General features: G+C 58.9%; 49 protein-coding genes (2 of these 49 cut by a window edge). 30 read left to right on the top strand and 19 right to left on the bottom strand.

Annotated elements, in window-relative coordinates; genetic code table 11:
* The 6 genes from gatB to GRI43_RS07665 form a co-directional block, all read left to right on the top strand.
* A protein-coding gene (gene gatB / locus GRI43_RS07690) for an Asp-tRNA(Asn)/Glu-tRNA(Gln) amidotransferase subunit GatB (RefSeq protein WP_160730413.1) crosses the window boundary here: on the top strand, positions 1 to 1,062 show its 3' portion. Its footprint begins 438 nt before the window's first position; the window shows 1,062 of its 1,500 coding nt (coding positions 439–1,500); its start codon lies off the left edge, out of view; its stop codon occupies positions 1,060 to 1,062.
* A gap of 79 nt (positions 1,063 to 1,141) precedes the next feature.
* Positions 1,142 to 1,678, top strand: coding sequence for a hypothetical protein (locus tag GRI43_RS07685; protein ID WP_160730412.1), 537 nt, complete (start codon positions 1,142 to 1,144; stop codon positions 1,676 to 1,678).
* Positions 1,675 to 2,502, top strand: coding sequence for a hypothetical protein (locus tag GRI43_RS07680; RefSeq protein WP_160730411.1), 828 nt, complete (start codon positions 1,675 to 1,677; stop codon positions 2,500 to 2,502). The genes GRI43_RS07685 and GRI43_RS07680 overlap by 4 nt, the downstream gene beginning before the upstream one ends.
* Before the next feature lie 261 nt (positions 2,503 to 2,763).
* Positions 2,764 to 2,880 (top strand): hypothetical protein, encoded by a 117-nt coding sequence (locus GRI43_RS07675; RefSeq protein ID WP_160730702.1) that lies wholly within the window; start codon positions 2,764 to 2,766, stop codon positions 2,878 to 2,880.
* Between the two features lie 64 nt (positions 2,881 to 2,944).
* Positions 2,945 to 3,919, top strand: coding sequence for a hypothetical protein (locus GRI43_RS07670; protein ID WP_338090022.1), 975 nt, complete (start codon positions 2,945 to 2,947; stop codon positions 3,917 to 3,919).
* Between the two features lie 36 nt (positions 3,920 to 3,955).
* Positions 3,956 to 4,105, top strand: coding sequence for a hypothetical protein (locus GRI43_RS07665; protein ID WP_160730410.1), 150 nt, complete (start codon positions 3,956 to 3,958; stop codon positions 4,103 to 4,105).
* Between the two features lie 96 nt (positions 4,106 to 4,201).
* Here GRI43_RS07665 and GRI43_RS07660 read toward each other — a convergent pair whose 3' ends face one another.
* Genes GRI43_RS07660 through GRI43_RS07650 form a run of 3 tightly spaced genes read right to left on the bottom strand, consistent with a single transcriptional unit; the run spans position 4,202 to position 9,729 of the window.
* Positions 4,202 to 4,507 carry a hypothetical protein gene (locus tag GRI43_RS07660; protein WP_160730409.1) on the bottom strand — a complete coding sequence of 102 codons (306 nt, stop codon included), beginning with the start codon at positions 4,505 to 4,507 and terminating at the stop codon, positions 4,202 to 4,204.
* A gap of 30 nt (positions 4,508 to 4,537) precedes the next feature.
* Positions 4,538 to 7,468 (bottom strand): M16 family metallopeptidase, encoded by a 2,931-nt coding sequence (locus GRI43_RS07655; RefSeq protein ID WP_160730408.1) that lies wholly within the window; start codon positions 7,466 to 7,468, stop codon positions 4,538 to 4,540.
* A 50-nt stretch (positions 7,469 to 7,518) separates the two neighbouring features.
* Positions 7,519 to 9,729, bottom strand: a complete 2,211-nt coding sequence (locus tag GRI43_RS07650; protein WP_160730407.1) for a penicillin acylase family protein — start codon at positions 9,727 to 9,729, stop codon at positions 7,519 to 7,521.
* A gap of 211 nt (positions 9,730 to 9,940) precedes the next feature.
* On the opposite strand from GRI43_RS07650, the gene clpB reads away from it, so the two are divergent.
* From clpB to GRI43_RS07630, 4 genes are all read left to right on the top strand, one after another.
* Positions 9,941 to 12,520: an ATP-dependent chaperone ClpB gene (clpB, locus tag GRI43_RS07645; RefSeq protein WP_160730406.1), complete on the top strand. Its 2,580-nt coding sequence runs from the start codon at positions 9,941 to 9,943 to the stop codon at positions 12,518 to 12,520.
* Between the two features lie 104 nt (positions 12,521 to 12,624).
* A complete protein-coding gene (locus tag GRI43_RS07640) occupies positions 12,625 to 13,143 on the top strand; it encodes a hypothetical protein (protein WP_160730405.1) in 519 nt (172 codons plus the stop codon).
* A 36-nt stretch (positions 13,144 to 13,179) separates the two neighbouring features.
* Complete coding sequence (locus tag GRI43_RS07635; RefSeq protein ID WP_160730404.1) at positions 13,180 to 14,046, top strand: class I SAM-dependent methyltransferase; 867 nt, start codon at positions 13,180 to 13,182, stop codon at positions 14,044 to 14,046.
* Complete coding sequence (locus GRI43_RS07630; RefSeq protein ID WP_160730403.1) at positions 14,043 to 15,860, top strand: 2OG-Fe(II) oxygenase family protein; 1,818 nt, start codon at positions 14,043 to 14,045, stop codon at positions 15,858 to 15,860. The genes GRI43_RS07635 and GRI43_RS07630 overlap by 4 nt, the downstream gene beginning before the upstream one ends.
* 202 nt (positions 15,861 to 16,062) lie before the next feature.
* Here the strand turns inward: GRI43_RS07630 and GRI43_RS07625 are convergent, their stop codons facing one another.
* Positions 16,063 to 19,098 carry a TonB-dependent receptor domain-containing protein gene (locus GRI43_RS07625; protein WP_160730402.1) on the bottom strand — a complete coding sequence of 1,012 codons (3,036 nt, stop codon included), beginning with the start codon at positions 19,096 to 19,098 and terminating at the stop codon, positions 16,063 to 16,065.
* A 389-nt stretch (positions 19,099 to 19,487) separates the two neighbouring features.
* Between GRI43_RS07625 and GRI43_RS07620 the strand changes: the two genes are divergently transcribed.
* The 4 genes from GRI43_RS07620 to GRI43_RS07605 all read left to right on the top strand — a co-directional run bounded on the left by GRI43_RS07620 (position 19,488) and on the right by GRI43_RS07605 (position 22,910).
* Positions 19,488 to 20,660 (top strand): acetyl-CoA C-acetyltransferase, encoded by a 1,173-nt coding sequence (locus GRI43_RS07620; protein WP_160730401.1) that lies wholly within the window; start codon positions 19,488 to 19,490, stop codon positions 20,658 to 20,660.
* Between the two features lie 44 nt (positions 20,661 to 20,704).
* Positions 20,705 to 21,490, top strand: coding sequence for an SDR family NAD(P)-dependent oxidoreductase (locus GRI43_RS07615; RefSeq protein ID WP_160730400.1), 786 nt, complete (start codon positions 20,705 to 20,707; stop codon positions 21,488 to 21,490).
* Between the two features lie 69 nt (positions 21,491 to 21,559).
* A complete protein-coding gene (locus GRI43_RS07610) occupies positions 21,560 to 22,432 on the top strand; it encodes a crotonase/enoyl-CoA hydratase family protein (RefSeq protein WP_160730399.1) in 873 nt (290 codons plus the stop codon).
* A gap of 40 nt (positions 22,433 to 22,472) precedes the next feature.
* Positions 22,473 to 22,910 (top strand): MarR family winged helix-turn-helix transcriptional regulator, encoded by a 438-nt coding sequence (locus GRI43_RS07605; RefSeq protein WP_160730398.1) that lies wholly within the window; start codon positions 22,473 to 22,475, stop codon positions 22,908 to 22,910.
* Between the two features lie 113 nt (positions 22,911 to 23,023).
* On the opposite strand, the gene GRI43_RS07600 is transcribed toward GRI43_RS07605, so the two are convergent.
* From GRI43_RS07600 to GRI43_RS07570, 7 genes are all read right to left on the bottom strand, one after another.
* Positions 23,024 to 24,031: a type II secretion system F family protein gene (locus GRI43_RS07600; RefSeq protein WP_160730397.1), complete on the bottom strand. Its 1,008-nt coding sequence runs from the start codon at positions 24,029 to 24,031 to the stop codon at positions 23,024 to 23,026.
* Positions 24,032 to 24,048: 17 nt separating this feature from the next.
* On the bottom strand, positions 24,049 to 25,020 hold the full coding sequence (locus GRI43_RS07595) for a type II secretion system F family protein (protein ID WP_160730396.1): 972 nt from the start codon (positions 25,018 to 25,020) through the stop codon (positions 24,049 to 24,051).
* A gap of 80 nt (positions 25,021 to 25,100) precedes the next feature.
* Positions 25,101 to 26,381 carry a pilus assembly protein CpaE gene (locus tag GRI43_RS07590; RefSeq protein WP_160730395.1) on the bottom strand — a complete coding sequence of 427 codons (1,281 nt, stop codon included), beginning with the start codon at positions 26,379 to 26,381 and terminating at the stop codon, positions 25,101 to 25,103.
* Between the two features lie 3 nt (positions 26,382 to 26,384).
* A complete protein-coding gene (locus tag GRI43_RS07585; protein ID WP_160730394.1) occupies positions 26,385 to 27,026 on the bottom strand; it encodes a CpaD family pilus assembly protein in 642 nt (213 codons plus the stop codon).
* A 14-nt stretch (positions 27,027 to 27,040) separates the two neighbouring features.
* Positions 27,041 to 28,609 carry a type II and III secretion system protein family protein gene (locus GRI43_RS07580; RefSeq protein ID WP_160730700.1) on the bottom strand — a complete coding sequence of 523 codons (1,569 nt, stop codon included), beginning with the start codon at positions 28,607 to 28,609 and terminating at the stop codon, positions 27,041 to 27,043.
* A gap of 80 nt (positions 28,610 to 28,689) precedes the next feature.
* Entirely contained in the window at positions 28,690 to 29,778 is a 1,089-nt protein-coding gene (gene cpaB, locus GRI43_RS07575; protein WP_160730393.1) for a Flp pilus assembly protein CpaB, read from the bottom strand.
* 85 nt (positions 29,779 to 29,863) lie between these two features.
* On the bottom strand, positions 29,864 to 30,355 hold the full coding sequence (locus tag GRI43_RS07570; protein ID WP_160730392.1) for an A24 family peptidase: 492 nt from the start codon (positions 30,353 to 30,355) through the stop codon (positions 29,864 to 29,866).
* 105 nt (positions 30,356 to 30,460) lie between these two features.
* On the opposite strand from GRI43_RS07570, the gene GRI43_RS07565 reads away from it, so the two are divergent.
* From GRI43_RS07565 to GRI43_RS07555, 3 genes are read left to right on the top strand one after another with little or no spacing between them, the layout of a single operon-like run.
* Entirely contained in the window at positions 30,461 to 31,414 is a 954-nt protein-coding gene (locus GRI43_RS07565) for an alpha/beta fold hydrolase (RefSeq protein WP_160730391.1), read from the top strand.
* A 2-nt stretch (positions 31,415 to 31,416) separates the two neighbouring features.
* Positions 31,417 to 32,511: an NAD(P)/FAD-dependent oxidoreductase gene (locus GRI43_RS07560; RefSeq protein WP_160730390.1), complete on the top strand. Its 1,095-nt coding sequence runs from the start codon at positions 31,417 to 31,419 to the stop codon at positions 32,509 to 32,511.
* Between the two features lie 57 nt (positions 32,512 to 32,568).
* Complete coding sequence (locus GRI43_RS07555; protein WP_160730389.1) at positions 32,569 to 32,751, top strand: YegP family protein; 183 nt, start codon at positions 32,569 to 32,571, stop codon at positions 32,749 to 32,751.
* A gap of 66 nt (positions 32,752 to 32,817) precedes the next feature.
* Here the strand turns inward: GRI43_RS07555 and rnhA are convergent, their stop codons facing one another.
* From rnhA to ispH, 3 genes are read right to left on the bottom strand one after another with little or no spacing between them, the layout of a single operon-like run.
* A complete protein-coding gene (rnhA, locus tag GRI43_RS07550) occupies positions 32,818 to 33,258 on the bottom strand; it encodes a ribonuclease HI (RefSeq protein WP_160730388.1) in 441 nt (146 codons plus the stop codon).
* Positions 33,255 to 34,259: a homoserine kinase gene (gene thrB, locus GRI43_RS07545; protein ID WP_160730387.1), complete on the bottom strand. Its 1,005-nt coding sequence runs from the start codon at positions 34,257 to 34,259 to the stop codon at positions 33,255 to 33,257. The genes rnhA and thrB overlap by 4 nt, the downstream gene beginning before the upstream one ends.
* 13 nt (positions 34,260 to 34,272) lie before the next feature.
* Positions 34,273 to 35,247, bottom strand: a complete 975-nt coding sequence (gene ispH, locus GRI43_RS07540) for a 4-hydroxy-3-methylbut-2-enyl diphosphate reductase (protein ID WP_160730386.1) — start codon at positions 35,245 to 35,247, stop codon at positions 34,273 to 34,275.
* 123 nt (positions 35,248 to 35,370) lie between these two features.
* On the opposite strand from ispH, the gene GRI43_RS07535 reads away from it, so the two are divergent.
* The 9 genes from GRI43_RS07535 to tatC all read left to right on the top strand — a co-directional run bounded on the left by GRI43_RS07535 (position 35,371) and on the right by tatC (position 42,794).
* A complete protein-coding gene (locus GRI43_RS07535) occupies positions 35,371 to 36,021 on the top strand; it encodes a hypothetical protein (RefSeq protein ID WP_160730385.1) in 651 nt (216 codons plus the stop codon).
* A 94-nt stretch (positions 36,022 to 36,115) separates the two neighbouring features.
* Positions 36,116 to 37,885 (top strand): arginine--tRNA ligase, encoded by a 1,770-nt coding sequence (gene argS / locus GRI43_RS07530; protein ID WP_160730384.1) that lies wholly within the window; start codon positions 36,116 to 36,118, stop codon positions 37,883 to 37,885.
* A 2-nt stretch (positions 37,886 to 37,887) separates the two neighbouring features.
* Positions 37,888 to 38,589, top strand: a complete 702-nt coding sequence (locus tag GRI43_RS07525) for an SPOR domain-containing protein (protein WP_235903634.1) — start codon at positions 37,888 to 37,890, stop codon at positions 38,587 to 38,589.
* A 114-nt stretch (positions 38,590 to 38,703) separates the two neighbouring features.
* A complete protein-coding gene (gene nagZ, locus GRI43_RS07520) occupies positions 38,704 to 39,723 on the top strand; it encodes a beta-N-acetylhexosaminidase (RefSeq protein WP_160730383.1) in 1,020 nt (339 codons plus the stop codon).
* Positions 39,720 to 40,538: a segregation and condensation protein A gene (locus GRI43_RS07515; protein WP_202391611.1), complete on the top strand. Its 819-nt coding sequence runs from the start codon at positions 39,720 to 39,722 to the stop codon at positions 40,536 to 40,538. Before nagZ ends, GRI43_RS07515 begins: the two co-directional genes overlap by 4 nt.
* Entirely contained in the window at positions 40,535 to 41,206 is a 672-nt protein-coding gene (gene scpB, locus GRI43_RS07510; protein WP_160730382.1) for an SMC-Scp complex subunit ScpB, read from the top strand. The genes GRI43_RS07515 and scpB overlap by 4 nt, the downstream gene beginning before the upstream one ends.
* 100 nt (positions 41,207 to 41,306) lie before the next feature.
* Positions 41,307 to 41,540 (top strand): twin-arginine translocase TatA/TatE family subunit, encoded by a 234-nt coding sequence (tatA, locus tag GRI43_RS07505; RefSeq protein WP_160730381.1) that lies wholly within the window; start codon positions 41,307 to 41,309, stop codon positions 41,538 to 41,540.
* Between the two features lie 21 nt (positions 41,541 to 41,561).
* On the top strand, positions 41,562 to 41,990 hold the full coding sequence (gene tatB / locus GRI43_RS07500) for a Sec-independent protein translocase protein TatB (RefSeq protein WP_160730380.1): 429 nt from the start codon (positions 41,562 to 41,564) through the stop codon (positions 41,988 to 41,990).
* Positions 41,991 to 42,008: 18 nt separating this feature from the next.
* Positions 42,009 to 42,794, top strand: a complete 786-nt coding sequence (tatC, locus tag GRI43_RS07495) for a twin-arginine translocase subunit TatC (protein ID WP_160730379.1) — start codon at positions 42,009 to 42,011, stop codon at positions 42,792 to 42,794.
* A 295-nt stretch (positions 42,795 to 43,089) separates the two neighbouring features.
* On the opposite strand, the gene GRI43_RS07490 is transcribed toward tatC, so the two are convergent.
* The 3 genes from GRI43_RS07490 to GRI43_RS07480 all read right to left on the bottom strand — a co-directional run bounded on the left by GRI43_RS07490 (position 43,090) and on the right by GRI43_RS07480 (position 46,220).
* On the bottom strand, positions 43,090 to 43,326 hold the full coding sequence (locus GRI43_RS07490; protein WP_160730378.1) for a hypothetical protein: 237 nt from the start codon (positions 43,324 to 43,326) through the stop codon (positions 43,090 to 43,092).
* A gap of 318 nt (positions 43,327 to 43,644) precedes the next feature.
* Positions 43,645 to 45,321, bottom strand: a complete 1,677-nt coding sequence (locus tag GRI43_RS07485) for an amidohydrolase (RefSeq protein WP_202391610.1) — start codon at positions 45,319 to 45,321, stop codon at positions 43,645 to 43,647.
* Positions 45,318 to 46,220, bottom strand: coding sequence for an NAD(P)-dependent oxidoreductase (locus GRI43_RS07480; RefSeq protein WP_160730377.1), 903 nt, complete (start codon positions 46,218 to 46,220; stop codon positions 45,318 to 45,320). Before GRI43_RS07480 ends, GRI43_RS07485 begins: the two co-directional genes overlap by 4 nt.
* 98 nt (positions 46,221 to 46,318) lie before the next feature.
* Here GRI43_RS07480 and GRI43_RS07475 point away from each other — a divergent pair, with 98 nt between their 5' ends.
* The 4 genes from GRI43_RS07475 (at position 46,319) to GRI43_RS07460 (ending at position 54,899) form a co-directional block, all read left to right on the top strand.
* Positions 46,319 to 47,548 carry a threonine ammonia-lyase gene (locus GRI43_RS07475; RefSeq protein ID WP_160730376.1) on the top strand — a complete coding sequence of 410 codons (1,230 nt, stop codon included), beginning with the start codon at positions 46,319 to 46,321 and terminating at the stop codon, positions 47,546 to 47,548.
* A 163-nt stretch (positions 47,549 to 47,711) separates the two neighbouring features.
* Positions 47,712 to 48,572 (top strand): arginyltransferase, encoded by an 861-nt coding sequence (locus tag GRI43_RS07470; protein WP_160730375.1) that lies wholly within the window; start codon positions 47,712 to 47,714, stop codon positions 48,570 to 48,572.
* Positions 48,508 to 50,706, top strand: coding sequence for an autotransporter assembly complex protein TamA (locus GRI43_RS07465; protein WP_235903633.1), 2,199 nt, complete (start codon positions 48,508 to 48,510; stop codon positions 50,704 to 50,706). Before GRI43_RS07470 ends, GRI43_RS07465 begins: the two co-directional genes overlap by 65 nt.
* A complete protein-coding gene (locus tag GRI43_RS07460; RefSeq protein ID WP_160730374.1) occupies positions 50,706 to 54,899 on the top strand; it encodes a translocation/assembly module TamB domain-containing protein in 4,194 nt (1,397 codons plus the stop codon). Before GRI43_RS07465 ends, GRI43_RS07460 begins: the two co-directional genes overlap by 1 nt.
* Here GRI43_RS07460 and GRI43_RS07455 read toward each other — a convergent pair.
* Together GRI43_RS07455 and GRI43_RS07450 are read right to left on the bottom strand one after the other, a co-directional pair.
* Positions 54,896 to 55,492, bottom strand: a complete 597-nt coding sequence (locus tag GRI43_RS07455) for a lysozyme (RefSeq protein WP_160730373.1) — start codon at positions 55,490 to 55,492, stop codon at positions 54,896 to 54,898. The two genes, GRI43_RS07460 and GRI43_RS07455, sit on opposite strands and share 4 nt — an antisense overlap.
* Before the next feature lie 204 nt (positions 55,493 to 55,696).
* Positions 55,697 to 57,671: the 3' portion of an autotransporter domain-containing protein gene (locus tag GRI43_RS07450; protein WP_160730372.1), read on the bottom strand. The gene runs 1,445 nt beyond the window's last position; the window shows 1,975 of its 3,420 coding nt (coding positions 1,446–3,420); its start codon lies beyond the right edge, outside the window — the gene reads right to left on this strand; its stop codon occupies positions 55,697 to 55,699.

Here is a 57,671-nt window from a genome sequence, read left to right as displayed (position 1 = left end):
CACGACCAGCACCCGACCATGTCCTATGTCGATCTCAACCGCTGCGGTGTGGCGCTGATGGAGATTGTCTCCAAGCCGGACATGACTTCGCCTGCCGAGGCCGGTGCCTATGTCCGCAAGCTGCGTTCGATCCTGCGCTATGTCGGGTCGTGCGACGGCAACATGGAGCAAGGCTCGATGCGCGCCGACGTCAACGTATCGGTCCGCAAGGTCGGTGATACCGAGCTGGGCACGCGCACTGAAACGAAGAACGTCAACTCGGTCCGCTTTGTGATGGCGGTTATCGAAAGCGAAGTGCGCCGTCAGGTCGATCTGATCGAAGATGGCGGTGAAGTCGTGCAGGAAACGCGCCTGTACGATCCGGACAAGAACGAAACCCGCTCCATGCGCAGCAAGGAAGACGCGCATGATTACCGGTATTTCCCCGACCCCGATCTGCTGCCGCTGAACCTTGAGGACGATTTCCTCGAGGAATGCCGTGCGAGCCTGCCCGAACTGCCCGATGCCAAGCGCCTGCGTTACATCAACGAACTGGGGCTGAGCGAATACAACGCGCACGTCCTGACTGCAGAGGTGGAAACCTTCGCCCGGTTCGAAACGCTGCTGGCGATCACTGCCGAACATCTGGGCAAGCCCGAAAGCGACACCGCGACCACCGTGGCAAACTGGTCGATGTCGACCGCACCGGGCGTGGTCAAATCGCTCGGAGATGAAGCGAACCTCGAATACGCCACCGCAGAAGCGCAGGCCGCGATCCTGAAAATGCAGGACACGGGCAAGATTTCGGGCGGCCAGGCCAAGGAAATCTACGAGATTGTCCTGAAAACCGGACGCAGCCCCGATGAAATCGCCGACACCGAAGGCCTGAAACAGGTCAGCGACACCGGCGCTATCGAGGAAGCAATCGACGCGATCATCGCCGCCAATGGCGACAAGGTCGAACAGTACAAGGGCGGCAAGGACAAGCTGTTCGGGTTCTTCGTCGGCCAGACGATGAAAGCGATGCAGGGCAAGGCCAATCCGGCTGTCGTGAATCAGTTGCTCAAAGACAAGCTGGGCTGATTGCGCTTGCGGTGAGGCCCCGATGCCATAGTATTGCGCAGCGCTACAGTGGGTGGGGGTGTTCATAATGCGGCTTGGAATGAAATTTTGCATTGGCGCGGCACTGGCAGCCGCGCCGGTTTATTCGCAAGAACCCCCGCCAGCTGATCCTGACGAGCGGCAGCCGCAAATCGAAGTTCCTGACCTGGTCGCCGCCGATGGCAAATATGGCAATGAACTGAAGTTCTTCGTCTTTCACAAGGTGGGCACCAGCTTTGCTGACGCGCGCCGCGAGATTGCCGAATGCAGCAGCCATCTGGCACGCGGCAAGCAGCTTAAAATGCCGGCCTTTTTGGCTTGGGAAGACAGTGACCGGACTGCGGAGCAGGTGGAGTTCAACGGGTCGTACGGACTTGTCGGTCTGGCATTCTATTCCATTCTGGAAGGCCCGCTGGATCGCAGCATCCGCCAGCAGGTCATGATGCGCTGTATGCTTCCTCGCGGTTTCGACCGATATTCGGTGACCGAACCGATGTGGAAGCAAATCCATGAAGGCGACAACCCTTCCGAACTTATCAATCTTCAGGCGGCGATCGCATCGGGACCTGTTCCATCGACCCCGAAGGTGACATCATGATCACGCGGCTTGTTTTCACCTTCGCTCTCTGCGTCTCGCTCGCACTCGCATTGCCGAATGCAGCATTGGCTCAGGATGGCGTCAATTTTCAGCACTTTCGTAAAGGCGCTGACATAGAGATCGCCAGTGACAGGGCGTATCTGCTGATCCGCATGCCTGCGACTTCGGTTTCGACCAAGCTGCAACCGGTTTTCTTGCGCAAACCAAGCGAACAGGAACTGGGCGGGTACCGCGCGGCCAAGCAGCAAGCGTATAACGAAGCGCTCAAGAATGATGAGGACATCGGCCCGCTTGAGACTTTCGCCTTTGAATATTCCGAAGCGATCAACCTCTACCAGCTAGAGAATGGCCGTTTCTATTCTAAGGAAGGCAACGACCGGATATTCGTGATCGCGGTCCAGCCGGGCGAGTATGTGTTCTATGGCCTCGGCTTCAATAAATACCTCTGGCAGTGCAATTGCATGGGCACTGTATCGTTTGGTGCGAAGGCGGGCCGGGTTACGAATCTGGGGTCGATCCTGATCGACTTGGCTTGGAGCGAGAGTGAGTTTCCGGAACTTGCCCAAGATACCGGGCTCGGCAAGAAAATGCGGCAAGATTATCCGATGTTCGCTGCGGGCGTGCGTCCGCCGGTCGGCAATTCCGTCCCCGGGCAGCTTGCCCGGCTTTCCGTCGAAGCAGCAGAATATGAAGCGGCCGGCAGTTTTCTTGAACCGGCCAGGCTTCTCGCCAATCGGCTGGCTCCAATACCTGGCGTTCTGGCCTATGATGCCGGCAATGTGATCGATGCGAAGACTGGCAGGACCGTTCCAAAACGGTTCTAGGTTTGGTGCTCCTTCATCGACCTCGTCCAGACCGGGATACCTGACAATAGCGGCCCAATTGAATGCACCTGCGCCGAGCCGGATATTGACTGATCCGGTTTCACTCGCTGCGGTCTATATTATTGAACAACAGGGTGAAGCTCAGAGCTGGATAACTGATCGCATATCCTACGGTTTGCTGTTGGGTGCCCGGCAGGAAACGATCTGGGCACCTGAACTAGTGGTCACGCACCGGCATACATTGGTTAAGCTGAGAGTGCGATCATCGCCGATAATTGCGACAAGGTCGAACAGTGCAAGAGCGGGAAAAACAAGCGTCTCGGCTTCTTTGTCGGCCAGACTATGCAGGGAAAGGCTAACCCGGGCTGCTGTCATTGAATGACTGAAAGCGAGGCTGGCCTAAACTCTCTCTTGCCTGACCCTAATTTGCCCAGCACGATTTGTGAAATCGAGCAATATTTTTCGAGTTATCTTGAAAGGTTATCTCACTGCATTGCATCTTGTAACCGGGCTGGCTTCTGTTATCAAAAAGACTATGTCAGAAATTCAAAAGGTTGTGGGGCACAAAATGAAGAAATACATAGGCGGAGTAATTGCATGCATGAGTCTTTTTGCGACTAACGCGCATGCCGAAACACTCTCGAACTCAGATGTTGTCGCGCTCTTGGCTGCTGGCCTCGGTGAAGAAGCTGTGATTGCCAAGATCGAGACTAGTGATAGCGAGTATCTGACAGATACAACAACACTGCTCGCGCTCAGAGACCAAGGTGTGCCAAGCTCTGTCATAGCCGCGATGGTCAAGCGCGCAACTGTGGAACCTGATCTGTCCGAGGATTCACCTAATCCACTTATTCCTCATTTCACAGGCGTCTATCTATTTGATGATTGGTCAAGCGAACCACGTATGTGGAAGATTGACCCTATTGCCTCAACGCAGACCAAGACAGGCGGGATTCTTGGATATGCCATAACTGGCGGTATCGCATCGGCTAGCGTCAAAGCGGTTATTCCGGGAGAAACAGCACGCGTCAACTCGAGTTCGCGCCGTCCGACTTTCTACATCTATCTGGATTCTGCGAATGGCGGGCAGTCAGGTACTTTTTCCACGGGTTTTGGGGCTTCAATCCAATCTCCAAATGAGTTTTCACTCGTCAAGTTGAAGGAAAAAAAGGGTCGAAGAGAAGCCAGAATTGGAAGTATGAATATTGGTGGCGTCAAAGCCGGCGTTATGGATAAGGATCAAATAGCTTTCGTCTATGAACAGGTGTCCCCTGGTGTTTATAAAATACAATCTGAGACAGAACTTGAAGCTGGTGAATACGGTTTCATCTTTGCGCTTGGAGGAGGGGTTGGGCCCGGTATCTCTGGTACCGCAGGAGCGTCGGGAGCTCGCGTTTTCGGGTTTACTGTAGAATGAACGCGGGCGCCGTATAAGCCTTGTTTTTCATCAACCTTGGGCATTCACGACTACCGCGGCGAAGCGCGCATGGCGGTGCACAACGGCGAACTCTACGTGGTAAACTTCACCGCGCCGCGGCTGCATTTCTTCGACCAGAATATCGAGGAAGTCCGCGGCATCATGGACCGCGTCAAGCTGATGTGATCCGCGCTGACGACAGGCAAAAAAGAAGGGCGCCGGAGGAATACTCCGGCGCCCCTTTTTTTTGGCTTGGTTAAGCGCTAGTCGTTTGACAGCAGCTTAGCCCTGACGCTCACCGGTCATGGCCATCGAACCGAATGCGCCTGCATTGACGTTGCCGACCAGCTGATCGCCATCGACGGTTGCTTCGCAGTCGAGGGTCATCGGCATCGGAACGGTCATGTTCATCTTCCATGTCAGCTTGTTGCCGTCGATCTTGCCGTCGTCGACGTCCATGCTGCCCATTGCGCCGGCATTGGTGCCGGTGAAGGTGGTGCCGTCATCGCCAGGGACGACGGTGAAAGTGCTCTTCTGGTCGCCCATAGGGCTCTTGGTTACGCAATCATAAGTACCTGCTACGGACATAATATTCTCCTTTGATACAATTCGAACGGCTTATTCGCCTGATGTTTCCCGCACTTCCACGGGGAGGCCCAATGCGTCAAGTTGCGGGCGCACCACTTCTGCATCGCCGACAATAACATAGACGATCTGGTTCTCGCGCAGAGCCCCCAATGCCGCAGCGTCAAGCTGCTGGGCGGTGAGCGAGGAATATTTTTCGGACAGCGTCTCGTAATAATCGTCCGGGCGATCGTAGGTCACGATGTTGACGATCCCGCCCAGCACATCACCGCTGGTTTCGAACTGGCCCGGCAATTCGCGCACATTGCCATTGATCAGGCGAACCAGCTCTTCTTCGGTCACGCCCTTGCCGCTGGTGTACTCGGCCAAATCCTTGCGCAGTTCGGCCAGCGAGTCGCCCGTGCGGTCAGACTGAACCGGCGCGTAGATCATGAAATACGACCGGTCGAGCGGTGCCCGCACCATACTGCGCACGCCGTAGGACCATCCCTTTGTCTCACGCAGGTTCATGTTGATCCGGCTGAGGAAACTGCCGCCGAAAACCTCATTGGCCGATTGAAGCACGGTCAGGTCGTCTGTGCCCTTCTGTTCCAGCACAAGGCCGCCGAAGATAATCGACTGCGGCGAATTGGGGCGGTTGAGCAGGATGATGCGCTGTTCAGGCTGGGGGATGGGCGCATCGTAGGTTTTTTCCGGTGCCGGGACTGCTGGCGGCTGCCAGTCGCCAAAGCTTGCCTCAAGCATACGGACGGCTTCCTCCAGCGTGGTGTCGCCAACCACGAACACCTTTGCCAGATCGGGGCGCAGCCACATGCGGTGGAAATCGGAAATCTCCTCGCGCGTGACTGTCTGCACCACCTGCGGGTCGCCGGTGCCGCTGGGCGGAATGCCGTAAGGGTGGTCTTGCCCGTACAGGATCGGCAGCAGCGCCCGTTGCCCGATCTGCGCCGGGTTGTTCAGTTCATTGGTGATCCGCGTCAATTGCTGTGCGCGCACTCGCTCAAGTTCGCTCGCGTCGAATGCGGGGTTGCGAATGTAGTCGGCTAGCAGGTTCAGAGATCCGAGCAGGTTCGGGGTCACCGCATCGAGGCTGAAGAACGTGGTGTCGGCATTTGCGCCGCCTCCGATCGAGGCACCGAGCTGTTCGCGGGCGACCGCCAGTTCCGACGAACTGAGCGAGGTGGTCCCTTCGTCCATCGCGCTGAGCATCAGCGAATGCAGGCCCAAGCGGCCAGCGGGGTCAGCGCCGTAACCTGCATTGAACGCAACCCGCACGCTAACGGCGGGGACTGCATCGCGGCGGGCGAAATAGACTTCCATCCCGTTGGACAGGGTCGCGCGTTCAATGTCGGGGAAATCGAGTGGTTTTAGCTCGCCCACAGGCGGCAATTGCGACCGGTCTGCTTCCGGAACGGCGACGCCTACCGACCCCTGCATTGCGGCAGGGTTGATAAAGAACGCCGGCTGCATCGCACTCGATCCCTCTGGAGCGATTACGAAACCTCCACGGTTTTCGCCGCCTTCCTGCCGGTCGCCGGGTTCGACGATGAGTTCGAATACCGGACGTGAGAGCCATTTCGCGGTCACATCGCGCACTTCCTCCTGCGTCAATGCGGCCGCACGGCGCAGCGTGGTTTTGTACGCGCCCGGATCGCCTTGATACAGCAAGCCTTCGGCCAGTGTTGGTGCCTTGCCGCTGAACCCGCCAACTTGCTCCAGCCCGCGGATCTGGCCAGCGGCGTAGACTGTTGTCGCCCGCTGGATTTCGCCAGCGGTTGGCCCTTCAGCCATGAATTTCTCGATCTCTGCATCGAGTGCGGCAGCGAGTTCCTCCTGGTCAACGCCGGGCTTTGCATCGGCGTAAACAACAAATTGACCGGCCTGGGCGAAAATTTCCGCCCGTGCGACGACCCGGACTGCCAGTTGCTGTTCGCGCACCAGCGCATTGTCCAGCCGCGATGAGGCCAGGCCGCCAAGCACGGTTGCGCCCATCGACAGCGGCAGGAAGTCAGGATTGTCCAGCCCAGGAACGGCCCACATGCGGTACAGGCGAGGGGAGGCGATCCGGTCGTAAATCGTTTTCAATTTTGGCTCGGGCAATGTCGGGACAGGGGCCGCGACAGGTGTGGTCTCCGGCCCGCGCTTGATTGCACCGAACCACTTGGTCACTTTTTCCCGCGCGGTGGCGGTATCGATGTCTCCAGCCAGCACCAGCACTGCGTTGTTCGGCCCGTAATTGTCGCGGAACCACTGTTTTACGTCTTCCAGCGTGGCCGAGGACAGGTCGTCCATCGATCCGATGGTCGAGTGGTGATAGGGGTGGCCCGCAGGATAGAGGTTTTCCAGCTGTTCGTATTCGGTCAGCCCGTATGGCTGGTTATCACCCTGGCGTTTCTCGTTCTGGACAACCCCGATCTGGTTATCGAGCTTTTCCTGCGTGACCGCACCCAGCAAATATCCCATCCGGTCACTTTCCAGCATCAGCGCCCGGTCGAGCGCGCCGGTAGGGACGGTTTCGAAGTAATTTGTGCGGTCGAACCAGGTGGTGCCGTTGAAATCGGTCGCGCCGACCTGCTGCAGAGGCTCGAAGAAATCACCTGGCGCGTTTTCCGACCCGTTGAACATCAAGTGTTCGAACAGATGGGCAAAACCGGTCTTGCCTTCAGGCTCGTGCTTGGAGCCGACATTATACCAGATCGATACGCCGACCACCGGGGCCTTGCGGTCTTCGTGCACCAGAACGGTCAGTCCGTTTTCCAGCTGGAACGATTCGTATGGGATCGAAACCGCATCGATCAGTTCCGAGACCGGAGCCGGATCAGCGCTTGCCACCTGCGCGTCAGTGTTGTCGCCCGGCAGCGCGGAAGAAACCGCAATAGGTTCTGCCGCAGTCGTCTGGCATGCCGCCAGCGACAGCGCGATCAGGCTGGCAGAAGCAAAGCGTGCGAGTAGTTGAAGGCGCATGTATCAGTCCTCTGAGGTAAATTTAGTCCGGTGGCAGTTTTAAAAGCGGCTCACCTGTTGGTGACCGTTTTTCGATGAGCGGCGTTTTTCAGCGCATCAACGCGCCAGAAATGGACCGGTTTTAATTCCTTGCGAACGAACAGGGGTGCCTGGTCGGCATAGTGTGGGCTGTTCGGCCTTGTGGTGGCCGCTCCGTATGGCTGGATCGACTGCGACCGCACCCGTTTTCCGCGTTCCCATTCGACGAACATCAGGAAACTGTCCCCGTGCCGCACGGATAGCCGCCCATCGTCATCGACGTCCCACAGGGTAGATGCCCTCAGAGTATCGCTGCCCCCGTCCAGTGGCAGATCGACATCGCCCTGCCGCAATCGCAGCAATTCTGACATTGGTGGGTCCAGCCGTCCAAAATGGGTGATCAGGTGATCAACCGAGCGTTGCAGCTCTTCTCTTGCATCGGGCAGAGCCTTGTTCTGGTATTCGGCGCTCATCCATGGCCGCACCATCAGCAGGGCGATGGCATCGCCTTGTCCGACACCGTCTGATGACAGATCCCATTCAGCCAGCAGGCGCTGTCCCTCCAGCAATTCCGGATCGTCGGTCACATCGAGCAGTGCCACGCTGTTCAGCATCGTGTCGACGTAATCCGCCCGCACATAGCCGGTATCGTATTTGATCCGTTCAAGCGTCAATCGGTCGATCCTGCCGGCGCGGTTCATCAGTTCTTCCGCGCGCCTTGCGCGATTGGTCATCTTCAGCTCCACGCCCATTTCGGCGGGCACGCTTTCCGGGTCGATATCATCGGCCGGTCCGGCTGCGGAATAGGGCTGGTTGTTGGCGTTATAAACCCACCCGCTGGACGGGTTGATCACCTTGGGAATGGCGGAATATTCGACAACATCTTTCCAGATCAGCGAGCTGTCATCGCCTGGCAGGATACCGCGCCAGTTTGGTCCCTTCGGCCGATCGGGGATTGCCGCATTGTAGACGTAGCCAATGTTGCCCTCACGGTCGCCGTAGATGAAGTTGGTCGAGGGGATGTCCATGCGTGCCAGAATGGTTTCCCATTCCTCGAGCGTTTCGGCCTTGTTGAGGCGGTAATACGCGTCCAGCTGACCCAAATTGTCCATGCCGCCGTAACGGATGGCAAAATAGCCGTCGTCATTGCGGATTACCGGACCATGCACGCTGCGATAGACAGTCTGGCGCACAGGCAGAACCAACGGCCCCATCTTTACCGGCAAGGTGAAGCTACGCTGTTCAAGCGGGATCCATTTGCCGTCCAGACGGTAATTCTCGCCTGCTTCATCCACCTCGAGGCGGTAGATGTCGGTCATGTCGGGCCGGTTGACCGTGTTGGTCCAGCCCAAATTCTCGTTATGGCCAAGGAAGGGGAACGGGCTGCCCGGAAAATTGGCCCCGGCATAATGCCAGCCCTCGTTGCTTTGTACGACCATCTCATACCAAGCGACGCCGCCCCGCCACGGCTGGTGACTGTTGGAAACGAGCCGGGTCACCCCGTCGCCCGATTTGTCCGGAGCAATCGCCCACGCGTTCGATCCGGCCAAAGCGCCGTCTTCGCCCATATGGATTGGTAATGCGCGGGCGACCTGATCTTCCCCGCTGAGATCCATGATCGGCTCAGCATCGTCTGACGGAGCATAGCCGGGAATGGCCGGGCCGAATTCGCGCGGAAGCGGATCACCGGAGACCAGAGGGCCAATGGTGTTGCCGAGACCAAAGAAAAACGGCTGACGCAAGGCAAACCCAGCCGCCACATCCTGACCGTTCACCGGGAACAGATTCGCCAGCTTGATCTGTGCCGGATGTTCATCGGCATATTGGTTCAGGCCGGTGGCGTAGGCTTCGAACAAAGCGCGCGTATCGGCGGGCAGGGCGGAATAATGCCGTTCGGCGGTCCCGCGCGCATCAAGCAGGTGATAAGCGAAATCGACCTGAGCGCCTTCTTCCCCGGCGATTGCGCCGTAACGTCCGCGGCTCATCGCGATCACGTCCTGCAAGGTGAAGAAATCATCTTCCGAATGGGCGATGGCCACGCCGTAAGCGACATCTGCGTCAGTTTCGCCGTAGATATGCGGCACCCCGAATTCGCTCCGAACGATTTCCGCCTCATAAGTGCGGTCGGTGTCCGGTGCCGCGCTCTTCCCGGCTGCCAGCGGTTCCCACACCATCAGGCCGATCAATACCGCCAGCACTAGGCCGAGCACGGCCCATCCGGCACGCGCAATCCATCGCTTCATCTGTAATTTCCTCTCTTGCCAGGCAGCCTAGCGGGCTTGACGGCATCGGTGAAGCGTCTGGACAATCACGTATGAGTTTTTTTCGCTGCCATCTTGTAGGTTCGCCGGGGTTCCATATGTGAGTAATACACCTCCATGGGAAAATGGGGTCGGGCCTTGTGTTGCAGTTATACAACACTATCTTGTGGCGGTATAGAATGAGGGATTATTGATGAATCTGGAAAAGTTTACCGATCGCGCCAAGGGCTTCCTGCAATCCGCACAGACTGTGGCCATCAGGAACAGCCATCAGCGCATCTCGCCCACGCATATCCTCAAGGCCTTGCTCGAAGACAATGAAGGCATGGCTGCCGGACTCATCCAGCGTGCGGGCGGCAATGTCCAGATCGCGCAAAGTGCGGTCGATGATGCTCTGGCAAAAATTCCGGCGGTGTCGGGCGGCGGCGCTCAGCAGACGCCGGGCCTTGATAATGACGCGGTGCGCCTGCTCGATCAGGCCGAACAGATCGCGGAGAAGGCTGGTGACAGCTATGTCACGGTTGAGCGGCTTCTGGTCGCGATTACGCTTGCCACCACCACCACTGCTGGCCAGGCGCTGAAGGATGCGAACCTCGATCCGCAGGCTCTGAATGCCGCGATCAATGAACTTCGCGGCGGGCGCAGCGCCGACACGGCGGGCGCCGAAGACGCCTATGACGCGATGAAGAAATATGCCCGCGACCTGACCCAGGCGGCGCGGGACGGCAAGCTTGACCCAGTTATCGGCCGGGACGAGGAAATTCGCCGCACTATCCAGATCCTTGCCCGCCGGACAAAGAACAATCCGGCTCTGATCGGTGAACCCGGCACAGGTAAAACCGCCATCGCGGAAGGCCTTGCCCTGCGTATCGCCAATGGCGACGTGCCCGACAGCCTGAAGGGCCGCACGCTGATGGCGCTCGACATGGGCGCACTGATTGCCGGCGCGAAATATCGCGGCGAATTTGAAGAGCGTCTCAAGGCAGTGCTCGATGAAGTGAAGGGCGCGGAAGGGCAGATCATCCTGTTCATCGACGAGATGCACACCCTGATCGGGGCGGGTGCATCCGAAGGTTCGATGGATGCGTCGAACCTGCTGAAGCCTGCCCTGTCACGCGGCGAGCTTCACTGCATTGGTGCAACAACGCTCGATGAATATCAGAAATATGTCGAGAAGGACCCGGCGCTGCAGCGGCGTTTCCAGTCGGTTTATATCGACGAGCCGACAGTGGAAGACACGATCTCGATCCTGCGCGGTCTGAAGGAAAAATACGAGCTGCACCACGGCGTCCGGATTACCGACGGCGCGATTGTCGCCGCTGCGACTCTGTCCAACCGATACATCCAGAACCGTTTCCTGCCCGACAAGGCAATTGACCTGATGGACGAAGCGGCAAGCCGTATCCGGATGGAAGTGGAATCGAAGCCCGAGGAAATCGAAAGCCTCGACCGGCGGATCATCCAGCTCAAGATCGAGGAATCCGCTCTTGGCAAGGAAACCGACCAGGCATCCAAAGACCGTCTGGCGGCCTTGCGCGAGGAATTGGCGAATCTTGAACAGCAATCATCGGAACTGACCACCCGCTGGCAGAACGAACGCGACAAGATTCACGCCGAAAGTAAGCTGAAAGAACAACTGGACGCGGCGCGGCTGGAACTTGAACAGGCGCAGCGCGAAGGCGATCTGGCCAAGGCCGGTGAGCTTTCATACGGCAAGATCCCCGAGCTTGAGAAAGCGATCGAGGCTGCTGGTGAGCACACCGAGAACGCGATGCTGCGCGAGGAAGTCACCGAGGACGATATCGCCGCTGTTGTCAGCCGTTCGACCGGGATTCCGATCGACAAGATGATGGAAGGCGAGCGAGAGAAGCTCCTCCAGATGGAGGACGTGATCGGCAAGCGCGTGATTGGCCAGCGCCAGCCTATCGAGGCTGTGTCGAAGGCCATCCGCCGTGCCCGCGCGGGCCTTCAGGATCCAAACCGTCCGCTCGGCTCGTTCCTGTTCCTCGGCCCCACGGGCGTGGGTAAAACGGAACTGACCAAGGCGCTCGCGGAGTTTCTGTTTGACGATGACAGCGCGATGGTGCGCATCGATATGTCCGAATTCATGGAGAAGCACGCGGTCGCAAGGTTGATAGGTGCGCCGCCCGGCTATGTCGGATACGAAGAAGGCGGCGTGCTGACCGAAGCGGTTCGCCGCCGGCCCTATCAGGTCATCCTGTTCGACGAGGTCGAAAAAGCGCATTCCGACGTGTTCAACGTGCTGCTTCAGGTGCTTGATGATGGCCGCCTGACAGACGGGCAGGGGCGTGTGGTGGATTTCTCAAACACGCTGATCATCCTGACGTCGAATCTGGGCAGCCAGTTCCTCGCCAATATGGATGATGATCAGAAGGTGGAGGATGTCGAGCCGCAGGTCATGGATGTCGTGCGCGGTCACTTCCGCCCCGAATTCCTCAACCGGCTGGACGAAATCATCCTGTTCCACCGCTTGTCGATGGAGCATATGGCACCGATCGTCGAAATCCAGGTTGGCCGGGTCCAGAAACTGCTCAAGGACCGGAAAATCACTCTCGACCTGACCGATGCAGCACTACGCTGGCTCGGGCGGGTGGGATACGATCCGGTTTACGGCGCACGTCCGCTGAAACGGGCAGTCCAGAGATACCTGCAGGACCCGCTCGCGGAGAAGATCCTTCAGGGCGAGGTGCCAGATGGCAGCACGGTGAAAATCGACGAAGGCGACGGCGAACTTGCGATGCAGGTGGGCTGAGCCAACAGATTTCCGGGCGGGCAGCACGCCGCAGATATTGGCGCTGCCCGCCAAATGCCCTAAGCAGCGGATCACGCGAGAGTGCAGAGCCGTGGGAGCATTTCATGACTAGGAAATTCGGATATTCACTGGCTGCAGCAGCCTGTCTTGGGATTGCAGTCCCAGCTTCGGCGCAGGATGAGCAGCAACGACCCGAAGTTTTTGCTAAGGTGCTCGAATGTCGCCAGTTGACCGACGATGCCGAGCGGCTTGCCTGTTTCGATTCCAGTGTAGACGCCATGGCTTCTGCGGAAGAGGCAAACGATCTTCTGCTGGCTGATCGCGAACAGGTGCGGGAGACAAAACGTGGCCTGTTCGGACTGACTCTGCCCAAGATAAAGCTGTTTGATGGCGGCGGCGATGATGACGAGGTTTCAGAAATCGAGTCCACCGTCGTGTCGGTGTCACAAGGCCGAAGCGGGTATGTTTTCACTCTTGAAGACGGGGCGGTTTGGTATCAGACGGACAACAATTATCTCCGGCCTGATCCGGGCGACAAGATCACCATAAAGAAGGCTGCGTTCACCAGCTACAAAGCCAGTCTCAACGGCGGGCCATCCTTCCGTATAAAGCGATCGCGTTGAATTATCCATTTTCCAAACAATTAGCGCGAGCAATAAATGAGCGACAAAAGCGATAAGTCGGCGGCTGAGAGCAGCTGGACATGGTATTGGGCCGATCCCGATTCAGCGGCGGCCTGTGTTCCGCAGGCCGAGGAAATTGTCCAAAAATTGATCTCAGGCCGCTGGCAGGAATTCGGCAAAGAGATGCCAAAGGCCAGCCGTGTCGCCGATCTGGCATGCGGTATGGGTGCGGCTGGACGGGCGCTGCTGAGCGGAAACCCAACTGCAGATATCATCGGTGCGGACTATGCAGAAATTTCGGAAGATGCAGATCTGCCGTTTCCGGTTCGCGCTGGGGTGCCGCTCGAGAATCTGCCTTTCGATGATGCTGAATTTGACGCCGCCATCAGCCAGTTCGGTTTCGAATACGCTGGCGAAGAAGCATCGGGCGAGTTGGCCCGTATCCTGAAACCCGGTGGCAAGATCCGGCTTCTGATGCATCATGCGCAAAGCGTGGTGGTGCAAGCAAACAAAGTCCGGCGCAATTTGCTGGAAGCCATCTCATCCTTTGGAGCGACCGATGCGGCCCGCAGCGGGGATCGTGCCCGTTTGCAAGCCGGTTTCGGGAAGCTAGTTGGCCAGTATGGAGAGCAGCCGCTGATTCTCGAGATTGCTACCGCTTGTCGAGATGGGTTTGCCATGTCGGAGGTCGACCGTACGGCGCTTCTGGACGGTATTGATGCCGGAATGCAGCGAGAACTCACTATCTTACGCGAATTGAAGCAGGCAGCCCAAAGTGAGGATGATATCAATGCGTTGATCAAGCGTACTGCATCATCCATCGATTGGGCACGGCCCGAGGTGTTGGAGTTTGACGGCAAAGCGATCTGCTGGGAACTCAACGGTACTAGAGCCGAAGCATGACCGTGAATCAATCGCCGCAAGAACTGGCTGCTCGCGCACAACGTGCGATGCAGGAAGGCCGATATGACGATGCTCATGCTGATTTGGCGAAGCTGAGGATACTGGCCCCGCAAGACGGCACCATTCGCCTGATGACGGCATATGCGCACCGGGCACAGGGGCAGATCGACAAAGCCAAGGAGAACTTCGAGGCAGCAATTCGTCTGCAGCCACGCGAGATATCGTTCCGAGGGGTGTATGCGGATTGGCTGAGCACCCTGGGAGAGCATGAGAAGGCTATTGTGCATTTCGATGCCATTCTGGCGGAGCAGCCCGACCATCTCAACGCCAAGATTGACCGGCTTCTCTCCTTGGCAAGAACCCCTGGCCGTCCAGCCGCCTTGCAAGAGTTGGCCTTACTGGCAGATGCGCACCCGCATGAATTTCGTATTGCAAACAATTTGGCGCTTTTCCTTCGCGAAGATGACCGCATCTCCGAAGCAGTGGAACTGTCCAAGCGGGTCCTGTCGCGCGACCCGGTCAACCGCCGTGCGAAACACATTCTTGCCCGTTCAATGTACGAATCCGGCAATCCGTCCAGCAAACCGCTGGAAATCGCACTCGCCGCAGACCCAGACAATCTCGAACTGAAGGCTACACTTGCGCAGGCCGCAGTAGAGGACGGGCGGAGCGAAGATGGGATCGCCATTCTCGAAGATGCGCTGGACAAGGCTCCCGATTGGCTGGAGGGCTACGGAATTCTGGCTGATATGAAGCGCCAGACAACCGGGGCCAAAGGCTTTGCAACGCGGTATGAAACCGCGCTGAGTCAGCGGCCGGATTGGCACGCTTTGCGGTCTGCCTATGCCGCCCTCGCATCGCGCGTAGAAGGCCATGAACGGGCGCTGGAAATTCTTGGGCAGGGCGGTGAAGATGCCGATCAAGACAGTTTCATCCAGTTGGCAAAGGCGAATAGCCTTTCGGAATTGAAGCGCTTTGATGAAGCTGAAGCTCTGTTTGCAAAGCTCGATTTCGAAAGCTCTCCTGAATTTGCGAAGGCCTATCTCAGGTTTCTGACCAGAACGCAGCGGTTCGACGAGGTGATCAGGATTGGCAATGGCATCCTCGCGCTCGACCCTGCAGGTGAGGGCACGATAAATGGCGATGTCTGGCCCTATATCGCGATTGCAATGCGAAAACTTGATGATCCTAGATGGGCCTGGCTCGAGGGCGATAGACGTTTCATTCAGACGCATGATATTTCGTCGGAAATGCCGGATATCGAGGAACTGGCGGATACTTTGCGCAAGCTGCACGTATTTCGCGAACAGCCGATTGCTCAATCGGTGCGGGGCGGCACGCAAACGGGGAATATCCTTTTCCGCAACGCTAGCGCGCCAATCCAGACGCTGGTGAATGCGCTCAGGAACTGCGTTCGCGAGTATATCGATCAGCTACCAGAACCGGACCCGAACCATCCATTGCTTGGCAGACCGCGAGAGAACTTTCGCTTCAGTGGCAGTTGGTCGATCCGGTTAACTGAAGGTGGGTTTCACGCGAACCATATTCACACCCATGGGGATATTAGTTCGGCGTTTTATGTCGCCTTGCCGCAGAGTGTCCAAAGCAACGTGGCCGATGTGGATCAGTCGGGTTGGCTAATGCTCGGCGAGCCGGCGAGCGAGCTGGAGACAGGGTTGGAGCCGATCAGGGCGATCAGGCCGGAGGTTGGCAGGCTGGTGCTGTTCCCATCGACAATGTGGCATGGGACACGGCCATTTGAGGGTGGTGAGAGACTGACCTGCGCATTTGATGTCCGGATGAACAGTTTCTAGCGATCAGTCGCATATCAGAAATACTGGCGGGGCGCGTGGTGATGACTACGCGCCCTTCTTTTTGCCCGCTTCGATGGGCATGCATTAGGCTTCGAGCGCGCAGAATGGCGAACCCTCAGCATACTAAAATGCGCGGGTTCGGGCCGTACAAACAAAAACGGCGGGCCGAGGCCCGCCGTTTCCGTTTCAGTGTCGTCTGCTCTTAGAAATCGAGAGCAGCGCGAACGAAGATGTTACGACCTACCGGATCGTAGATACCCGGGTAGGTGTTGCCGTTCGACGGGCTGTAAGCAGAACCGACGAGTGGTGGCTTCTTGTCGAACATGTTGTTCACACCAGCGGTCAGCGTCAGCGTGTCAAGAACACGGACGGTGCCCGAAAGGTCGAACCAGCTGTACGAGTCGATGGTGTCGAGCTCTTCAACGCCCTGCGAAGCACCGCTAAGCTGCGGGTCCGAAGAGAGAACGTCAGCTTCGACGCCGCCGAAGAAGCGCCAGCTCAGGTTGACCGAGAAGCCGTCTTCCGAGCGATAGCCAAGTCGAGCGATGTGGCTGTACTCAGGGAAAGGCTGACCACAGGTCGAACCGTAGTAACCAATACAGTCATAGAAATCCAAAGTCGGGAGCGACTGAAGTTCATATGCAGTTGTATAGGTACCAGCATAGTCGAGATATGCCGAGCCCGTGTCGGTTACAGGGAAATCGAAGCCTGCGTTGATGTCGAAGCCTTCGGTCTTCAGCCCACCGATGTTCTGCGTAGTATTGATGACATAACCATCAACTGCATCACTGCCTACCCAGAGGTCGCCAGTGCCTGCGTTACGCACGATCAGGTCACAGAAAGTATCCGATCCAGTATCGATACACTGGTTAAGGATAGTCTGAGCGCCAATGCCGCCGATGGTTCCGTCAACTTCAATGTTGAAGTAGTCAACCGACAACGCGAAGCCGCGGAGACCAAGCGAGTCGCCTTCGAAGACGAAACCAGCGGTCCATGTGTCTGCCTTTTCAACATCAAGGTTCGGGTTACCACCACCAAACTGGTTATATTGGCCAGCTGGGTTGTCCGGAACGTTACCGTACTGAGCTGCGGTGACGCCAGTGTTAGCGCATTGAGCCTGAGTTGCGTCAGGATCTGAGCCAGCGCAAGGATCCGTGCCGCCGAAAAGACCGATGGTCTGCGGTGCGAACAGGTTCACTGCGTTAGGCGAACGTACGGCCTTACTGTAAACACCACGGAACTTCAGGAAGTCGGTAGGAGCAAGATTGACGCCAACCTTGTAAGTTTCCGAGGAACCCGAAGTGCTGTAGTCGGAGTAGCGGAAGCCACCTTCGATCGAGAAGTCATACAGGAAGCTGTCGCGGACCAGCGGCACGACGATTTCAGCAAACACTTCTTTAACATCGAACGAACCCGAGACCGGTGCAGTTGGACCGCCCTGACCCGAAAGGTTGCCCAGTGCAAAGTTCTCGTCGACGCGAAGATCGTAAGCTTCCTCACGGTATTCAGCACCAAGAACGACCTGAATGTCGCCAGCGCCAGTCACATCACCGAGCGGGCCGGTTACGTAACCGCTTACTACGCGAGTTTCGAGGTCTGCATTCGAAAGCGCATTAACTGCGATGTAATCGAATTGCTCACGGGTAACGCCGCCAACCTGGAAGACGTCAAGCGGAACGCAGCCAGCTGGCTCACCGGTGCCTGGGCAACCTGCGATTGCTGCATTGATCCGAGTAACAGAAAGGTCGTTCAGGTAAACATTCTGATAAATTGTGTTCGCACGCAGTGCGTACACGTCATAGGACCAATCGTCAGAAATTTGACCCTTAGCGCCGATCACGCCGCGATAGCTGGTGTGACGCAGATCGTTCTGACGCGGGAAGCCTTCTACCAGACGCTTACCAATCAAGATGCCTACCGTGTCATCTGGATCAATTGATCCGTCAGTCAAGGTTCCGCAACCAAGCGAATCGGCCTGTTGTGCAGAAAGTAGCGAACTGCCACAGCTCAGAGTACCCGGGCCATTGAAGAACGTACCCGAGAACGCGATCTGAGCAACCGAACGGTCATCCATGAACTGGAATTCAGCGTACGGCTTGAACGACTCGCTTACTTCGTAATCTGCGAAGAAGCCTGCAGTCCAACGCGTATCGGGACGCTGATAGTAGTTGGTCGGAGCGTAGTTGTAGGTATCCGCGCCGGTGCCCGAGAATGCAGCTGAGCGACGGAAAGTGTTGCCCGGTCCGCTTTCGTTGAGCGTAAGTACGTTGCCGAACGGCAGGTCTGCGAGGATCTGATCACCAAACGATGGGTTCGTAATCAGGGTGCCTGGGTTATCCGGATCGTCAATTGTAGGGCGCGTATCGATAGGCGTATTTGCGCCACCGCGTGTCACGAAGAACGTGCCGTTCGGAGTGGTCGACGAACCTGCGCAGGTGAAACCGGTTGGGTCACCAGCGCTGAACGAAAGTGCGCAAGCACTTTCATCGTAGTCAGCCTGTACGATTTCTTCGATTTCACGGTAACCGAGATATGCGGTAACGTGGCCGCGGCCATCATCGAACGAAGCGCCGAAAGTGGCGTTCACGTCATATGTGAAGCCATTTGCCTGCGATTCAGCAGGTACAGCGTTGTTGGTACGACGAAGGAGATCACGGATCTCGTCGTTGTTGTTGCCAGCCTGGTAGAAGCTCATCTGACCTTCGAGGCTGAAGCCTTCGAAATCGCGGTCCATGATGAAGTTGACAACACCAGCAACGGCGTCTGCACCGTATACCGAGGAAGCACCACCGGTAACCACTTCAACGCGCTCGATGAGCTGCGAAGGAATTTGGTTAAGGTCAGGTGCGGTTGCGAACGGGTCACCAGCCGGGAGACGGCGACCGTCGACGAGAACCAGTGTACGGTTCGAGCCGAGGCCACGCAGGTTGACGGTCGCAGTACCCGAAGCACCGTTCGAAAGGAACGCGCTCTGGCCAGCAACAGTCTGCGGCAGGTCGTTGATAATGTCTTCGACGCGGACGGTACCGGTCTGGTCGATCGCAGCCTGACCAACCGTGGTCACAGGCGAAACGCTTTCGACTTCGGGGCGCACGATACGCGAACCGGTAACGACGATCGGCTGGTTGCCGGCGCCCTCATCGGTGTCAGCATCTTGCGCCATCGCTGGCACCGCTGTCAGCGCAACACCCAACGCCAGAGGCGCGGATGCGAGCTTCAGCTTGCTTTGCATCTTCATGTTGATTCTATCCTTATATCTAAAGTTTCCCCGAGGAAAATTCCGCCGGGCAAACACCTTCAGATCCCTAATCCCCGTGTTGGTTACGCATGACGCCCCCTCAACGGATAGCGCCTCTTGCCCAATCCATAGGGGTAAATGCAAAGCGTTTGTCGCCATTCAGAGCCTTCGAATGCGCTGTGTGACTAATTTGACACAAAGCGATTTTGCGCGGTTTTTCGCTGTGTCGGGCGTGTAAGGTCTTGAGTCTGACGTTGCTGCGGAAGTGCCTTCAAGGGGGCATCTCGAGGCAAACATCAGCAGATACTCGCTTGACCCATAATCCCGCGATGGTATCGCTTTCTTCCGCAAACATAGCTAACTAAGTGAACCTTGTTGGAGACGCCGTTATGACAACCGCCTATATCGTCGATGCCGTTCGTACTGCCGGAGGGCGCAGGGGTGGCCGCCTTGCCGGGGTCCACCCGGTCGATCTCGCGGCGAAATCGCTTGATGCCTTGATCGAGCGAACCGGAGTCGATCCGGCGGCGATCGACGATGTCGTGATGGGCTGTGTCAGCCAGGCCGGTGAACAATCGATGCAGGTAGGGCGCAACGCGGTGCTCGCGTCAAAGCATCTGCCGCAATCCACCCCGGCCGTCACGATTGACCGGCAATGCGGTTCTTCGCAGCAGGCGATCCAGTTCGCGGCGCAGGCAGTCATGTCAGGCACGCAGGACGCCGTTATCGCCAGCGGCGTAGAGAGCATGAGCCGGGTCCCGATGGGTTCGACCGCAACGTTCCACATGAAAGAAGGCCTGGGAATGTATAAATCCCCCGGGTTGGAGGAGAAATACCCCGGCATCATGTGGTCCCAGTTCATGGGGGCGGAAATGATCGTGCAAAAGCATGGCTTCACCAAGGATGACCTCGACCGGTTCGCGCTCGAAAGTCACAGGAAAGCGATCGAGGCAACGAATGCCGGCGCCTTCAAGAACGAAATCGTCCCGGTCCGGATCGAGACGCCCGAGGGCGAGGAATGGCACACGGTCGACGAAGGCATCCGTTTCGATGCAACGCTGGAAAGCATCGCGTCGGTCAAGCTGTTGAGCGAGAAGGGCACGATCACCGCGGCCACCTCCAGCCAGATCTGCGACGGATCGAGCGGCGCACTGGTTGTTTCCGAACAGTTCCTGAAGGATCACGGGCTGACCCCGATGGCGCGAATCCACAACCTGACGGTCACCGCCGGTGATCCCGTGATCATGCTGGAAGAACCGCTGTTCGCGACCGACAAGGCGTTGCAGCGCGCAGGCATGAAGATTGACGACATCGACCTTTACGAAGTGAACGAAGCCTTCGCGCCGGTGCCGCTGGCGTGGCTCAAGCATACCGGAGCCGATCCGGAGAAGCTGAACGTCAATGGCGGCGCGATTGCGCTGGGTCACCCACTTGGTGCATCGGGCACCAAGCTGATGGCAACTCTGGTCCACGCGCTCAAGGCGCGGGGTAAGAAATATGGTCTACAGACGATGTGCGAAGGCGGCGGCGTTGCTAACGTCACCATCATCGAGTCGCTTTAACTCACAACCCCTATCAATTATCTGAATTAAAAGAGGAATATCCCATGGAAGTAGGCGCAAACACCCCAGCAGTCGTTACCGGCGGCGCATCGGGCCTTGGTGAAGCCACTGCACGCGCGCTGGCCGCAAAGGGCGCAAAGGTCGCGATTTTCGACCTTCAGGAAGAAAAGGGCAAAGCCGTGGCTGCTGATATCGGCGGCATCTTCTGTGAAGTGAACGTGACCGACGAAGCATCCGTTGATGCCGGTTTCGAGAAAGCCCGCGCCGCCCACGGTCAGGAGCGTATCCTGGTCAACTGCGCCGGCACCGGCAATGCGATCAAGACTGCAAAGCGTGACCGCAACACGGGCGAGATTTCCCACTTCCCACTCGACGCGTTCAACTGGATCATCCAGATCAACCTGGTCGGCACCTTCCGCTGTATCGCCAAGTCGGCTGCGGGAATGATGACGCTTGATCCGCTGAGCGAAGACGGTGATCGCGGTGCGATCGTGAACACTGCCTCGGTTGCGGGCGAAGATGGCCAGATCGGTCAGGCTGCCTATTCCGCGTCGAAGGGCGGCGTAATCGGCATGACATTGCCGATCGCACGCGACCTGATGAGCGAAGGCATCCGGGTCAACACGATCCTGCCGGGCATCTTCAACACCCCGCTGATGAACGCAGCCCCGCCGCAGGTGAAGGAAGCGCTGGCAGCTTCGGTTCCTTTCCCCAAGCGCCTTGGCAATGCGGAAGAATATGCGCATCTCGCAATGACAATGATCGAGAACGGCTATTTCAACGGCGAGGATGTCCGCCTCGACGGTGCCATCCGGATGGCACCGCGCTAAGGCCGGAATTCAAGGGGCTCCGCGAAAGCGGGGCCCTTTTTGTATCTGCATGAAGGATTGGAGAGAGAGATGAGCGACTATAGCCAGATATTGCTGGATAAAGACGGGCCGGTTGCAACGATCACATTGAACCGTCCGGAGAAAATGAACGCCTATACGCGGATCATGATGGATGAAATGATCCACGCGCTCGACGATACCGATGCAGATGACAACATTCGTGCCGTGATCTTTACCGGTGCCGGCGACCGCGCATTCTGTGCCGGTGCCGATCTTACACCGGATGACGGTGCTCGCCCGTTTTCAAGCGAAACCGAAGTATCGGATCTGTCGGATGAGATCGTTCGCGATGGCGGTGGGCGGATAACCTTGCGCATGTTCCAGTCGACAAAGCCGCTGATTTCGGCCTGCAACGGGGTTGCCGTGGGCGTGGGCGCGACGATGCAATTGCCGATGGATATCCGCCTGGCGTCGGACAATGCGCGGTATGGATTTGTTTTCGCCCGCCGCGGCATTGTGCCCGAGGCGTGCTCCAGCTGGTTCCTGCCGCGGCTGGTCGGACCGCAGCAAGCACTCGAATGGTGCATGACCGGCCGGATTTTCGATGCGCAGGAGGCCAAGGATGGCGGTCTGGTCCGGTCCATCCATGCGCAAGGCGAACTGATGGATGTCGCCCGCGGACTGGCGCTCGAAATCGCGGAGAACACCTCGGCAGTGTCGGTCGCGATGACCCGCGCGATGTTGTGGCGTTTACCGTCGGAAGACCACCCGATGAAAGCTCACCGGGTCGATAGCCGGTCGATCTACAAACTGTCGCGCGGCAAGGATGCGCTGGAAGGCGTGCAGAGTTTTCTGGAGAAGCGTCCGGCAGAATTTCCGGGCAAGGTTACGCAGGATATGCCGGAATTCTATCCATGGTGGGAAGAGCCGGGATACGAATAGGGCGCTTGCCAAGTGAAGCGGTTGCATTAGAAACCAGTTCATGAGCGATAATCAGTTCCGGCTAAACGAGTTCCTGCCTTACCAGCTGTCCGTGGCATCGAATGCCGTGAGCAACCGCATCGCACGGGCGTACAACGACGCATTCGGCCTCAAGGTGACCGAATGGCGCGTGATGGCGATGCTCGGGGATGCAGGCGCGCTTACGCAGCGCGAACTGACTGCCAAGACCTTGATGGACAAGGTTGCGGTAAACCGCGCGTGCAAGGTGCTGGAAGAACGCAAGCTGGCCGTTCGCGTGCCGAACAAGAAGGACGGGCGCTCGCACCATCTGGAACTGACCGATAGCGGCCGCGATATGCATGCGAAAATCGTGCCGATGGCGCGCGAGATAGAAGCCGGGTTGCTCGCCTCGATTGCGCAGGACGAACAGGAACTGTTTCGCAGCCTGCTTGACCGAATACGTCAAAAGGCAAGCTAGACTGGCAGCCGGATTTCCCCGGCCTGTCTGTACAGCGCGTCATCAAACAAGAGCGGCCCCGAAGCATGATCGCTTCGGGGCCGCCTTTGTTTTGCTGTCCGTTACGCGGCGCCCTAGCGCCCCGGTTTGGCAGCGAACGCGTCGCTGATCGAACAGGCCGCCGGGCCAAGAATAACAATGAACAGCACCGGCAGAATAAACAGGATCAGCGGAACGGTCATGATTGCTGGCAGACGGGCTGCCTTCTCTTCGGCGCGCATCATGCGTTCGTTACGGAATTCAGCTGACAGGACGCGCAGCGCCGATGCAAGCGGAGTACCGTAGCGTTCAGTCTGAACCATGGTCGTGACCACCCCTTGCACCGATTCCAGATCGACACGGTATGCAAGGTTGGCGAAGGCCATCTTGCGTTCGGTCAGGAACGACAGCTCGATTGCCGTCAGAGCAAATTCGTCACCCAGTTCAGGATATGCGCGGCCAAGTTCCTTCGCCACACGGTTAAATGCAGCATCGACGGTAAGACCCGCTTCGGCGCAGATAACCAGCAAATCGAGCGCGTCGGGCAAACCCTTGCGGATTTCGCCGGTACGCTTGCCAGCGATGTTCTTGAGGTAAATCTCAGGCCCCTTGTAGCCGATGAACAGGAGGAACGCGAAGGCGCCAAGCCGTTTGAAATCGCCCCAATCAGGGAAATAGTCGATCACGTAGATCATCAGGAAGCCGATACCGCCCAGCACGATCGGCAGGGCAAGCCGTGCACCGATCACCAGAACCGCCAGTTCCTTGTTACGGATACCGGCATGCGCCAGTTTTTGCTGGATGATTTCGATCTGGCTCTGCTGGAGGACTTTCATCCCCTGCAGAGTGTCTTTCATCTTCTCGGTTTTTTCGGTCTTGCGTACCAGGCTGGCGCGTTTCTTTGCGCTGCCGGTAATGATACCCGATTTCAGCTCGTCACGGCGTGCATTCAGCGCTTTTACGCGCTTGGCCATCGGGTCCTTCACGGTGACAGCCGCATAGACCGCGAGGATCACCGCGAATGCGGCAACACCGACCAGGATGGTCCCGACGAGGATGACATCGAAGCCGAGAAGGGTTGGGCCTGAACCTTGGTTCAACATTTTGTTCCGTCCTCGCCTTAGATCTCGAAGCTGACCATTTTGGCCATGATGAAGCCGCCGATCGACATCCAAACCAGTCCGCCAAGACCGGTCACGATCAGCCGGTCGTCTTCAAAGAAGCCGCCGATATAGCTGGGGTTGATCCACCAGATCATGCCGAACACGATGAAGGGCAGGGCACCAACGATGTACGCCGATGCTTTCGATTCCGAGCTCATCGCGCGAATCTTCAGCTTCATCTGTGAACGCTTGCGGAGCACGTCGGAAAGGTTCGACAATGTTTCCGCCAGGTTACCACCCGTCTCGCGCTGAATGGCGAGGGTGATGCAGAAGAAGTTGAATTCCGGAATGCCAAGGCGGTCCGCCGTTTCCTGGAGGGATTCCTCCATCGACCGGCCGATCTTGATACGCTCGACAATGCCCTTGAATTCCTCGCCAACCGGGCCGGGAAGTTCCTGAGCCACAACTGCTAGCGTTTCCGTCACAGGCAGACCTGAACGCAAGCCGCGGACAAGCAGTTCGATCGCATCGGGAAACTTCGCGTTGAAGTTGCCGGTACGTTTCTTGATGAAGAAATTGACGACCATATGCGGCAGTCCTGCGCCCACAAAGATACCGACGCCGAGCGACAGCAGAGCCGCACCCGAGCGAAGATAAATGATGAGCGCGATGGCCAGCGCAAGTCCAACCGATGCGTAGACATATTGGGAAAGGGACCAGTTCTTGCCTGTCCGGTCGAGCCGGATGGCGAGAGCATCGACCCGCGATGTCGAACCTGCGATTTTGTGCAGTTTCGGCTTGCGCGCCGCGATAGCCTTCTTGAGCTGGGACTCCACCTTGGCGTCCGTGCTTTCAGAGTGGCGATAGCGGAGCGCCTGCAAGCGGCGCTGGCTTTCCTTTGCGGCAGATGGACCTGCGATCAGGATATAGCCGATAACCAGCAGTCCCATGATCCCGGCGCCTACCAGCAGGAGCTGAAGTATGCCCATGCTCTTGACCTGCCTTTCCTAAATCTTCGCAAAATTGGTTGGTTCGGCCACGCCCTTGCGAGCGTGGCCGGCGGAGTGAATTATTCGGCCGGAACCGAAGACTTCTTTTCTTTTTTGGCGAGCAGCGACTTCAGATCGAAGCTGCCGAGCAGGGATTTTTTGGCCGGCTCGTCGCCTTCCATTTCTTCCTCGCTTGCACCCAGGATGCGGTCACCCAGCTGCTTGATCGCGGCCGTCGCCTTGCTCGACCGATTGGCTTCGATGAACGTCTGGCCAAGCTTGGCTGCGTTCGCGGAGGCTTTCTGGTCGTAAGGGATGGTAAAATCGATCTTGCGTTCGATCGACGCTTCGAAGTCAGCCTTGCTGATTTCAGCCGCGCCAGTCTGTACCTTGTTGGCGACGATCAGCGGAGTTGCATGCGCCGCGTTGGTTTTCAGCCAGCTGAGGATCCGGATCGTGTCACGCGCGGATGCCAGGGTCATTTCCGCCGCCAGCACCACAACGTTCACGTCGGCCAGCAAATGCGGGAAATTGATCAGCATGTTGCGCGGCAGATCGATCATGGTCATCTCGAATGCCTGACGGAACTCTTCTTCCAGTTGGATGAAGGCCGAACCATCGGTCATCAGAGGTGAATTGATCGGCGCCTCTGCCGACAGGATGGCGAGGTGATCGTTGGCACGGATCATGGCGCGTTCGATGAACAGGCCGTCGATGCGGCTGGGGTTATCGATCGCGTCGGTCAGGCCGCGTCCAGGTTCCAGATCCAGCGCCAAAGCGCCGGTCCCGAAGTGCACGTCGAGATCGAGCAGTGCCGTCGGCAGCTTGTGATCTTCACTGAAGAGCCACGAGAGCGAGGTCGCCAGCATGGAAGCACCGACACCGCCGCGGGTCCCGACAACAGCCGTGGATACGTGGCGCTTCGCAGCTTCCGGATCGCTTGCACGCGGAGCGGAGAACACTGCCTGAGCGTTGTTCAGCGAGTCGCGCAGCTGCCCGGCGGAAAGCGGTTTCAGCAGATAATCGTGAATGCCGCTGGCCAGCAGATCGCGGTACAGGCGAACATCGTTCACTTGGCCGATAGCGATCACGACCGTACCGGGTTCGCAAACCTCGGCGAGGGCGTTGATATCGTTCAGCGGATCGCCGCTTTCCGACAGGTCGACCATCAGGATGTTAGGGCTGGCCGCGACCGAGAGCGATTGCACTGCATTGCGCAGTCCGCCCTTGGCACATTTTTCCGGCTGCCAGCCGAGTTCGATCACTACCGGACGCAGGACGTCCAGCGCGGCATCGTCGCAGATGAAGGCGGCGAAGGGGTCACGGCTACCCGCAGCATTTGGTTTCCAAGGAGCGTTCATGACTTAGCCTCCGGTTCCATTTTCTTTCAGCCCGCCTTCACCGGTCGGTGCCTGTTCACGATAACTGCCAATCGCCTTCGAAGAGGTCGTGACAACGGTTTGCCCGGTCCCCTTCTGGCCAGTGACCAGATCTTCCGGATTGGCCACCATGGAGGCCAGATTGCCGTTGATGGCGCAGCCATATCCCGGGCTGGTCGCGTTGGCGTAGTTCATGTCGGATTTGGCCGACCAGTCGGGGCAGCCCGGAACAGACGCGGTGGAGCGGGTCAGTACGACACGGACATTGCCCGGATCGACATAGCCAGCCGTGACCGGCGCACCGTCGCTGATCAGGATGCCGTGGCGACCTGCCAGTTTGGAAATGGCTTCGCGGGTTGCGCCGCTGGCCATCGGATCATCGATGGCAACGCGGTCGCCATAGCGAAGGTCCATGGCTTCGAACCAGTCAGCGAGACGCTTCTGTTCGGAAATTGCCAGACCGCCCTGATTGGCACGAACATCGAATGTGTAATTGGTGCGTTCCACAACCGGCTGCTTAACGCTTTCCAGGCTGCGATTGGTCGGCATGCCGCCGCAAGCACCCAGGGCGAGCCCAAGCGAAAGGGCAAGCGCGCCTGCTAGTTTGCGATTGATTGCAATAGGCATCTTATTCACCTTTCTCACTTGAGGCTGAAGCCGGGTGCAGCCGCTTCGGCGGTGCGCTCGGACTTGCGTTTCTTGTCGGCTGCATCTGCGCGGCGACCGGATACCGGACCGCCATTAGGATTGATCGCAGCCGGGTCGATGGTCGACACTGCAGGCGGCGGGGCGTCCTTGTCCTGTGCAGTTGGCACCGGACGCAAGCCACCGTTCACACCGTCATTGTCCCGGTAACCGAGAAACGACTGGAGCTCGTTGGCGGCGCGGAAGCCGTCAGTCGGCAGCTTGATGTCGTTCGCGTCAACCGGGTTCACCAGATACGGGGTCACCACGATCACCAGCTCTGTCTCGCCGCGGCGGAAAGACCGCGAACGGAACAGGTTGCCGAGGATCGGAACGTCACCGACGCCCGGTGCCTTGTCGATCGTGTTCTGCGCGTTGTTGCTCATCAGGCCGGCAATCATGAAGCTCTGGCCGGAGCCGAGTTCCACGGTTGTTTCAGCGCGGCGAATGGTCAGCGCCGGGATCTGGAAGCCGTTAAGCGTCACGGCCCCCTGCGTCGACAGTTCGGAAACTTCCGGACGAACGCGGATCGAGATCCGGCCATTGGCAAGCACTGTCGGAGTGTAGGCGAGGCTGACACCGAATTTGCGATATTCTACCGCAGTCGTGCCGAGGCCCTGGCTGATCGGGATCGGGAATTCACCGCCGGCAAGGAAGTCGGCAGTTTCGCCCGAAAGTGCGGTCAGGTTGGGCTGCGACAGCGTGGTCACGAGGCCATTTTGTTCCGCAAGGTCGAGTGTTCCCGCCAGGTCAAGGCCGAACAGCTTGCCGAACGCCGCGATCGTCGAGCCGGTGGAGGTTGTCGAGACAACAGAAGTTCCATCTGCACCTTCGGTGACATTAACCCCGAGAGGTCCGCCAGGCGAGTATTGTGTAACCGCGGCGCGGCCATTCCCGATGCCGAACTGGAAACCATCGGTGAGATCACCCGTGGTCAGATTGGCGCCGATGGCACGAACCAGCGAGCGGCTGACTTCGGCAAACCGCACCTGCAGGTTGACCTGCAGCGGGGTTGCCATCTTCAAGCGGCTGATAACGTTCGATCCGTCGCCGACAAAGGCCTGCACTAGCTGTTCAGCTTCAGCGGCATCTTCAGGTGCTGCAACCGTCCCGGTCAGAAGAACCGTGTTGGTACCCATGGTCGAAACGTTGATTTTCGCTTCCGGCATGGCGAGGGTCAGCATCTGGTCCACGCTGTCGAGGTTGGACCCGACGCGGACGTTAGCCGACCAGATGATGTCACCGCGTGCATCGCTGGCGTAGACAGTGGTCTGGCCGCCGGCCTTACCGAACAGGTACAGCTGACGCTGCGACTTGATCTGGACATCGGCAACCGAATCGTTGGAGATGAAAACATCCGCCATGTTGCCCGGTACGGTCAGCAGTTCGCCGCGGCCGATCGACAGGACGACGTCATGCGATGGCTTGGTCACCGACTGCGCGTTCGCAGTGCCGACGGGAATGCCGATCAATGGTGCTGCGGCCAGACTGGCCATCAGCAGGGTTGCAGTTAGGCGACGTTTCATGGTCTTGCCCCTCGGTTTGATGCTGCCGGCAGTCATGCCGATCAGATCGGAAGAAGAATTACGGTTTGTCATGGTTCGCTTCACCTCAGGATCGTGCCGGCGACCGGGACAACTTCTGCGGCACTTTCGATGCCTTGCTGTTCCTGGGCGACCATTGCGCCGGTGCCGCGGGATACTGGCAGTTCAGTGGTTGTCTTGCCGCGGGTCACACGAACCGTCGGACCTTTTGGTGCAACCTTGCCAGTGCCGGACACACCCATCGCTGGCGGTGCCGAAGCAGGGCCTTTTGCGCCGCTGGGGGGCATCGTACGGCGCTGGAAGCGCGAGACATCGCCGCCGGTTACGAAGGTAGACTTCGCATCACTCGGGCGTGACATGGCGGCTGCGAGGATTTTCTCTTCCTCTTCCGGTGTAGCATCGTCCGGGACTTTGATGTCGCCTGACGCAATCGCTTTATCCAGTTCGCCTTGGTTGTCGGCGATCGAGCGCAGCGAAAGACTGAGTGTGCCGATTGTCTGAGCGACAGCGACCTTTTCAGCGATGCGCGGGGTCACTTCGAGTGTGACAGTACGGAAGGCGCGAACAACGGTGTTGCCGGCTTCGGTTTTTTCCTGCCGGGTCGACTGGTCGGTGGCGAGGACGCGAAGGTTACTAAGAATGGTTTCCGACGCTTTCAGAGCTTCGCCTTCACCCTTGACCGTCTGGGTCAGGACCAGGTCGACACGGTCGCCCGGGAATACAAAGCCGCCAACGCCGGTCTTGGCCGATACCGGTACGGTAACAGCGCGCATGCCCGGGCCAAGCGCCGCCGCGAGGAACCCGCGGTCGCCAGGTTTGACCAGCGAGCCTTGCGTTACCGGCTCACCAGCGGTGATCGGGTGACGGACGACTGTGCCCAGAAGCTGCGAGACATCCGATTCGCCATCGATAAAGTAGGCGTCCTGGACGAGCTCTTCCGGCCACATCTGATAGTTGATCGCATCAGCAGTAATGATTGTGCCTGTTGCGAGACCGCGCTGAGCGACAAGAACCTTTGGTCCTTTAGGCTCGGGTGCGGCCGCTTCCGCTTGCGGAGCTGGCGCTCCGGCAAACATGCTCCGTGCTGCAAGCGCAGTACCGATCGCGATGACCAATGCTCCGATCAGCAGAACCAGCTTCTTCCTATCCATGGCTATTCTAGCCCCCTATTCGGCCCGACGGGATTGCGGGCATTCGTTAAATTGTTGGTTACGCATCCAATGGTTAAAATCAGGTTCACCCCGCGCCGACTGCATGCGTGGCAGCCGGCAAATAATATGTTCCAAGGACCCAAAGTCCCGCGGCAGAAATCGCCACGCCGTACGGGATCGCCAGGCGGTCGCGCTGACGGCGCATGACGTGCCAGGCGCCCATGACAATGGTCAGCAACCCGCCAACCAGCGCCATGATGATCAGCAGCTTGAAAAACTGGCTCGGGACAATCCACAGCGCCAGCACGGTCAGCAGTTTGACGTCACCGCCGCCCATCATGCGAAGTGCAAACAGGCCGGCGAAAACGGCGAACGCGCCCAGCGCAAGACCGAACTGCAAGGCCACATCCGGCCACAGCGACAGCCCGCTGGACCACCAGAACAATGGCGCACCCAGGGCGATGCCTGCATTCAGCCAGTTATCGATCTGACGGCGGCGAATGTCTGTAAACGCCGCAACAATCAGTGCGATTGCCAACGCAACAAGCAAGCCGTAGTGGAAATATTCGCCCAGCATTTTTGCCCCCAAAGGTCCCTTTGAGGTTCTGCTGCTACAGATCATCACTTACCAAAAAGTAACCAAGCGCAGGAGGTTCGTATTAGCCAAGTACGGGAAGACGGTGTGAACCACGCTAAATTCGATCGCCGGGCCATACCGGCAGAGGCAACCGAATCCCGTTGGGTCGCCGGGGACGGGCACGAGATACGACGGATCGACTGGCCGGGAGCAGGCGCGAAACCGCGCGGTTCCATTTTGTTTTTTCCGGGCCGCGGCGATGCGTATGAAAAATATCTCGAAACACTGCACGGACTTCATGACGCCGGCTGGCGCGTAACCGGCGCCGATTGGCGCGGGCAGGCGGGATCGGGCCGTTTGGGCGATGATCCGGTCACCGGCCATATCGATGATTTCAACACCTGGGTGCAAGACCTTGGCGCGTTCTGGCAGGAATGGGTCGCCGAGACACCGGGGCCGCATGTCCTGATGGGGCATTCGATGGGCGGGCATCTGGTCTTGCGGGCATTGGCAGACGGGGCGGTAGCGCCCGATGCCATGGTGCTATCAGCACCGATGCTCGGCTTCTTTGGCAATTTCCTGCCGAACAGCTGGATGCACCGGCTGGCAAAACTGATCCTGCGCCTGCGCGGCGGGACAACGCCTGCGTGGAAATGGAGCGAGAAGCCGGGCGAAATTCCGGTTGGGCGAATCAACCTGCTCACCCATGATAAAGACCGTTATGAAGACGAGCTTTGGTGGCGGGAAGAACGCCCCGAACTGGTCATGGGACCAGGCAGCTGGGGCTGGGTCGAGCGGTCCTATGCCTCCATGCGGTCACTATTCGCGCCCGGAAGACTCGAAGCGATAAAGACGCCGATTCTGCTGGTCGGCACGTCAAACGACAAATTGGTCGACATCAGAGCCATCCGCGAGGCTGCCAGCCGTCTGCCCAACGCAGAATTGCTGGAATTTGGCAGAGAAGCACACCACGAGGTGTTGCGCGAAGTCGAGGCGGTGCGGGGCAAGGCACTGTCCGCGATCGATGAATTCCTCGAACGGAACGCGCCGGCGAAATAATCATGGAAGTGTATGATTTCGCGATTGTCGGTGCGGGCATGGCGGGCGCCAGCCTTGCGGCCGGGCTCGCCGGTCAGGCCAGCGTGCTGGTGCTGGAGGCTGAGGATCAACCCGGTTTTCATTCGACAGGCCGATCCGCAGCATTCTGGGAAGAATGTTACGGCGGTCCGGAGATCGTGCCGCTTACTCTGGCCTCGGGAGAATTCCTGCGAGACGGCGGCTTTTTGAACCGGCGCGGCGCTCTGTATGTCGGGCGCAAGCAGGACAAGCCCAGGCTGGACGCTTTTGAGGAGCGTTTCGGATCGACCGGCGCGACGTTCGAACGGCTTGACGCAGCGGGCCTGCGGGCAATGATACCCGGCATCCGGGATGATTGGTGCGATGCTATATGGGAACCGGCATGCGCCGATATCGATGTCGCCGGTCTCCACCAGCATTATCTGAAGGGATTGCGCAGCGGCGGGGCCGATCTCGTCACCAAAGCCGAATTGGATCAGGCTGAGTATGATGGCGGCGTATGGCAGCTGCAAACCTCTGACGGGCGGGAATACCGAGCCCGCACCCTGGTGAACGCAGCAGGCGCGTGGGCTGACCGGATTGCCGAAATTGCCGGGTGCAGACCGGTCGGCATTGGCCCGCTACGCCGGACGGTTGCTCAATTGCGCGTGTCCCCTGCGCCAGCGGCCACCAATCCGCTCGTGCTCGATATCTCCGGCAGATTCTATTTCAAGCCTGAGAGCGGGCGATTGTGGCTAAGCCCGCACGACGAGGAACCGTCGGAACCATGCGACGCGGCACCGGAAGAACTGGCCGTGGCCGAGGCAATCGACCGGCTGGAAAGTGTGGTCGATTGGAAAGTCGAAGCGGTGGAGCGAAAGTGGGCCGGGCTGCGCAGCTTCGCGCCTGACCGGCTGCCCGTTTACGGGCCAGATCCGCGCAAGCCTGCATTCTTCTGGTTTGCGGGGCAGGGCGGGTACGGAATCCAGACGGCACCCGCTGCGGCAGCGATAGCCACTGCAATGTTGCTGCAAACACCGCGAGAAGACTTTGCCCGGGGGATCGACGCGTCCATTTATAGCCCTGAGCGGTTTGGGTAGATTTTCCCGTATTTGCGGTTAGGGTAGCGCCGGATTCAACCAAGAGGAGATTGCCAAATGGCCCATCGTTTCGAAATTCGTAAAAACAAGAAAGGCGAATTCGTTTCGTACTTCGTCTACAACTCGGAATCGATCTGGTGGACAGAAGGCTATAGCTCCAAGGCAAGCGCCAAGAACGCGATTGAGTCGGTTTTGAAGAACGGTCCGAAGGCCGAAGTGGTCGATACCACCACCGATTAATCGAAAGAGATTTCGCGAAGGGCGCGGCCATCACCGGCTGCGCCCTTTTTCGTGCCTGAAAGCTATTTACGAATAACCGGCGATATCAGCCTGTTCGCTGGCCAATTGATCAACCCGTTCATTCTCAGGGTGGCCGTTGTGGCCCTTCACCCAGTGCCAGTTAACTTTGTGCGGGCGGGCTGCCTCGATCAGTTCGTGCCACAATTCAGCGTTGCGGACAGGTTTCTTGCTGGAATTGATCCAGCCGCGTTTTTGCCAGCCGGCAACCCATTTGGTCATTCCATCAAGCACGTATTTGCTATCGGAATACAGGTCGACCTCGCACGGTTCGATCAGCGCTTCCAGCCCCTTGATCGCGGCGGTCAGTTCCATCCGGTTGTTGGTCGTATCCGGGTCGCGCCCGGACAGTTCTTTTTCGTGTTTGCCCAACCGCAACAAGGCACCCCAGCCGCCGGGGCCGGGATTGCCCTTGCAGGCGCCGTCAGTGAAAATTTCTACGCGTTTCATCTGTTTGCTGTGCCCGCTTGCTGGACAAACGGAAAGGCATTTGCACCCGCTTCGTCGTAGAAACGAAGCCGGTTGGCGAAATCCATCGGGTCCTTGCGTGTGACCAGCGCCTCTGCCGGGGTGTTCAGCCAGTCATAGGCACGGGTCGCGATAAACCGCATGGCTGCACCCTGGCAGAGCAGGGGCATGGCAGCTTTTTCCTGATCGGTCAGCGCACGAACACTTTCATATCCTTCGATCAGCGCATCGCCGATGTCGCGATGAAATTCCCCGCCGCCACCGGAAAAACTCCATGCAACATGCGCGACCGCCAGATCGTAGGCAGACATATCGTTGCAGGCGAAATAGAAATCTATCAGGCCGCTCACCTGGTCCGCCAGCATCAGGACATTGTCCGGGAACAGGTCCGAATGAATGATCGAGGTTGGCAGGTGATCAGGCCAGTCACGCTCGATCTGACCCAGCTTGGCATCCACGAGTTCGGGCAAGGCCGGATCGATTTCGCCCAGAGCTGCGCCGTCGCATTGTTGCAAAAGGCCGCGCCACCCTGCCGGCCCCAGATCATTGACCCGGCTGTCGCTGAAATCGCTTGCCGCAAGATGAATTCCCGCCAGCGCGCACCCGACCGCCTTGGCCTGATCAACGCTGGGCCGGTCGATGGAAACACCGGGCAGATATTCGATCAGAGCGGCCGCTTTGCCTTCGATTTCGCGGTAAGCGGCGCCGCTTGCATCGTGAATGGTCCGCGGTACGGGGCAACCCTTGGCAGAAAGGTGATCGAGCAGGTCGAGGAAGAAAGGCAGATCATCGGTATTGGTGCGTTCTTCATAGACGGTCAGGATGAAGCGTTCGCTATCGCCGTCAGGCGCAGAGGTTTCGATGATCCAGTTGGAATTGGAAACGCCTTCCGCGATACCTTTGGCAGATACCAGCTTCCCCACACCGTAGTGCGAGACGAACGCATCGATATCGTCGGCGCTGAGGTGAGTATAGACAGCCACGGCGCCAAGTACCTTAGTCTGTCAGCTGGCGCGGCAGCTTGAAGACCATCTTTTCTTCTGCGGTGACCAGCGTGTGCTCTTCAACTTCGCGCCATTCGGACAGCTTGGCGACCACTTCGCGGACGAGTTCTTCCGGTGCGGAAGCGCCGGCAGTCAGGCCCAGTGTACCAACCCCTTCGAGCCATGCGGGGTCGATTTCCGATGCACGCCGGATCAGTTTGGCATCGGTGCCGCACTTCTGGGAAACCTCGACCAGCCTGAGCGAATTGGAGCTGTTTCCTGCCCCGATCACCAGCACCAGATCGCTGCCAGGCGCAATTTTCTTCACCGCTGCCTGCCGGTTGGACGTGGCATAGCAGATGTCTTCCGCCTTCGGTCCGACGATGTGCGGAAATTTGGTCTGCAACGCTCGCACTATTTCATGCGTGTCATCGACCGAGAGCGTGGTTTGCGTCAGGAAAGCGAGCGGCTGGTCTGCCGCGAGGCTAAGAGCCTCAACATCTTCCACCGTCTCGACCAGGGTCATCGTGCCTTCCGGCACCTGTCCCATGGTGCCGATGACTTCGGGATGACCGCGGTGGCCGACGAACACGATATGGCGATTTGCCTCTATCTGGCGTTCCGCCTGGCGGTGAACCTTGCTGACCAGCGGGCAGGTCGCGTCGAGATAATCGAGGCCCCTGCGATCCGCCTCTGCCGGGACTGCCTTGGGAACGCCGTGGGCGCTGAATACGACCGGCGCCCCATCGGGCACCTGATCCAGTTCCTCGACGAAGATGGCGCCTTTTTGCCTCAGCCCGTCGACAACGAACTTGTTGTGCACGATTTCATGGCGGACATAGACGGGCGCGCCATAGCGTTCGAGCGCACGCTCGACGATTTCGATCGCCCGATCGACACCTGCGCAAAATCCGCGAGGGGCGGCGATCAGGATGGTCAGCGCGGGTTTGGTCGCGCTCGCTTTCGTGGATTGCAAGGGGGCGTTCATATGCAGGCCTCTAGCGCTTTGCGCGATGGCCCGCTAGGGCCGTGAAAATCATTGATGCCAAGCTGGGGCTGCATCCGCTGCCTAGCTAGGATCGTGGAACGAAATTGTGAAGGACTCTGCTGCATGAAACTCCATCGCCCATCGCTTATTCTCGCTATTTTGGCGGGTACGCTCGCTGGTTGTGCGAAAGAAGGCGATCTGGTCGTGAACCAGGGCGTGGGGATCACAGCAGTCCGCACGGCTTGCCCTGCGGTTGGTATTCCCGACTACACTGGCGATATCACGACCTTCCGTACGCCGGGCGCGACCACGGCCGACCAGATCGATGTGGTGGCGGCGATCACCAATCTGCGCAGCACGTGCAACGAAACGGGTGAGAAGGTGTATGCCGAAGCGAGCTTCGACGTGCTTGCGCGCCGCACCGACACACGCGGCCAGCGAACGGTAACTCTGCCTTACTTCACAACCGTCTTGCAGGGCGGATCTGCAGTTCAGGCGAAGCGCATCGGTTCGGTAACGCTCACATTCGCAGACGGGCAGGAACGCGCTCAGGCAACCGGCAAAGGCGGGGCATTTGTCGATCGTTCCGCAGCCACGCTGCCGGCCGATATCCGCGAAAAGATCACCCGCAAGCGCAAGGCGGGCGATCCCGATGCCGCGCTTGATCCGCTGGCCGATCCGGAAGTCCGCGCCGCCCTGACACGGGCAACGTTCGAACTTCTTGTCGGCTTCCAGCTGACCGAGGCTCAACTGGCGTTCAACGCGACCCGCTAAGCGCGACCCGCAAAGCGCCGACTAATTTCGCCAACACTACGCTTCTGCGGTGCGGAATGCTTGCGATTCTGGCCAGTTCGGCTAGTCGCGCGGCATGTCTGAAAACACATCAGTAGCAGCTCCGGAGCTGCACACATTGCACGCCGCCTTCGCCGAGAAGGTCGGTGCAGTTCTCGCCGCGCTTGAAGCCGAAGGCGCTCTCCCGCCGGAAACACCTCACTCGAACGTGACGGTGGAGCCGCCGCGCGATGCAAGCCACGGCGACCTTGCAACCAATGCTGCGATGGTTCTGGCCAAGCATGCGAAGACAAATCCGCGCGAGCTTGCCGGCAAAATTGTCGAGAAGCTCACCGCTGATCCCGACATTGTTTCCGCTGACATCGCTGGCCCCGGCTTCATCAATATGCGTCTGTCTGATCTTGCCTGGCAGCGCGAATTGCAGGCCATCGCCGCACTTGGCGCGACATATGGCCGGTCAGACCTGGGCGGCGGATCGACCGTGAACATCGAATATGTATCGGCCAATCCGACCGGCCCGATGCACATGGGCCACTGCCGCGGTGCGGTGGTTGGCGATGCGCTGGCATCGCTGCTTGAATATGCCGGGCACAATGTCGTTCGCGAATATTACATCAACGACGCGGGCGGTCAGGTGGACGTGCTCGCGCGGTCCGCGCACCTGCGTTACCGCGAGGCGCTGGGCGAAGACATCGGCGCTATTCCCGAGGGACTTTATCCGGGCGATTACCTGATTCCGGTGGGCCAATATCTGGCTCAGGAACTGGGTGACCGGTTCAAGGACGAGCCGGAAGAAGAATGGCTCGCGATTTTCCGCGCTGAAGCCGTCGAACAGATGATGGGGCTGATCAAGGCCGACCTCAAACTGCTCGGTATCGAGCATGACGAGTTTGCTTCGGAAGCCGCACTGCAAGCGGCGCACAAGCCGGAAGCAGCGGAAAAATGGCTGCGTGAGCATGATCTTGTGTTCGACGGCATTCTGGAAGCGCCGAAAGGCAAAACGCCTGACGATTGGGAACCGGTGGAATTGCCACTGTTCCGCTCGACCAAATTCGGTGACGACCAAGACCGGCCAATCAAGAAGTCCAATGGGAAATGGACCTATTTCGGGGCCGATCTCGCCTATCACATGCAAAAGGCGGAGAAGGCCGATGCACTGATCGATATCTGGGGTGCTGACCACGCTGGCACGGTCAAGCGGATCAAGGCCGCAGTGGCCGCGCTGGGCGAAGGGCAGGGTAAGACTATCCCGTTCGATGTTAAGCTGGTTCAGATGGTCCAGCTGCTGCGCGGCGGCGAACCGGTCAAAATGTCCAAGCGCTCAGGCACTTTTGTGACGCTGGCCGACGTGGTCAAGGAAGTCGGCAAGGACGTAGTCCGCTTCACGATGCTGACGCGCAAACCCGAAGCGCAGATGGAATTCGATTTTGCCAAGGTGGTCGAGGCATCCAAAGACAACCCTGTCTTCTATGTCCAATATGCCCATGCGCGGATCAGCTCGACCTTGCGCAAGGGTGCAGCTGAAGGATTCGAACCTTCTGCCGACGCGATCGAATTGCTCGGCGCAGAGGAGCTTGCCCTAGTAAAACAGGCGGCGCAATTCCCGCGTATCGTGGAAGCAGCAGCTCTGGCGCGCGAGCCGCACCGGATCGCATTCTTCCTGTATGACCTCGCCGCAGCGTTTCATTCCTACTGGAATCTGGGCAATGACCGCCCTGAAAAACGCTTCATCGTGGCACAGAATCCGGAATTGAGCGCTGCGAGACTTTTCCTGGCGTCGCAGATCGGGCAGGTTATCCGTAACGGGCTGGCCCTGCTTGGGGTCGAAGCCGTCGAGGAGATGTAACAATGATGGTCCATGAGGGGAACGACCGGGACGGCGAAGAGCCGTTCGAGGGTGAGGACTATGAGGCGGAAACCAGCGAAGATCTGGGTCTGGTCGAAGAAGACGAGCCGCTGCCGTGGCTCGAATCGGATTATGACGAAGAGGAAGAGGGATACGACACCGGTCGTCTGGTCGGTTTTGCCCTTCTCGGCCTGTTGGCGGTTGCCCTTCTCGTTGCGCTTATCTGGTGGTTTTCCAATCGCAGCACTGATCCCGATCTGGTTGAGCAGGGCGGCACGATCGAGGCGCCTGAGGGACCGATCAAGGAAAAACCGGATGATGCCGGTGGCAAGACATTCGAAGGGACCGGCAATGTTGCTCCCGGCGTAGGTGAAGGCAAGACGACCGAAGGCCGGATCGCAGCGGAAGAAACTCCGCGGCCAAGCATCGACGCTGCTGCATCGTCTTCGGAAGCTACGGCTGCGGCGAGCGGTGTCGCGGTGCAGGTGGGTGCTTTTTCAACCCGCGAAAGCGCGCTGGCCGGCTGGAACACGCTGCGCGGGCAGACCGAAGCGCTGCAAGGCGTCAAATACCGGATCGAAGAAGGTAAGGCCGACATCGGCACAGTCTTCCGTCTGCAAGCCATGGCCGGCGATGCGGCATCGGCGCGGGCGCTGTGTTCGGCGCTGAAATCGGATGGCGTGGCCTGCCAGGTCAAGCGCTGATTGGATGAGGACCGGGCGGCTCGTGCAGCCGCCCGTTTCCCAAGCGGCAAATTGTCCACATTGCTGGCGGTAAATACGCTTGCACAAGCTGCATGAGGCTGCGACTTTCAGTCCATGACACCCGCGATTTTCGGTCTGGCCGGAGCAACCCTGACTGCTGATGAGCGGTCCTTTTTCCGCGAGGCTGACCCGGCGGGTTACATCCTGTTTGGCCGCAATTGCGAAAATCCAGAGCAACTGCGTGCGCTGACTGACTCGCTGCGTGATCTTCACGGGCGCGACAGGCTGCTGGTTTCCATCGATCAGGAGGGCGGCCGGGTGGCGAGACTTCGCCCGCCGCTCTGGTCGCCGTTTCCCGCTGGCGAAGTCTTCGACAAACTTTACCAGATTGCTCCAGCCAGCGCGATCGAGGCTGCGCGCGTGAACGCCTGGGCCATGGGGTTGGAACTGGCTGAAATGGGCATCACGGTGGATTATCATCCGCCTCTCGATGTTCGTCAGGAAGGGGCGCACGACGTGATCGGCGACCGTGCCTTGGGTGCTGAGCCGGTGCAGGTTGCCGCGCTTGGGCGCGCCATTTTGGATGGTTTCGCAAAGGCGGGGATTGCCGGATGCATCAAGCACATGCCTGGGCATGGCCGCACGACAACCGATACGCACAAGGAAATGCCCACCGTAACCGCTTCGGATGCCGAACTGGAGTGGGACATCGCCCCCTTCAGGACTTTGGCCGACGCCCCCATCGGAATGACCGGGCATCTGCTGTTCACCGCTTGGGATGAAGACCAGCCGGCAACTCTGTCCCCCTATATAATCGAAACGATTATTCGCGGACGGATCGGTTTCGACGGCCTGCTGCTGACCGATGACATCGACATGGAAGCCCTATCGGGTTCAGTCGCCGACCGTTCGGAAAGGGCCATCGCCGCAGGCTGCGATGTCGTGCTCAATTGCTGGGCCAAGATGGATGAGATGCAGCAGATCGCTGGGCGCGTTCCCGCGATGACTGAAAAGGCCCTGGCCCGGCTGGAACGTGCATTGGCACTCACGCGGCTAAGCGGTTCGGAAGGGGACAAACGCGAATTGCTCGCCAAGCGTGACAGCTTGCTGGCGATAGCGGAGAACGCCGCATGAGCGAGAACGGCCTGATGTTCACGGCGGATGATCAGGCCGGCGATTCGGACTGGATTGCCCCTGCCACCAAGGAAGGGGAGGACACCTCTCTCTATCTTGAACTGGATGGATGGGAGGGGCCACTCGATCTGTTGCTCGACCTTGCGCGCAGACAGAAAGTCGACCTTCGGGCAATCTCGATCCTCGCGCTGGTTGACCAGTATCTCGACTATATCGACCGTGCAGAGGCGCTCAAACTGGAGCTGGCGGCCGATTACCTGGTGATGGCCGCATGGCTGGCCTATCTCAAATCCTCGATGCTGCTTCCCAAGGAAGAGCAGGAAGACCCAAGCCCCGAAGAACTTGCGCTGAAGTTGCAGCTTCGCCTGCAACGCTTGGGTGCAATGCGCGAATCCGCTGCACGCCTGATGGCCCGGGACCGGATCGGGCGGGATGTCTTCCTTCGCGGGGCACCCGAAGGCTTGCGGATTGATCGCAAGACCCAGTGGCAGTGCGATATGTACATGCTCATCCAGGGCTATGGGCAGGTGAAGGCCCGCACGGCCCCAGCGGTTCATATGGTCCGCGAACGGCCCGTGATGACGCTTGAAAGTGCGCTGGACCGGGTGTCCAGCATGCTTGGCGTTACGCTGGACTGGATGACGCTGGAGGAATTCCTTCCGCCCCATGCAGAGCCGCGGCTGCGCAAATCGGCGCTGGCATCCAGTTTTGTCGCCGCGCTGGAACTCGCCCGGATGGGCAAAGCGGAAATCTCGCAAGACGAGATTTTCGGTGAGATGCGGCTTCGGCGGATCAGGGGGCAGGGCGCACAATGAGCGGAACCAAACCCGATGATTTGCAGCGCGCGGTCGAAGCGACGCTGTTTGCCGCAGAAGAGCCGATGACGCTGGAAGCTCTCGCCGGGCATCTTGGAGATGCCGATCTGCCCGCAGTGCGTGAGGCGGTCCGGCAATTGGCGGACCATTACGAAGGCCGCGGTATCGAGCTGGTTGAACGAAGCAGGAAATGGCATTTCCAGACATCGCCGGACCTTGCACACTTGCTGAGGAGAGAGCGGGAGCAGGTGCGCCGCCTGTCCCGCGCTGCGACCGAAGTCCTTGCGATCGTCGCGTATCACGAGCCGGTCAGCCGGGCCGAGATCGAATCGATTCGCGGCGTGCAAACGGCCAAGGGCACCGTAGATGTCCTGATGGAAGCCGGCTGGATCAAGATTGCCGGCCGGCGGGAAGTGCCGGGACGTCCGGTGATTTATGCAACCACGGCTGAATTCCTGCAGCACTTCGGCTTGCAGACCCGCAAAGACTTGCCGGGGCTGGACGAACTGCGTGCCGCCGGTCTGCTCGATCCCGTCGACGAGGCCTATGATGCATTGATCGAAACAGATGAGCCGCAGGGCGTTGCGGATGCGCCGGAAACCGAAGCCGACATGCCCCGGACTGATCAGTCTGCCATCGAAGATGATGGCAAAGAGCCGGGCGAGTAATCCCGGTTATCGCTTCCCGCGACTGCAATCGCTGGCGTTGGGCTGAGTTAATCCCTATATTGACCGGGTAACTGCGAAACACCAATACGGACAATTCATCATGTCGCTCGGCCCCTGGCAACTTATCATTATCGCGCTCGTCATCCTGGTCCTTTTCGGGCGCGGGCGCATTTCTGAGATGATGGGTGATTTCGGCAAAGGCATCAAAAGCTTCAAGCAAGGCATGAACGAAGACGAATCGGCACAGGCCAAGCCTACCGGTTCGATCGAAGGGCCTGCTGTCGACGCCTCGCCAGAGAAGCAGCCCGGCAAGACCGCAGACCGCACAGATTAATCCGGAAAAGCCGCCAATCGAATGTTCGACATCGGCGCTCTTGAACTCCTGCTCATAGTCGTCGTCGCGATTATCGTGATCGGCCCCAAGGATATGCCCGCGGCCTTGCGTGTGGCAGGCCGGTGGGTCGGCAAGATCCGGCGGGTTTCCGCGCAATTCCGCAGTGGCTTCGACGCGATGGTGCGCGAAGCCGAGATGGAGGACATGGAGCGCAAGTGGAAAGAGCAGAACGAGCGGATTATGGCCGAAACTCCGCAGGGCGAGATGAGGCCGCTACCGAGCGCCGAGAATGGCGGGTCGGAAATGCAGACTCACGCTGAGTCTGCAGCATCCGCCACGGCAGAGAGCCGGGCGGAGAGCGCAGACGTTGAAGCAGCCGCGCAGGTAGAGGCGGATACAGAAACCGAGCAGCGCTCGCTTCCCCTCAATACCCCTGCGCCAAAGGATTGATCGGTCGTGGCGCTCGGAATGAAAGATATTGACGACACACAGGCTCCGCTGCTCGATCATCTGATTGAACTGCGCGGACGGCTCGTGCGCTGCGTTCTCGCACTCGTGGTCGCTTTCTGCATATGTCTGTACTTTGCAGATCCGATCCTCGGTTTCCTTGTCCAGCCGCTCAAGGGCGCATTTCCCGACGGCGAAGGGCAATTGATCTTCACCAAGCTTTACGAGGTTTTCTTCGTCGAGTTGAAGGTGGCGATTTTTGCCGGCTTCTGCCTCAGCTTTCCGATCATCGCGAACCAGCTATGGGCGTTCGTCGCACCGGGCCTTTATGCGAAAGAAAAGAAGGCCTTTCTGCCGTTTATCATTGCGACGCCGATCCTTTTTACCTCTGGCGCGGCGCTGGCATACTACGTTGTGATGCCGACCGCATTCAGCTGGTTTCTGGGATTTCAGGGGCAGACTGGCGGACTCGAAATCGAGGCACTGCCAAGCGCAAACGAGTATCTTGGCCTGGTTATGCAATTCATTCTGGCATTCGGAATCAGCTTTCTGCTGCCAGTATTGCTGTTGCTACTGAACAGGGCAGGGATTGTAGACCGCAAGCAGCTTGCAGGTGCACGGCGCTACGTTGTTGTACTGGTTGTGGCGGTTGCGGCGATCGTGACCCCGCCGGACCCCGGTTCGCAGCTAATCCTGGCCGTACCGCTTCTATTGTTGTTCGAGGGGTCGCTGCTGATCATGCGGCTGACCGAACGAAGGCAGCGCAAGGCGGCCGAGGCATCCGAGGAAGCGGCTGCTACTGATTAGGGCTGCACTTGGGTGCGAGTCTAACCAAGGCTCCAGTTCAATCAGCGTCTTGATGTGATCTCGTGCAGAGACGCGCCCCCGGACGTTCAGCCAGGATAGACTATTCAATTTCGGTGTAACGCTTGCCGTAGTAGCAGGACCTTTCGGGCTCGTTTCACGTGCTCAGGCACTTCGACCATGGCGAGCGGCCAGCTAGCGTTCCCAGACCCCGCCGTCATTTCCGATCACGCCGACGCAAGGCACAAAAAAACGGGGCCCGAAGACCCCGCTCAATTTGTTCGACTGGTGCCGAGCCTTATGGGCTAGCAGGTGCGTCGTCGTCTTCGTTGCCACCAGCAATAACGATACCAGCGATAATTGCAGCAGCTGCAAGAATTGCGAGAATGATGCCGGCGCCGCCGGAGTCACCGCCGAGCTGGCTTTCATCAGCAGCCGGAGCAGCAACACGGTCAGCATTTGCACTTTGTGCCATTGCAGGCGAGGCTGCCATCGATACGGCCGCGGTAGCGGCAAGCAGGTTACGGAACTTCATTCAATCGTCTCCTTAGAGCTCTCTATTCGTTTAATCTCATCGACCACCTACGGTAGTCTGCGAAGTGAGGCAAGTCCTAATTCAGTCTCGCTTTTCGCGATATGTTACCGAATTGTAACACTTATCCTAGTTAATTACCGCGTCCGGTTCAGCTGCTAAACGGCTCAAAAACAAGCTGGTTCCGAACAAAATTCAATCTTTCGAGCGCCGGATACCTCACTTGGGTGGTTAAGGTTTCAAAATGGTTAAGCCCAAGCAATATCTTGGAAATTTCGGCGAACCGTTGCCAATTCAGGATGATACGACGCAATAAAGGGGCTATTGGTCGGCCGAATAAACCCGCATTCCGCCAACCCAGGTCTGGAGTACCTTTGTTTCGCGAATCTCTGACGGCGATGCCAACAACAGATCGCGGTCAATGAATACGAAATCAGCGCGTTCGCCCGGAGCCAGCCGGCCGAATTTGCCTTCCGCGAATCCGGCATAAGCGCCCCATGAGGTAAATCCGGCCAGTGCCTCTTCCCGATTCACGACCTCTTCAGGGCGCCAGCCGCCGAATGGCTTGCCGTCCGGCCCGGTTCTCGAGATTGCCGCGGCCAGTCCGGCAAACGGGTCGGGCGATTCGACGGGAGCGTCAGATCCGAAAACCAGCCCGGCATCGTTTCCAAGCATACTGCGCCAGGCATAAGCCCCTTCGAGGCGAGGAGGGTCAAGCCGCGCCTCTGCCATTGTCCGGTCGGATGTCTGGTGCACTGGCTGCATCGAAGCGATGGTCCCATGCTTTCCGAATTTGGCGAGCTCGGCGGCATCCACGATTTGTGCATGTTCGATGCGCCAACGGCGGTCGCCTTCATAGGTGAACGAAAGTTCTTCGATCGCATTCAGCACTTCGCTGTTAGCCGCATCGCCGATCGCGTGGATCGCAAGCTGGAACCGGTCGAGCGCGGCACGGCTCATGAGATTTCTCAGCTGGTCGGGGGTTTGCAGCGGGAGTCCGGTATTGCCCGGATCATCGGCATAATCCTTTTTCAGCCACGCCCCGCGTGATCCCAGAGCACCATCGAGATACAGTTTCACCCCGTTCAGCCGAAGCTTGTCCTCATATAGCCAGGGAGAGGGGCCAGGGCCGCCAATCAGCTCCATCGCACCGACACCGGCGGCGTAGGACATGATGCGCATCCGCAGCCACCCGTTATCGCCGGCCCGGCGAAATGATTGCCAATCCTCTATCGTTGTGCCCATGTCGGCTGCGGCGGTGATGCCGTAGGAAAGGAGGATTTCCTGCGCCTTGGATAGCGCGAGATCACGGTCTTCCGGGCGCGGGGTGGGCACAGCCTTTTGCACCAGTGCGGCGGCGTTATCTACGAAAATTCCGGTCGGCTGTCGGCTGCCAGAAGCGCGCACGATGTTACCGCCAGAGGGCGCCTTGGTCGCAGCGCTGACACCGGCAAGATCCATCGCCATGGTATTCGCCCAGCCAGCATGACCGTCCACCCGCTCGAGCCATACTGGCCGATCTGCGACGACCGCATCCAGTTCGGCTGCTGTGGGGAAGCGGCCGAGGCCCCATTTTTCCTGATTCCAGCCGCGTCCGATGATCCATCGAACCTGGGGATTCTCCGCCGCGTAATTGGCAATCACTTCCTGGGCTTCCGCCAGCGAATTGGTGCCGGACAGGTCGAGCGTGAGTGCACCGAAGCCGAGACCCATGACGTGCAGGTGAGAGTCGATCAGTCCGGGGATCAGATATTTGCCTTGGCCGTCCAGCCGGTACTCTACGCCTTCCGGCATGGGATCGCCGCGCTTGAGAACCTGTTCGATCTTGCCATCGTCGCCGACCAGCAAGGCGGTGAACCGTTCTGCCTTGCCGTCCTCGTTGATGCGGATGCCCTGCACATTGTCGATCAGCTGATCTGCGTGCGCCGGCACTGAAACAAAGGCGGCGGCGGTGCACATCGCGGCGACCAACGCTTTGAACGAGCGGGACTTTGTCATTGAGGATTTCCTTCCGGTAGGCGGCGTATCAGGGAGCTTGTATCCTGACGGCCCCCGCCCATTTCCTGAATTTCCTGATAGAAACTGTCGACCAACGCCGTCACCGGGCTGTCGAGACCAAGCCTTTTCGCTTCATCCAGCGCATAGGCGAGGTCCTTGCGCATCCAGTCGACTGCAAAGCCGAAGTCGAATTCCCCGGCGACCATGGTTTGCCAGCGGTTTTCCATTTGCCAGCTTTGCGCTGCGCCGCCCGATATCGCCTCCAGCACCTTGTCGGAATCTATACCGGATGCCTGAACCAGTCGAATTGCTTCGCTCAGCCCGCCAAGGACCCCGGCGATGCACATCTGATTGGCCATTTTGGTTGTCTGGCCCGCGCCAGCAGGGCCGACGTGAACGATCCGGCGGCCATATGCCTGCATCACAGGTTCGGCGCGCTCGAATGCGCCGCTGTCTCCGCCGCACATGATCGCAAGAGCGCCGTTCTCAGCGCCGGCTTGCCCGCCGGAAACAGGGGCGTCGATCGCAGCAACCTGTTGCTCGGCGCATTTTTCGTCGATCCAGCGGGCCATTTTCGCTGAAACCGTGGTATGATCAATCAGCAGGCTGCCCTGCGGCATCGATTGCAGTGCCCCGTCGTCGCCAAGCAGAACCTCTGCCAAATCGCTGTCATTGCCAACACAGCTGATGACAATGTCGGCATTTTCGGCGGCTGCCGCCGGGGTGGGCGCGCTATCACAGTCGAGCCCCTGTTCACGCTGCTGCGCTAGCCATTCGTGCGCGCGTGAGCCGGTTCGGTTGAACGCTATGACGCGGTGCCCGGCTTTTGCGAGGTGGCCCGCCATCGGTCCGCCCATCACGCCAAGCCCGATAAAGGCGATATCGTATCTGTCAGTCATGTGCTGTGGTTAAGCGAGATGGCTGTCAAAGCAAATGCATATCCGCCCAAAGCCAATCATGTGTTCCCCAATTATCGGTTTTCGCTTACCCCACCGTCATGAGCGAGAAACCGACAGATCTTCTGACCATCGATACAATTCGTGCCGCCGCCAAGCGGATCGAAGGCGCTGTAGTGCGCACGCCCACGATGCACAGCATTACGCTGTCGGAAATTACCGGTGCGGAAATCTGGCTGAAGTTCGAGAACCAGCAATTCACCGCTGCATACAAAGAACGCGGCGCGCTGAACGCGTTGCTGCACCTCACCGAAGAACAGCGAAAGCGCGGCGTCATTGCCGCGTCTGCCGGCAACCATTCGCAAGGTTTGAGTTATCACGGGCGGCGGCTTGGTGTTCCTGTCACAATCGTGATGCCGCGCCCGACACCCACGGTGAAGGTCATGCAGACCGAGAGTGTCGGCGGCAATGTCGTGCTGCATGGCGAGACTTTCGATGATGCTTATGCGCATGCCTGCAAGCTGGAGAAAGAGCTCGGCCTGACGTTCGTGCACCCGTTTGATGAACCCAACGTCGCGGCCGGGCAGGGTACCGTGGCACTCGAGATGTTCGAGGATGCCCCCGATCTTGATTGCATCGTAACTCCGATCGGCGGCGGGGGATTGCTATCGGGAATGGCGACTGTTGCGCGCGCACTGAAACCCGACATGGAAGTGATCGGGGTCCAGGCCGAACTCTATCCCTCGATGTACGCAAAGATCAAAGGTCAGAAGCTGGATTGCGGAGGCGACTCCCTGGCAGAAGGTATCTCGGTCAAGGAGCCGGGCGAATTCACGTCGCAGATCATCGCCGAGCGGGTCGATGATATTTTGCTGGTTAGTGAAAACTACCTCGAGAAAGCGGTTTCGCTGCTGCTGCAGATCGAAAAGACCGTGGTCGAGGGCGCAGGCGCAGCGGGACTTGCGGCGGTTCTTGCCAATCCGGAAAAATTTGCGGGCCGCAAGATCGGCCTGGTGCTTTGCGGCGGCAATATCGACACCCGGCTGCTGGCAAATGTGCTGCTGCGCGATCTTGCACGGTCCGGCCGATTGGCACGGCTGCGGATTACCCTGCAAGACCGGCCCGGCTCGCTGTTCAAGGTGATGCGCGAATTCGACAACCACAACGTCAACATCATCGAAATCTACCATCAACGCATCTTTACCAGCCTACCTGCGAAGGGGTTGATCACCGATATCGAGTGCGAGGCGCGGGACCGTGAGCAGCTCGACGCTCTGATCGAGTCGATGCGGTTAAAGGGTTATCAGGTCAATCAGGTGGAATTGAACTGACGGGGCCTTGTGGGCCCTCGGTAACCTTTTCGAAATTGTGCAAAATAATCAATTGTTAACGATGTTTCATGGTTAAGGGACTTTTACCGACGCGGTAAGATGGGCATAGTGCAATCAATTCGCACGCAATTTCGTTTTGGCCCAAGAGGAACAGCATCCCGTCGTGACGGCTCCCGTTCGTTTCCCCCGCTTCTTTGTGACCACGCCCGCTCCATGCCCGTATTTGCCGGGCCGTGAAGAGCGAAAGGTGTTCACAGAACTCAAGGGTGACCATTCGGATCAGCTGAACGAGGCGCTCGGCCGGATTGGGTTCCGCCGCAGCCAAACGGTGGCCTATCGTCCAAGCTGCGCCGGCTGTAATGCCTGTGTATCAGTCCGGGTCGTTGCCGAGGCGTTTGAATCCAGCGCTACACAGCGGAAGAATTTGCGTCGGAACAGCGACCTTGTGGCGACCGAGTGCCGCCCATGGGCGACTGAGGAACAGTTTGAGCTGCTGCAGCGTTATCTCGGTGTTCGCCATCCAGGTGGCGGCATGGCTTCTATGGACGAAGTCGATTATGCGGATATGGTTGAGCACACCCCAGTAACCAGCTATGTCATTGAATACAGGGAGCCATCTGACGGGCCGGAACCGGGTCGCCTCGTTGGAGCCTGCCTTACAGATCGCCAGTCCGATGGGCTGTCGATGATTTACAGTTTTTACGATCCGGAACATGAGGCACGATCAGGTCTTGGGAATTATATCATTCTCGACCATATTCGGCGCGCTGCCGAGCAAGGGCTCCCTTATGTCTATCTCGGATATTGGGTCGATGGGTCGGACCGAATGCGGTACAAAGTCCGTTACCGGCCGATCGAACAACTTACCGCCGAAGGCTGGCAGCGTATCTCGCGGGAACAGCAAGACGCTCTCATCGCCAGCACAGCCGCGACAAAGCGCAGCACTGAAATCGGTGGTAATGTTCCAGCCAAGGATGGCGATCCGAAACAGTATCGCCCCGATCAGGCCATTCCCCAAAACTAGTTTTCCGGCGCTTCGCGCTGCCCTGCTTTTCGCCGCAGCTTCTGCTTCCATCGCCGGTCCGCTTGCGGCGCAAGATAGCAGCCCCCAGGCAGGTATCGACGATCTGATACCCGATTCCGCTGTCGAAAACCCAGAAGACTGGGCCCGAGACAACGGTCCTCCTATCGAGGAAGACGACAGCGCAGTTTCAGTAGAGCCCGACGCCCCGTTGGCAGATTTGCCCGATCTGGCGGTGGACTGGCCCGATGATCTGGACCTGCAGCCGATCGAGCCGCTGGAGCCGGATGACAGCATCCAGCTCGCCGTACCCGACCTGCCTGACCTCGCAACCGACAAGAACCTTGCAGTCGAACGGCTGAGCGACGAAGTCGCGCTAGCGTTTCCGGCGACCGATCAGGCATTCCCTGTGCGCGAGGATTTCATCGACCGGTTCGAAGCACTTTCGACGATCGAACAGCTATCTGGGTCGGACGACAACATCGCCCAGCTGGCCGCCCGCGCGCGTTCCGACCAGGAACTGCTCGACGAAATTCTGCGGGCTTATGGTTACTACGATGGTCAGGTAATCCGGACCGTTGGCGGCATTTCCCCCGGTGAAGAACGCGCCGCCAGCGAAGAAGCAACGGTGCGTTTCAACATCATCCCGGGGCAGCGCTATGTTTATGACGCAATCGACCTCGGCGATCTGACCACCGCGCCCGATGCGGATGAACTGCGCGCCGCGTTCGAGATATTCTCCGGTGATTTCGTTCTTACTGACAAGATCGTTGAAGAACGCATCGACCTCGATATCGCATTGGGCGAGACGGGTTACCCCTTTGCTGCGATCAATGAACCCGAACTGGTCATCGATCACCGCGCCGTGACCGGCTCGCTGACACTGCCTGTCAGCCCGAACGGCAAATATGTTTTCGGCGGCGTGGTATCATCCAAACCCGGTTTCCTGTCGGGCAAGCATCTCGCCATGATCGCGCGCTTTGAAGAAGGCGATGTATATCAGCGCAGCCTGGAACTCGACCTGCGCCGCGCGATTACCGCTACCGGCCTCGTTTCATCGATCACGATCACACCCAAAGAGGTCACCCCGCCAACGGCTGACACGCCAGGCACGGTCAATCTTGAGGTCGATTTGACGGAGGCCCCGCTGCGCACGGTTGCAGGGTCGATCGGCTACGGATCGGAAGAAGGCTTCAGGTTGGAAGCAAGCTGGGAACACCGCAATTTCTTTCCGCCAGAAGGGTCACTGAAAGTTCGCGGCATCGTCGGCACACAGGAACAACTGGCCGGGGTTACCTTCCGCAAGAACAATTTCAGGGGGCGCGACCGCGTTCTGACGGTCGATGCCTATGCCAGCACTGTCGATAGCGACGCTTTCGATGCGCGGACCATCGCGCTGGTTGGGACATTCGAAAAAACCTCGACCCTGCTGTTTCAAAAGCCGCTGAGCTGGAGCGTGGGGCTGGAAGCGGTGGCGACCGATGAACGTAACCGGGTTATCGGCGGGATCGCCCGACCGCGCCAAACCTATCTGGTCGGGGCGATTCCGCTGTTCGCTCAGATCGACACGTCTGACAGCCTGCTCAACCCGACCGAAGGTTTCAGGCTAGCAGGCCGGTTCTCGCCGGAAATATCGCGAAGCAGCGGTATCGAAAGCTTTTATCTGCGCGGCCAGATCGATGCGAGCATCTATCAATCGTTCACTGACAAAGTCGTTCTGGCCGGGCGTACGCGGCTGGCGAGCAATGTCGGCACGAGATTTTTTAATATTGCACCTTCGCGCAGGCTGTATGCGGGCGGAGGCGGATCGGTGCGGGGCTATGGCTATCAGTCCATTGGGCCTAAAAACGATCTGGGAGAGCCAACGGGCGGTTCATCGCTGGTCGAACTTTCGCTGGAGGCGCGCGTACAGACCGGCTTCTTCGACGGCGCGCTCAGCGTGGTCCCGTTTGTCGATGCTGCCTCGGTATCGATTGAACAGGTGCCAGATTTCCGCTTCATCAAATACGGCGTTGGCGTCGGCGTGAGATACGAAACCGGCTTCGGGCCGATCCGGGTTGATGTGGGCGTCCCGCTCAACCCCGATCCCGACGATAGCCCGGTCGCAGTCTATGTCTCGCTGGGGCAGGCTTTCTGATGGGCGAACCTGTCACCAACGATGGCGCGGAGCCGGCGCAGGCTACCGATAGTGATAAGCCGAAAGGCTGGCGCAAATGGCTTGCAGGATTTGTGATCTTCGTGATCGCGGCGGTGCTGTTGTTCGCTGCTGTGCTCAACAGCCCGATCGGCAAACGGCTGATCGCAGACCAGATCGCGAAGGTTGCACCGGCTTCCGGGATGCGGTTCGAAGTTGGCAGGATAGAAGGCGACCTGTTTGGCAAGGCCGTGCTCCACGATGTGGTGCTGTACGATCCCAAGGGCAAATTCCTCACTATTCCGGAGGTCGATCTGGACTGGCGTCCGCTCAGCTGGATCGATAGCGGGCTGGACGTTCGCAATCTGGTTGCGAAGCGCGGCACTTTGCTGCGAATGCCGGAACTGCTGCCCGGAGATCCGGACGCGCCGATCCTGCCCGACTTCGATATCCGCATCGACCGTTTCGAAATCGACAGTCTCACGATTGCACCGGGCATTGTCGGCGAACAGAGCCCGGTAATCGATCTGCTTGCAGAGGCAGACATTCGCGATGGCCGGGTCTTTGTGAAGGCGCAGAGCGACCTTGGTGAGAAAGATCGCCTGTTTGCATTGATCGATGCACAGCCCGATGGCGACAAGTTCGATCTGGACCTTGATTACCGCGCGCCCGAGGGCGGGGTGCTGGCCGGATTGCTCGGTACAGATGCTGGCTACACGGCGCGCATTCTTGGCGATGGCACTTGGAGCAATTGGGACGGCGCACTGGTGATCCGGCGCAGCAATGAACGGTTCGCGTCCTTCAAGCTAACCAACGAAGGCGGCGAATACGACCTGCTGGGCCAGGCTTACCCGGCACAAATCCTTAGCGGATTGCCGCAGGATGCGCTGGGCCAGAAAGTGTCGCTGCGCGCGCGGGGTACACTGGTCGCCAGCGAATTTGACGGAACGATGCAGATGGCTGCCCGTGCGATTCAGGGGAGCGGGCGCGGAAGCGTCGACCTAGCCGGAAACAGTTTCAGTGACTTTTCAATCAACGCACAGCTGATTGATCCGGCCTTGTTTGGCGAAGGTTTCAGTCTTGGGAATACGTCTCTGGCCGCAAATCTCGACGGCGCGTTCCGTGATCTGTCGATCGAACATACATTGTCCGTCGGGCAATTGGTGTCTGGCGAGACCAGACTATCCGATATTGTCCAGCAGGGCACTGCGACCTTCGACGGAACCCGCTGGACCCTTCCGCTGGATACGCGAGTGGCGTCGGTTGTGACCGGAAACGATCTGATCGATCCGCGGCTTGGCAGCGGTGCGGTGGACGGCACGATAATATACACCGGGTCGAAATTGCTATCGGACGATTTGGGGATTGTCTTCCGCGACGCCAATGCGCGGCTCGCGTTGCGCGGCGACACTGCGCGGGGCGGTTATGCACTGGTCGGTCCGGTCCAGCTGCGCGGATTGCCGCTGGAGAATGTCGGCACGGTCAACGGATCCGGCAAGATCGATTTCCGGATTGGTGCCAACCGTCCGTGGACGCTGATGACACAATTCGATGCCCGGATTCCGGACGTGTCGAATGCGACCCTGGCGAACCTTGCCGGCCCGGATATCCGCGCAAGCGGCGCGGTCTCTATCGGTGCAGCGGCGCCGCTCAATTTCAACAATGTCAGGGTCAACGCGCAAAAACTGACATTGCAGCTCGATGGCCGCGTCGCGGATGGAACGACCAGCCTCGCCGGGCGAGGGACACAGGCAGATTACGGCGACTTCACGGTTGAGGCATCGCTCGACGATGCCGGTCCGGTCGCAGAGCTGGTGTTTGCAAGCCCGCTGCCTGCCGCGGGGCTGCGCGATGTCCGGGTTGCCATTTCACCTAGCGATGACGGTTTCAACATCGAGACAGAAGGCCAGTCGCTGCTTGGCGAATTCAACGGACTGATTGGACTGATATCGCCAGCCGATGGCCCGACGCGGATTGCAGTCAACGAGCTGAATGTCTGGAAGACTTCCGTTCGGGGTGACCTGGTGCTTGGCGATGGCGGAGCAAATGGCAGGCTGGACCTCAGCGGCGGCGGCCTTGACGGCAGGATCGGGTTGGCAACGCGTGACGGAGGGCAGGGGTTTGCAGTCGATATTGATGCTAACCGGGCAAGCTTTGGCGGCGCGACGCCGATCTCGGTTGCTCGTGCCGAAATCGAGGCCCGGGGATATTTGAAAAACGGTTCGAGCATGGTCGATGGCAATCTGATCGCCGAAGGTCTCAGCTACGGTTCACTGTTTGTTGGCCGCATGGCTGCCAAGGCAGAGATCACGGACGGACGCGGCACAGCGACTGCATCTATCACAGGGCGGCGAGGCAGCCGCTTCGCGCTTCAGGCGAACGCCAGTTTCGCCCCCGAACGCATCGCGATTGCAGCGCAAGGCGGTTTCGCAGGCAAGCAAATCTCCATGCCGCGCAGGGCAGTTTTCGTGGCGCAGCAAGACGGCGGTTGGCAGCTGCAGAAAACCCAGATCAATTACGGAGATGGATCGACCCTCGTTTCTGGTGAATTTGGCGGCGGGATGACTGCAATCGATCTGGCGATGGATAAAATGCCGTTGTCGCTGGTCGATATCGCAATCGCGGATATCGGCCTTGGTGGGACCGTCTCAGGCAAGGTGGAGTTCACTGCCAATCGCGGAGGTGTTCCGACAGGCAGTGCCAGGGTGAAGATCGACGATCTGACCCGCTCCGGCCTTGTCCTGACGTCCAGCCCGATCGACGTGGCGCTTGTTTCGCAGCTTTCGGCGAGCAGGCTCGAAGCGCGTGCTGTGATTGACGAAGATGGCCAGCGCAGGGGCCGCCTGCAGGCACGTATCACCGGTCTGGCCGGTGCTGGCGGACTGGTCGACCGGCTGAACCGCGGCGATCTATTCGCTCAGCTTCGCTACAGCGGCCCGGCGGCTGCCCTGTGGCGGCTATCGGGGGTCGAAGGGTTCGATTTGACCGGGCCTCTCAATGCATCGGCCAATGTCACCGGAACGCTAGCCAACCCCAATGTTCGCGGCTCGGTCGCCAGCGATAATCTTCGTGTCCGAAGCTCCCTCTCAGGCACCGATGTGCGCAGCATCAAGGCGCGCGGCACCTTTGCCGGCTCGCGGCTGACGCTGAGCCGCTTTGCCGGGACAACAGAAAACGGCGGCACGGTATCGGGCAGCGGCACCGTCGACCTCGACAATCTGACAGAACGCGGCCCGGGCATGGATATCAAGGTGGCGGCCAAAAACGCGGCCCTGCTTGACGCAGCCGGGTTGCGCGCTGTGATAACGGGGCCGCTGCGTATCGTGTCGGACGGTTATCAGGGAACAATTGCTGGCAAGGTCGAAATTGACCGGGCAAGTTGGCGCCTGGGCTCCGCGATGGATGCCACCGCCGAATTGCCTGATATCAAGACCCGCGAGATCAACCTTGCAGCCGATATCGGACCGGCGCGGTCGGCGCGTATCCCGTGGCGCTATCTGATCAATGCCCGCGCCCCGAGCCGTGTCGATGTGGACGGTATGGGCCTCGACAGCGAATGGCAGGCGGACATTCAGCTTCGCGGCACCACTTCCGATCCCCGTATCGGAGGCGAGGCAAGGGTGGTTCGCGGGGATTACACCTTTGCCGGTACACGGTTCGAGCTGACCCGGGGGCGGATCGATTTCGATGCGAATGTGCCGATTGATCCCCGCATCGATATCATCGCAGAAACCGAGCGTGACGGTCTGGACGTTACGGTCCGCGTGCAGGGCAATGCCCAGCAGCCGGAAATTTCATTCAGTTCAAACCCCCTTCTGCCGGAGGAGGAAATCCTTGCGCGCCTTCTGTTCGGCGGATCGATCACCAGCCTGTCTGCAACCGACGCGCTTCAGCTGGGCACGGCGCTGGCCAGCCTCAGGGGCGGGGCCGGCCTTGATCCGATCAATCAGCTGCGCAGCGCTATCGGCTTGGACCGGCTGCGCATTGTCGGGGCCGATCCGGCGCTGGACCGCGGTACGGGCGTTGCACTGGGCAAGAATATCGGGCGCAAATTCTACGTCGAGATCATCACTGACGGGCGTGGTTACAGCGCAACAGAGGCTGAATTCCGGGTAACCAGCTGGCTATCGCTGCTGGCGAGCGTATCGACAATTGGCCGTGAAAGCGTGCGGGTGGAAGTCAGTCGGGACTACTAGGTCCCTTGCGCATACAGGCGCGCCTCTGCCGCCCGTCTCCGCACCAGCCCTTTCAGAATAAGTCCGCCGGCCCGGTTCCACCGGGCAAATTCTGCCTGCGCTTCACTGAAAGCGCCCTGCTTGTGTAGCTGGGTGAGCGTGGCACGGCCAATGGCACCGGTGTTATAATGAAAACTGACCAGCGCATCGAATTGGGTCTGGCTAGTGGGGGAGGAGCCGAGTTCTCGGGCCACATCCTGCGCATACCGGACGAGATCGGACTGCAGGCGCTGGTCGCATTTTTGCCGTGTCCAGACTGTCTGCGGCCCAATTCCGGCGCCGGTCGCTCCCCAACCGATGGTCCAGGGCGCAGACCCCGTTCCAGGATCAGGATATGCTTCTACCAGTCCGTCGGTGCGCTGCCGTGCGCACCCTTCGAATGATTTTATCAGCGCGATACCCTCGGGGCCGATTTCAGTGGTCGGACTAGGGTGGCAGGAAGCTATCTGGCCTGCGGCGCATTCGATCGCTCTATCCAGCTTGGTGATTTCGTTTCTTTTGAATTTGCGGCCAGCGATGCTGCGGACTGCATCAAAAATCGGTTTGTGGTTCATTCCTGCGTCGCCTCAATGATGAATGAGGCAGCGCCAATAGACAGCTGGGTAGGCAGTAGGAAAATGGTTTTTCGGCCGGTGCGGGGCAAGGCCGACATCAGTTCGGTCAGATGGAGCAGGCTTGCCGTGCTCAAAGAAAAGGGCGCCCGGATCTCTCCGGACGCCCTGAACTTTCTCGGCACTGCCTTACGGCAGTGATCGATATTAGAAGCGGATTGTCGCGCTTGCGCTGTAGGTCTGAGCTTCAGCGTTATCGCGTCCAATCGTGGTGTCGACACCAACGCCGAGACGGATCGGACCGTTGCCAAAGCTGGCCGATGCGCCAACTTCGAACCAGTCTTCATCGGTCACGTCGTAAGCAAACGGTACACCCGGACCAACGCCATTGACGAAGTTGGCCGTGAACAGCTGCGGACCGTCTTCGAACTCATGCACATAATCGGCATTTGCGCGAAGCTGGAAGGCGCTGTCTTCGCTGGTGCTCAACTCAAGTCCTGCACGACCCTGGAAGCTTTCGAAATTCTCGCGGTCGATGCTAAGCGCTGCGAAGCCACCTTGCTCGGAGATGCGGTCGAAAGAAACCTTGGTGTAACGGGTTTCAACGCCCGGTGCCACGGTGAGGCCGCCCATGTCGATGTCATAAGAGACGCCGAGGCCTGCAGTGATACCGCCATTGGTGCCGTTGCTGACAAGTGTCTGCGGCGTGCCAAGGAAGTCCACAGTCCGTGCTGTCTTCGTATTGTAGTTCGAGAAGCTGAACTGACCTTCGAAGACCAGGCCTGCGCCTGTCTTTGCACTTCCGTAGAACGAACCGGCCCACAATTCGCTATCAGCGGTGCCACCAAGGGTAACGTCCGCATCGAGGTTCGAGTGGTAAACCGAAGCACCGATCATGGTGTTGTCGCTCGGGAAGAATTCAACACCGCCAGCGAGGAAATATCCGTCGAAGTCGGTCTGAACGTTCTGGAAGCCCGGCATCGAGTCGCCTTCACCGTTGATGAAGCCGCCTGCGAAGAACACAGCCATGCTGTCCGGAACCGCGCCTACTTCCACGTCCATGTCGTCATGGTCGGAAAGTCCCATTTCTGACAGCGCGTTCGGTGCGTAAGCCCGTGCAAGGCCGGCTTCGGCGGTGCCGAGCGGATTGCCGAGGGTTGCAACCGTACCACCAGTGCTTGCGCGGCTGGAGGTAGCCATACGGCCAGCGTTGAAGTTCATCAGCTGGGTATAGCTCTGTGCAGTCAGGGTGCGGATGGCAGTTTCACCAACCGGTGCAAGACCGTTGAGCGTCGACTGAATGGTGCCAGTCGAAGCGAAGTCCAGCGCGTAAAGATCACCAGCCAGCGGGTTCGAACGTTCCTGATCCAGAAGCTGGGCATATGCCAGCTGTACCGGGTCAGTTGCGTCAACCACGTCGACGTAGTTTCCTGCCTCGATTTCCATCAGCACAGCGTTTTCTTCATAAGTGAAGCTCTGGCTGAGGATTGCCGAGACCGTGCCTTCGACGAAGGTGTTGATCGGATTGCCATCGGTGTCGACGATGCCGCCGCCATCAGCAGTCAGAATGGTGTACTGAACACCATTGCCATTGACCACTTGCGTGACGCCGGTGCCGAGAGCGACAACGCCGCCAACGCTGGCTTCGCCAGTTACAGCCACGGTGTCAGAAGCGCCGTTGCCGCTGATGTCGATCAGCAGGGTCGAGCCGGAGCTCAGAACCAGGTTACCATCAACCGTGAAGGTACCGATCTGACCCATCAGGCCGGGCGAGATTGCGCCCATGATGTTGGTCAGGAACGGCGTAGTTACCGTGCCGCGACCGCCCAGCAGACCGCCGAAGAGAGTGTAATCTCCGGTGGAGTTGAGCGCGCCGTTCACGGTGACCGTACCGCCGAACTGGCTGACATCGATCAGCGAGGTAAGCGAACCCTGGTCGTAGATGGTCAGTTCCGCAGGGCCGCGGACGGTCAGACGGTCGATCGTTACGTCGATGCCCAGGGTGGTGTTGCCAGCCGCCTGAAGGGTTACGTCATAGTAACGCGGGTCGACGTTGACATCTGGATCATCGCTAATAACCGGGTCGACGTTGTTCGGCACGAAGCCGGTGGCGCCCGGAAGGCCGTTGTCGATGGTCGGTGCGGGCAGTGGATCATCGGAGAATTCCGGCGAGCCGCCATCC

The organism is Pontixanthobacter luteolus (assembly GCF_009828095.1).
In the GTDB taxonomy this organism is placed as follows: Bacteria; Pseudomonadota; Alphaproteobacteria; order Sphingomonadales; family Sphingomonadaceae; genus Pontixanthobacter; species Pontixanthobacter luteolus.
This window is presented reverse-complemented; position numbering and strand designations above follow the sequence as displayed.

Bases quoted from the DNA above. Each gene is read 5' to 3' on its own strand.
- GRI43_RS07455 (WP_160730373.1), bottom strand. From the start codon at position 55,492: ATGAACCACAAACCGATTTTTGATGCAGTCCGCAGCATCGCTGGCCGC.
- GRI43_RS07555 (WP_160730389.1), top strand. From the start codon at position 32,569: ATGGCCCATCGTTTCGAAATTCGTAAAAACAAGAAAGGCGAATTCGTT.
- argS (WP_160730384.1), top strand. From the start codon at position 36,116: ATGTCTGAAAACACATCAGTAGCAGCTCCGGAGCTGCACACATTGCAC.
- GRI43_RS07460 (WP_160730374.1), top strand. From the start codon at position 50,706: ATGGGCGAACCTGTCACCAACGATGGCGCGGAGCCGGCGCAGGCTACC.
- tatB (WP_160730380.1), top strand. From the start codon at position 41,562: ATGTTCGACATCGGCGCTCTTGAACTCCTGCTCATAGTCGTCGTCGCG.
- GRI43_RS07515 (WP_202391611.1), top strand. From the start codon at position 39,720: ATGAGCGAGAACGGCCTGATGTTCACGGCGGATGATCAGGCCGGCGAT.
- GRI43_RS07560 (WP_160730390.1), top strand. From the start codon at position 31,417: ATGGAAGTGTATGATTTCGCGATTGTCGGTGCGGGCATGGCGGGCGCC.
- GRI43_RS07625 (WP_160730402.1), bottom strand. From the start codon at position 19,098: ATGAAGATGCAAAGCAAGCTGAAGCTCGCATCCGCGCCTCTGGCGTTG.
- GRI43_RS07490 (WP_160730378.1), bottom strand. From the start codon at position 43,326: ATGAAGTTCCGTAACCTGCTTGCCGCTACCGCGGCCGTATCGATGGCA.
- GRI43_RS07570 (WP_160730392.1), bottom strand. From the start codon at position 30,355: ATGCTGGGCGAATATTTCCACTACGGCTTGCTTGTTGCGTTGGCAATC.
- nagZ (WP_160730383.1), top strand. From the start codon at position 38,704: ATGACACCCGCGATTTTCGGTCTGGCCGGAGCAACCCTGACTGCTGAT.
- ispH (WP_160730386.1), bottom strand. From the start codon at position 35,247: ATGAACGCCCCCTTGCAATCCACGAAAGCGAGCGCGACCAAACCCGCG.
- GRI43_RS07660 (WP_160730409.1), bottom strand. From the start codon at position 4,507: ATGTCCGTAGCAGGTACTTATGATTGCGTAACCAAGAGCCCTATGGGC.
- GRI43_RS07465 (WP_235903633.1), top strand. From the start codon at position 48,508: ATGTTCCAGCCAAGGATGGCGATCCGAAACAGTATCGCCCCGATCAGG.
- GRI43_RS07630 (WP_160730403.1), top strand. From the start codon at position 14,043: ATGACCGTGAATCAATCGCCGCAAGAACTGGCTGCTCGCGCACAACGT.
- GRI43_RS07615 (WP_160730400.1), top strand. From the start codon at position 20,705: ATGGAAGTAGGCGCAAACACCCCAGCAGTCGTTACCGGCGGCGCATCG.
- GRI43_RS07485 (WP_202391610.1), bottom strand. From the start codon at position 45,321: ATGACAAAGTCCCGCTCGTTCAAAGCGTTGGTCGCCGCGATGTGCACC.
- tatA (WP_160730381.1), top strand. From the start codon at position 41,307: ATGTCGCTCGGCCCCTGGCAACTTATCATTATCGCGCTCGTCATCCTG.
- GRI43_RS07525 (WP_235903634.1), top strand. From the start codon at position 37,888: ATGATGGTCCATGAGGGGAACGACCGGGACGGCGAAGAGCCGTTCGAG.
- GRI43_RS07480 (WP_160730377.1), bottom strand. From the start codon at position 46,220: ATGACTGACAGATACGATATCGCCTTTATCGGGCTTGGCGTGATGGGC.
- GRI43_RS07680 (WP_160730411.1), top strand. From the start codon at position 1,675: ATGATCACGCGGCTTGTTTTCACCTTCGCTCTCTGCGTCTCGCTCGCA.
- GRI43_RS07585 (WP_160730394.1), bottom strand. From the start codon at position 27,026: ATGCCTATTGCAATCAATCGCAAACTAGCAGGCGCGCTTGCCCTTTCG.
- clpB (WP_160730406.1), top strand. From the start codon at position 9,941: ATGAATCTGGAAAAGTTTACCGATCGCGCCAAGGGCTTCCTGCAATCC.
- GRI43_RS07605 (WP_160730398.1), top strand. From the start codon at position 22,473: ATGAGCGATAATCAGTTCCGGCTAAACGAGTTCCTGCCTTACCAGCTG.
- GRI43_RS07595 (WP_160730396.1), bottom strand. From the start codon at position 25,020: ATGGGCATACTTCAGCTCCTGCTGGTAGGCGCCGGGATCATGGGACTG.
- GRI43_RS07640 (WP_160730405.1), top strand. From the start codon at position 12,625: ATGACTAGGAAATTCGGATATTCACTGGCTGCAGCAGCCTGTCTTGGG.
- tatC (WP_160730379.1), top strand. From the start codon at position 42,009: ATGAAAGATATTGACGACACACAGGCTCCGCTGCTCGATCATCTGATT.
- GRI43_RS07685 (WP_160730412.1), top strand. From the start codon at position 1,142: ATGAAATTTTGCATTGGCGCGGCACTGGCAGCCGCGCCGGTTTATTCG.
- GRI43_RS07475 (WP_160730376.1), top strand. From the start codon at position 46,319: ATGAGCGAGAAACCGACAGATCTTCTGACCATCGATACAATTCGTGCC.
- GRI43_RS07635 (WP_160730404.1), top strand. From the start codon at position 13,180: ATGAGCGACAAAAGCGATAAGTCGGCGGCTGAGAGCAGCTGGACATGG.
- GRI43_RS07580 (WP_160730700.1), bottom strand. From the start codon at position 28,609: ATGAAACGTCGCCTAACTGCAACCCTGCTGATGGCCAGTCTGGCCGCA.
- GRI43_RS07590 (WP_160730395.1), bottom strand. From the start codon at position 26,381: ATGAACGCTCCTTGGAAACCAAATGCTGCGGGTAGCCGTGACCCCTTC.
- GRI43_RS07655 (WP_160730408.1), bottom strand. From the start codon at position 7,468: ATGCGCCTTCAACTACTCGCACGCTTTGCTTCTGCCAGCCTGATCGCG.
- GRI43_RS07610 (WP_160730399.1), top strand. From the start codon at position 21,560: ATGAGCGACTATAGCCAGATATTGCTGGATAAAGACGGGCCGGTTGCA.
- GRI43_RS07600 (WP_160730397.1), bottom strand. From the start codon at position 24,031: ATGTTGAACCAAGGTTCAGGCCCAACCCTTCTCGGCTTCGATGTCATC.
- GRI43_RS07620 (WP_160730401.1), top strand. From the start codon at position 19,488: ATGACAACCGCCTATATCGTCGATGCCGTTCGTACTGCCGGAGGGCGC.
- rnhA (WP_160730388.1), bottom strand. From the start codon at position 33,258: ATGAAACGCGTAGAAATTTTCACTGACGGCGCCTGCAAGGGCAATCCC.
- cpaB (WP_160730393.1), bottom strand. From the start codon at position 29,778: ATGGATAGGAAGAAGCTGGTTCTGCTGATCGGAGCATTGGTCATCGCG.
- GRI43_RS07650 (WP_160730407.1), bottom strand. From the start codon at position 9,729: ATGAAGCGATGGATTGCGCGTGCCGGATGGGCCGTGCTCGGCCTAGTG.
- scpB (WP_160730382.1), top strand. From the start codon at position 40,535: ATGAGCGGAACCAAACCCGATGATTTGCAGCGCGCGGTCGAAGCGACG.
- GRI43_RS07535 (WP_160730385.1), top strand. From the start codon at position 35,371: ATGAAACTCCATCGCCCATCGCTTATTCTCGCTATTTTGGCGGGTACG.